43 protein-coding genes, 3 tRNA genes and 2 pseudogenes are annotated in these 49,106 nt (G+C 63.3%); 32 read left to right on the top strand and 16 right to left on the bottom strand.

The window, feature by feature from the left end; all coding sequences use genetic code 11:
- Positions 1-43: 43 nt before the first annotated feature.
- Positions 44-241: pseudogene (locus tag LG661_RS15260) on the bottom strand (glutathione S-transferase N-terminal domain-containing protein); the annotation flags it as partial.
- A gap of 292 nt (positions 242-533) precedes the next feature.
- Between LG661_RS15260 and rplM the strand changes: the two are divergent.
- The 5 genes from rplM to LG661_RS25125 all read left to right on the top strand — a co-directional run bounded on the left by rplM (position 534) and on the right by LG661_RS25125 (position 4,036).
- Positions 534-995 (top strand): 50S ribosomal protein L13, encoded by a 462-nt coding sequence (gene rplM / locus LG661_RS15265; protein ID WP_230532756.1) that lies wholly within the window; start codon positions 534-536, stop codon positions 993-995.
- Positions 996-997: 2 nt separating this feature from the next.
- Positions 998-1,474 (top strand): 30S ribosomal protein S9, encoded by a 477-nt coding sequence (gene rpsI, locus LG661_RS15270; RefSeq protein ID WP_230532757.1) that lies wholly within the window; start codon positions 998-1,000, stop codon positions 1,472-1,474.
- A gap of 131 nt (positions 1,475-1,605) precedes the next feature.
- The gene (locus LG661_RS15275; protein WP_230532758.1) at positions 1,606-2,220 is read left to right on the top strand and encodes a 3'-5' exonuclease; all 615 of its coding nucleotides are present in this window, start codon (positions 1,606-1,608) and stop codon (positions 2,218-2,220) included.
- A gap of 315 nt (positions 2,221-2,535) precedes the next feature.
- Positions 2,536-3,504, top strand: coding sequence for an N-acetyl-gamma-glutamyl-phosphate reductase (argC, locus tag LG661_RS15280; protein WP_407666723.1), 969 nt, complete (start codon positions 2,536-2,538; stop codon positions 3,502-3,504).
- A gap of 397 nt (positions 3,505-3,901) precedes the next feature.
- Positions 3,902-4,036, top strand: a complete 135-nt coding sequence (locus LG661_RS25125) for a hypothetical protein (RefSeq protein ID WP_268995469.1) — start codon at positions 3,902-3,904, stop codon at positions 4,034-4,036.
- A 65-nt stretch (positions 4,037-4,101) separates the two neighbouring features.
- Here LG661_RS25125 and LG661_RS15285 read toward each other — a convergent pair whose 3' ends face one another.
- Entirely contained in the window at positions 4,102-4,986 is an 885-nt protein-coding gene (locus LG661_RS15285; protein ID WP_230532759.1) for a fumarylacetoacetate hydrolase family protein, read from the bottom strand.
- A 389-nt stretch (positions 4,987-5,375) separates the two neighbouring features.
- On the opposite strand from LG661_RS15285, the gene LG661_RS15290 reads away from it, so the two are divergent.
- Positions 5,376-6,686, top strand: a complete 1,311-nt coding sequence (locus LG661_RS15290; protein ID WP_230532760.1) for an OmpP1/FadL family transporter — start codon at positions 5,376-5,378, stop codon at positions 6,684-6,686.
- A 78-nt stretch (positions 6,687-6,764) separates the two neighbouring features.
- On the opposite strand, the gene LG661_RS15295 is transcribed toward LG661_RS15290, so the two are convergent.
- Positions 6,765-8,570, bottom strand: coding sequence for a PHA/PHB synthase family protein (locus LG661_RS15295; RefSeq protein WP_230532761.1), 1,806 nt, complete (start codon positions 8,568-8,570; stop codon positions 6,765-6,767).
- Between the two features lie 111 nt (positions 8,571-8,681).
- On the opposite strand from LG661_RS15295, the gene LG661_RS15300 reads away from it, so the two are divergent.
- From LG661_RS15300 to LG661_RS15330, 7 genes are all read left to right on the top strand, one after another.
- Complete coding sequence (locus tag LG661_RS15300; RefSeq protein WP_230532762.1) at positions 8,682-9,074, top strand: hypothetical protein; 393 nt, start codon at positions 8,682-8,684, stop codon at positions 9,072-9,074.
- Between the two features lie 43 nt (positions 9,075-9,117).
- A complete protein-coding gene (locus tag LG661_RS15305; RefSeq protein WP_230532763.1) occupies positions 9,118-10,338 on the top strand; it encodes an LL-diaminopimelate aminotransferase in 1,221 nt (406 codons plus the stop codon).
- A 110-nt stretch (positions 10,339-10,448) separates the two neighbouring features.
- Entirely contained in the window at positions 10,449-11,771 is a 1,323-nt protein-coding gene (locus LG661_RS15310; RefSeq protein WP_230532764.1) for a homoserine dehydrogenase, read from the top strand.
- A gap of 59 nt (positions 11,772-11,830) precedes the next feature.
- Entirely contained in the window at positions 11,831-12,829 is a 999-nt protein-coding gene (gene glpX / locus LG661_RS15315) for a class II fructose-bisphosphatase (protein WP_230532765.1), read from the top strand.
- A gap of 124 nt (positions 12,830-12,953) precedes the next feature.
- On the top strand, positions 12,954-13,394 hold the full coding sequence (locus LG661_RS15320) for a GNAT family N-acetyltransferase (RefSeq protein WP_230532766.1): 441 nt from the start codon (positions 12,954-12,956) through the stop codon (positions 13,392-13,394).
- 27 nt (positions 13,395-13,421) lie between these two features.
- On the top strand, positions 13,422-15,233 hold the full coding sequence (recJ, locus tag LG661_RS15325) for a single-stranded-DNA-specific exonuclease RecJ (protein ID WP_230532767.1): 1,812 nt from the start codon (positions 13,422-13,424) through the stop codon (positions 15,231-15,233).
- Positions 15,234-15,312: 79 nt separating this feature from the next.
- Positions 15,313-15,387, top strand: a tRNA-Glu gene (locus LG661_RS15330).
- Between the two features lie 157 nt (positions 15,388-15,544).
- Here the strand turns inward: LG661_RS15330 and LG661_RS15335 are convergent.
- The 3 genes from LG661_RS15335 to LG661_RS15345 form a co-directional block, all read right to left on the bottom strand.
- Positions 15,545-16,894, bottom strand: coding sequence for a cytochrome P450 (locus tag LG661_RS15335; protein ID WP_230532768.1), 1,350 nt, complete (start codon positions 16,892-16,894; stop codon positions 15,545-15,547).
- A 92-nt stretch (positions 16,895-16,986) separates the two neighbouring features.
- Positions 16,987-18,483 carry a DUF2231 domain-containing protein gene (locus tag LG661_RS15340; protein WP_230532769.1) on the bottom strand — a complete coding sequence of 499 codons (1,497 nt, stop codon included), beginning with the start codon at positions 18,481-18,483 and terminating at the stop codon, positions 16,987-16,989.
- Between the two features lie 204 nt (positions 18,484-18,687).
- Positions 18,688-19,401, bottom strand: coding sequence for a GntR family transcriptional regulator (locus LG661_RS15345; RefSeq protein ID WP_230532770.1), 714 nt, complete (start codon positions 19,399-19,401; stop codon positions 18,688-18,690).
- 122 nt (positions 19,402-19,523) lie between these two features.
- On the opposite strand from LG661_RS15345, the gene LG661_RS15350 reads away from it, so the two are divergent.
- The 3 genes from LG661_RS15350 to LG661_RS15360 are packed head-to-tail and all read left to right on the top strand — an operon-like array spanning position 19,524 to position 22,801.
- Positions 19,524-20,453 (top strand): dihydrodipicolinate synthase family protein, encoded by a 930-nt coding sequence (locus LG661_RS15350; RefSeq protein ID WP_230532771.1) that lies wholly within the window; start codon positions 19,524-19,526, stop codon positions 20,451-20,453.
- A 49-nt stretch (positions 20,454-20,502) separates the two neighbouring features.
- Positions 20,503-21,519, top strand: coding sequence for a 4-hydroxyproline epimerase (locus LG661_RS15355; RefSeq protein ID WP_230532772.1), 1,017 nt, complete (start codon positions 20,503-20,505; stop codon positions 21,517-21,519).
- Between the two features lie 46 nt (positions 21,520-21,565).
- Positions 21,566-22,801 (top strand): NAD(P)/FAD-dependent oxidoreductase, encoded by a 1,236-nt coding sequence (locus tag LG661_RS15360; RefSeq protein ID WP_230532773.1) that lies wholly within the window; start codon positions 21,566-21,568, stop codon positions 22,799-22,801.
- Between the two features lie 72 nt (positions 22,802-22,873).
- Here LG661_RS15360 and LG661_RS15365 read toward each other — a convergent pair whose 3' ends face one another.
- Positions 22,874-23,095 (bottom strand): hypothetical protein, encoded by a 222-nt coding sequence (locus tag LG661_RS15365; RefSeq protein WP_230532774.1) that lies wholly within the window; start codon positions 23,093-23,095, stop codon positions 22,874-22,876.
- A gap of 199 nt (positions 23,096-23,294) precedes the next feature.
- On the opposite strand from LG661_RS15365, the pseudogene LG661_RS25435 reads away from it, so the two are divergent.
- Together LG661_RS25435 and LG661_RS15370 are read left to right on the top strand one after the other, a co-directional pair.
- Positions 23,295-23,702 (top strand): annotated as a pseudogene (locus LG661_RS25435) (alpha-amylase family glycosyl hydrolase); the annotation flags it as partial.
- A 77-nt stretch (positions 23,703-23,779) separates the two neighbouring features.
- A complete protein-coding gene (locus LG661_RS15370; RefSeq protein WP_407666724.1) occupies positions 23,780-24,976 on the top strand; it encodes an alpha-amylase family glycosyl hydrolase in 1,197 nt (398 codons plus the stop codon).
- A gap of 24 nt (positions 24,977-25,000) precedes the next feature.
- Here the strand turns inward: LG661_RS15370 and LG661_RS15375 are convergent, their stop codons facing one another.
- A complete protein-coding gene (locus tag LG661_RS15375; protein WP_230532775.1) occupies positions 25,001-27,517 on the bottom strand; it encodes a glycogen/starch/alpha-glucan phosphorylase in 2,517 nt (838 codons plus the stop codon).
- A 469-nt stretch (positions 27,518-27,986) separates the two neighbouring features.
- Here LG661_RS15375 and LG661_RS15380 point away from each other — a divergent pair, with 469 nt between their 5' ends.
- Genes LG661_RS15380 through glgB form a run of 3 tightly spaced genes read left to right on the top strand, consistent with a single transcriptional unit; the run spans position 27,987 to position 36,786 of the window.
- Positions 27,987-31,262, top strand: a complete 3,276-nt coding sequence (locus tag LG661_RS15380; protein WP_230532776.1) for an alpha-1,4-glucan--maltose-1-phosphate maltosyltransferase — start codon at positions 27,987-27,989, stop codon at positions 31,260-31,262.
- A 6-nt stretch (positions 31,263-31,268) separates the two neighbouring features.
- A complete protein-coding gene (treS, locus tag LG661_RS15385; protein ID WP_230532777.1) occupies positions 31,269-34,592 on the top strand; it encodes a maltose alpha-D-glucosyltransferase in 3,324 nt (1,107 codons plus the stop codon).
- Entirely contained in the window at positions 34,582-36,786 is a 2,205-nt protein-coding gene (glgB, locus tag LG661_RS15390; RefSeq protein ID WP_230532778.1) for a 1,4-alpha-glucan branching protein GlgB, read from the top strand. Before treS ends, glgB begins: the two co-directional genes overlap by 11 nt.
- A 12-nt stretch (positions 36,787-36,798) precedes the next feature.
- Here the strand turns inward: glgB and LG661_RS15395 are convergent, their stop codons facing one another.
- The gene (locus tag LG661_RS15395) at positions 36,799-37,026 is read right to left on the bottom strand and encodes a hypothetical protein (protein ID WP_230532779.1); all 228 of its coding nucleotides are present in this window, start codon (positions 37,024-37,026) and stop codon (positions 36,799-36,801) included.
- 187 nt (positions 37,027-37,213) lie between these two features.
- Between LG661_RS15395 and LG661_RS15400 the strand changes: the two genes are divergently transcribed.
- The gene (locus LG661_RS15400; RefSeq protein ID WP_230532780.1) at positions 37,214-37,447 is read left to right on the top strand and encodes a DUF6894 family protein; all 234 of its coding nucleotides are present in this window, start codon (positions 37,214-37,216) and stop codon (positions 37,445-37,447) included.
- On the opposite strand, the gene LG661_RS15405 is transcribed toward LG661_RS15400, so the two are convergent.
- The gene (locus LG661_RS15405) at positions 37,444-38,070 is read right to left on the bottom strand and encodes a 2-dehydro-3-deoxy-6-phosphogalactonate aldolase (protein ID WP_230532781.1); all 627 of its coding nucleotides are present in this window, start codon (positions 38,068-38,070) and stop codon (positions 37,444-37,446) included. The genes LG661_RS15400 and LG661_RS15405 overlap by 4 nt on opposite strands.
- A 204-nt stretch (positions 38,071-38,274) precedes the next feature.
- Between LG661_RS15405 and LG661_RS15410 the strand changes: the two genes are divergently transcribed.
- The 3 genes from LG661_RS15410 (at position 38,275) to speB (ending at position 41,145) form a co-directional block, all read left to right on the top strand.
- Positions 38,275-38,790 carry an Lrp/AsnC family transcriptional regulator gene (locus LG661_RS15410; RefSeq protein WP_230532782.1) on the top strand — a complete coding sequence of 172 codons (516 nt, stop codon included), beginning with the start codon at positions 38,275-38,277 and terminating at the stop codon, positions 38,788-38,790.
- A gap of 99 nt (positions 38,791-38,889) precedes the next feature.
- Positions 38,890-40,089, top strand: a complete 1,200-nt coding sequence (gene rocD / locus LG661_RS15415) for an ornithine--oxo-acid transaminase (protein WP_230532783.1) — start codon at positions 38,890-38,892, stop codon at positions 40,087-40,089.
- Positions 40,090-40,107: 18 nt separating this feature from the next.
- On the top strand, positions 40,108-41,145 hold the full coding sequence (gene speB / locus LG661_RS15420; protein ID WP_230532784.1) for an agmatinase: 1,038 nt from the start codon (positions 40,108-40,110) through the stop codon (positions 41,143-41,145).
- Here speB and LG661_RS15425 read toward each other — a convergent pair.
- A complete protein-coding gene (locus LG661_RS15425; protein WP_230532785.1) occupies positions 41,142-42,116 on the bottom strand; it encodes a DUF1624 domain-containing protein in 975 nt (324 codons plus the stop codon). The two genes, speB and LG661_RS15425, sit on opposite strands and share 4 nt — an antisense overlap.
- 67 nt (positions 42,117-42,183) lie before the next feature.
- On the opposite strand from LG661_RS15425, the gene LG661_RS15430 reads away from it, so the two are divergent.
- The 3 genes from LG661_RS15430 to LG661_RS15440 all read left to right on the top strand — a co-directional run bounded on the left by LG661_RS15430 (position 42,184) and on the right by LG661_RS15440 (position 44,156).
- Entirely contained in the window at positions 42,184-42,939 is a 756-nt protein-coding gene (locus LG661_RS15430) for an SIR2 family NAD-dependent protein deacylase (RefSeq protein WP_230532786.1), read from the top strand.
- A gap of 129 nt (positions 42,940-43,068) precedes the next feature.
- Complete coding sequence (locus tag LG661_RS15435; protein WP_230532787.1) at positions 43,069-43,689, top strand: cold-shock protein; 621 nt, start codon at positions 43,069-43,071, stop codon at positions 43,687-43,689.
- On the top strand, positions 43,689-44,156 hold the full coding sequence (locus tag LG661_RS15440) for a DUF192 domain-containing protein (RefSeq protein WP_230532788.1): 468 nt from the start codon (positions 43,689-43,691) through the stop codon (positions 44,154-44,156). The genes LG661_RS15435 and LG661_RS15440 overlap by 1 nt, the downstream gene beginning before the upstream one ends.
- Before the next feature lie 69 nt (positions 44,157-44,225).
- On the opposite strand, the gene LG661_RS15445 is transcribed toward LG661_RS15440, so the two are convergent.
- Positions 44,226-44,984 carry a calcium-binding protein gene (locus LG661_RS15445; RefSeq protein WP_230532789.1) on the bottom strand — a complete coding sequence of 253 codons (759 nt, stop codon included), beginning with the start codon at positions 44,982-44,984 and terminating at the stop codon, positions 44,226-44,228.
- Between the two features lie 214 nt (positions 44,985-45,198).
- Between LG661_RS15445 and LG661_RS15450 the strand changes: the two genes are divergently transcribed.
- From LG661_RS15450 to LG661_RS15460, 3 genes are all read left to right on the top strand, one after another.
- Positions 45,199-45,275 (top strand) — tRNA-Pro (locus LG661_RS15450).
- 37 nt (positions 45,276-45,312) lie between these two features.
- Positions 45,313-45,618, top strand: coding sequence for an ETC complex I subunit (locus LG661_RS15455; RefSeq protein WP_268995470.1), 306 nt, complete (start codon positions 45,313-45,315; stop codon positions 45,616-45,618).
- 20 nt (positions 45,619-45,638) lie between these two features.
- A tRNA-Arg gene (locus LG661_RS15460) sits at positions 45,639-45,715 on the top strand.
- 55 nt (positions 45,716-45,770) lie between these two features.
- Here the strand turns inward: LG661_RS15460 and LG661_RS15465 are convergent.
- Positions 45,771-46,040 (bottom strand): hypothetical protein, encoded by a 270-nt coding sequence (locus LG661_RS15465; protein ID WP_230532791.1) that lies wholly within the window; start codon positions 46,038-46,040, stop codon positions 45,771-45,773.
- 301 nt (positions 46,041-46,341) lie between these two features.
- On the opposite strand from LG661_RS15465, the gene LG661_RS15470 reads away from it, so the two are divergent.
- Complete coding sequence (locus LG661_RS15470) at positions 46,342-47,004, top strand: transglutaminase-like cysteine peptidase (RefSeq protein ID WP_407666725.1); 663 nt, start codon at positions 46,342-46,344, stop codon at positions 47,002-47,004.
- 2 nt (positions 47,005-47,006) lie between these two features.
- Here the strand turns inward: LG661_RS15470 and LG661_RS15475 are convergent, their stop codons facing one another.
- From LG661_RS15475 to LG661_RS15480, 3 genes are all read right to left on the bottom strand, one after another.
- Positions 47,007-47,951: a chloride channel protein gene (locus tag LG661_RS15475; RefSeq protein WP_268995471.1), complete on the bottom strand. Its 945-nt coding sequence runs from the start codon at positions 47,949-47,951 to the stop codon at positions 47,007-47,009.
- Positions 47,924-48,625 (bottom strand): chloride channel protein, encoded by a 702-nt coding sequence (locus tag LG661_RS25130; RefSeq protein WP_268995472.1) that lies wholly within the window; start codon positions 48,623-48,625, stop codon positions 47,924-47,926. Before LG661_RS25130 ends, LG661_RS15475 begins: the two co-directional genes overlap by 28 nt.
- A gap of 119 nt (positions 48,626-48,744) precedes the next feature.
- Positions 48,745-48,921 carry a hypothetical protein gene (locus tag LG661_RS15480; protein ID WP_230532793.1) on the bottom strand — a complete coding sequence of 59 codons (177 nt, stop codon included), beginning with the start codon at positions 48,919-48,921 and terminating at the stop codon, positions 48,745-48,747.
- Positions 48,922-49,106: the final 185 nt, after the last annotated feature.

The raw sequence follows: 49,106 nt of genomic DNA on the forward strand, positions 1-49,106 counted from the left end.
CGGGCAAGGCGGGCTATTCCCGAGATCCTCTCCGGCCAGCAGCCTCCGTGACAATCGTGTCTCCGTGGCGGATCGCCGGCACCTTGCCCACGGGGTTGATGGCCAGATAGCCGGACGCCTTCATGTCGGGACCGAAGCCCAGAACCTCCGTGCGATAGGGCTGGCCGAGTTCTTCCAGCATCCAGCGGACGATCCGCCCACGCGACATGGGATTGGTATAGAAGGTCAGCTCATCGGTCATGGATGCCTCTTATGATGCCACACCAGCGCTCATCGACGAAACGTGAGCATAATCCTGTTCCCGTGAAGGCTCAAATTGTATGTGGTGTTTTGATACCACTATAGCGGTATCAAGATACCATCGAACTTCAAAGCCCTGCGTTGCAAGGGTTTTGGCGGTCTCAGGGCGTGCCAAATCTTTGTTGACTTATGCCCTTTCAGTCACTAAACAGCCCTCACTCGCCGCCGCATCTCGCGGCGGTTTGTCGTTTTCAGAACCAGGGCCCTCAAAGGCCCATACGGGAAACAGCGCAATGACTACTACTTCGCTGAAGCCCGCCGAGGTCGAGAAGAAGTGGGTTGTGATCGACGCGAAGGGCCTCGTTGTAGGCCGCCTCGCTTCGGTCGTTGCCATGCGCCTGCGTGGCAAGCACAAGGCAAACTACACGCCCCACGTCGACTGCGGCGACAACGTCATCGTCATCAACGCCGATAAGGTGGTGTTCACCGGCCGCAAGCGCGAGCAGAAGGTGTACTATCATCACACTGGCTATCCGGGCGGCATCAAGGAGCGCACTGCGCGCTACATCCTCGATGGCCGTTTTCCTGAGCGCGTCGTCGAGAAGGCCGTGGAGCGCATGCTCCCTCGCGGCCCGCTCTTCCGCCAGATCATGGGCAACCTCCGCGTCTACGGTGGCGCCGAGCATCCGCATACGGCTCAGCAGCCTGAGGTGCTGGACGTGGCTGCCCTCAACAGCAAGAACGTGAGAGTCTAATCATGGCGACCCTCCAGTCTCTCGCCGATCTGGGCCAGAACGCCCAGACCGCCGCTCCGGAAGCCCCGAAGCATGTCCAGAAGCTTGATGCGCAGGGCCGCGCCTACGCGACCGGCAAGCGCAAGGACGCCGTTGCCCGTGTGTGGATCAAGCCCGGCTCGGGCAAGATCCTCGTGAACGACCGTCCGGTCGAGGTGTACTTCGCCCGTCCCGTGCTCCGCATGATCCTGGCGCAGCCGCTCCAGATCGCCCAGCGCGACGGCCAGTACGACATCGTCGTGAATGTCCACGGCGGCGGCCTTTCCGGCCAGGCCGGCGCGGTCCGTCACGGTGTCGCCAAGGCGCTGACCTACTATGAGCCGGAGCTTCGCGGTCCGCTCAAGAAGGAAGGCTTCCTGACCCGCGATCCGCGCGTCGTCGAGCGCAAGAAGTACGGCAAGAAGAAGGCCCGCCGCAGCTTCCAGTTCTCGAAGCGCTAAGGCTTATTCAGTCAAAGATTTTGAAAAGGGCGGCTTTCGGGCCGCCCTTTTTCTTTAGGAGCTACGCTTGCAAATCCACAAGGCGGCGAGGGACAATCCCGCGAACGCGGAGAGGGGGGCGAGTATCGATCATGAAGACGGCCATCGTATTCGACTGCGAATTTCTCTGCGTCCAGGGCTCGCAAAGCAGGTTCTGGTGCGCGGCTCACGATCCCGATCCGGTGATCGCCCAGATCGGCGCCGTGAAGCTCGGGCTGGAGGATGATTTCCCTCTCTTGGATACGTACAGGGCCTACGTTCAGCCGATAGACCGATTTGGCAACACGTATGCAATCGACCCGTTCTTCACCAAACTGACCGGCATCACCGAAGAAACCATACAAGCTGAGGGAGTTCCGCTGCAGGAGGCCCTTGCCGGGGTTGACCGCTTCTCAGACGGCACCCGTTTCTGGTCCTGGGGCAAGGACGAACTGAATATGGTCGCCATCAGTTGCTATGTCGCAGGCATTCAGCCGTCCATCCCTGCCTACCGGTTCGACAACGCGGTCAAGCTCGTTATCGCGGCGGGGATGTCGATAGAGGACATAGCGAAGACGCCCAGCAACAAGCTTGCGGACTACTATGGTGTCGAGCACCCTCCACTGCAGGGGCATGACGCGCTCGACGATGCCCTCTCCGTGGCATATGCGCTGCAGCATCTATTGAAGGCCGGGATGTTGCAGCCGGACGCCTTCGACCGCACCTAGCCTGTCATTCCAATGGATCCGGACCGGCTCCCCGGCTCGATTCGAGCTTGGTTGGAGTGCATCCTCGTTCTGGGGGCATCCTGAAGCCCAAGCTTGTTGACAGGGCAGGGCTTCGACCTCATACAAGTTCCCATGACCAACAGGCCGCTCATCCTCCGACGCCGAATGACCGCCGCCACGGCGCGCGTGCGATGACGGCTGTCTGAGCCTGACCGCAAGCCGCGCCGATGCGCGGCTTTTTTATTTTCCAAAAACCATATCGGGGTTATCGGCTTTGCCCAAGCGAAGGCGGCCACAGGCGAAAACGGATCGACCATGACGACCATGACCCAGAATTCAGCGGATCTCAGCCAGCGGACGAAGACTGTCTTCATCGACGGGGAGGCGGGCACGACAGGCCTCGGCATCCGGGAGCGCCTGAAGGATGTTTCCGGCGTTTCGATCCACAGCATCGACCCCGAGCGGCGCAAAGACCCGGACGCCAAGCGGGAGATCCTGGCAGACGTCGATCTCGTGGTGCTCTGCCTCCATGATGACGCTGCTCGGGAGACCGTAAGCCTCGTCGAGTCTTTGAGTGGCAAGAAGCCCAAGATCCTGGACGCCAGCACGGCGCACCGGGTGAGCCCCGGCTGGGTCTACGGCTTTGCCGAGCTGGACTCCGCGCAACGGAGCGCAATCGAGGCAGCGGACCGGGTCGCGAATCCCGGCTGCTACCCGACTGGCGCCATCGCCCTCATCCGCCCGCTGGTCGATGCAGGCATCGTTCCTGCCGACTACCCGATCAGCGTGAACGCCGTCAGCGGCTACAGCGGCGGCGGGCGCTCCATGATCGAGGCTTATGAGGCTGGCACTGCGCCCGCCTTCGAGCTCTACGGGCTCGGCTTCGAGCACAAGCACGTGCCGGAGCTGCAGAAATATACGGGCCTCACCCGTCGTCCGATCTTCATTCCCTCCGTGGGCAATTTCCGGCAAGGCATGCTGGTGAGCATTCCGCTCCACCTCGACATGCTTCCCGGCAAGCCGAAGGCGACAGAGATCGAAGCGGCACTGATGCAGTGGTACGGGGAGGGTGGTCTCGTCAGCGTCGTGCCGACAATCTCCGAGGGCAAGAAGATCGAACGTATCGAGCCCGAGGCGTTGAACGATACGGACCGGATGGAGCTTCGCGTCTTCAAGCACGACAGCTATTCCCACACCGTGCTGGTGGCGCGCCTGGACAATCTCGGCAAGGGCGCATCCGGCGCCGCCGTGCAGAACCTTCAGCTCATGCTAGGGCTGATCTAGCATCGGCGTCTCCTGAGGCGAGATCCCTCAAAACTTCTGTCCCAAAAACAAAAACCCGCTCGGCCTGTCCTAAGCCTGGCGGGATTTTGCGTCGTTCGCATGAACCCGAATCCGCCTTCGGGCTTTAGCTCTCTGAGCTGGGGCTTCGTCGACCGCCGACATGCCGGTCGCTGACTGATCCGTTCTGCGGCATGATTGGGATGCGGAGAAGCCAATGAGATGGACCCGTGCGTGCGCTGTTGCGTGGGCTGTTTTCCTCGGGCCGGTGCAGGCCTTTGCCCATTCTTGGTATGATCCCTATTGTTGCAATGGCAGGGACTGCCAGCCAATCCCGACGCAATCCGTCAAAGTGACTCCCAAAGGCTATCTCGTCATCCTCCGGCCGGGAGAGCACACGATGGTGAAAAGGACGGTGCGCCACCTGGTGCCCTTCGCAAAGGTCAAGCCCTCCGCCGACCGCCGCTATCATGCCTGCCTGTTTCCCAACCAGGATCACATACGCTGTTTCTATGCGCCGCCGGTGGGTTTCTGAGCGCCAGTCATAGATGCCGAGGAGCGCCGGCCGCGATATCCCGCGACCGGCGTGAGGGGTGACGCCTACTGTCCCTTGCGGCTGTGGCTGGTGTCCGGCGGGTTGTCCTCGAAGGCAACGAAGCGCTGGCGCTGCTCGCCAAGTCCTTCGATGCCGAGGCTTACCACGTCGCCGGATTTGAGGAAGCGCGGCGGCTTCATGCCCATGCCGACACCGGGCGGGGTGCCGGTCGTGATCACGTCGCCGGGCTCCAGGATCATGAAGTGGGAGACGTACGAGACGATCTTCGCGACGTTGAAGATCATCGTCTTGGTCGATCCGGTCTGCATCCGTTCGCCGTTCACGTCGAGCCACATAGAGAGATTCTGCGGATCCGGAATTTCGTCTCTGGTCACGAGCCAGGGGCCGAGAGGGCCGAAGGTCGGGCAGCCTTTGCCCTTGGTCCAGGTGCCGCCGCGCTCGAGCTGGTATTCGCGCTCGGAGACATCGTTGCAGACGCAGTAGCCCGCCACGAAATCCAGCGCCTCGTTCGCCCCGACATAGGATGCGCGGTCGCCGATGACGATGGCGAGCTCCACTTCCCAGTCGGTCTTCTGGGAGCCGCGGGGGATGATCACGTCGTCATTGGGGCCCACGATGCAGGAGGGGGCCTTGTTGAAGATGATCGGCTCGGCGGGAATGGGCGCGCCGGTCTCGGCGGCGTGATCCGCATAGTTCAGGCCGATGGCGATGAAGTTGCGGACCTGCCCGACACAGGCGCCGAGGCGCTCGCCCGCGGGAGCCGCGGGAAGGGTGCTCGGATCGACGGCCCTGAGCTGGGCCATGGTGTCGGGCGACAGGGTCGCCCCGGTAATATCGGGAACGATCCCCGACAGGTCACGGATCTGCCCGCCGGCATCGATCATTCCAGGTTTCTCCTGGTCGGCAGCCCCAAATCTCACCAGCTTCATCAAGCGCTCCTCTCGTTACGTCAGTCACTAATCTGACGCGGTTTGGCGGTTCTACAATGCACTTTTTGGACGCAAATATGTTGCGGTTTTGCCACGAGGCCGCAGAAAGCGCACCGCTCTCGAATCCGAAACAGGATCGCATCGGCAGCGTATCAATGTGCGAATACGTTCGTTTACATATGAACGATTCAGAATAGGTGCGAGTCGCGAAATGTTTGCCGAATAAAGGCAAGACTTCCAGCAATAAAATAAGTCTTCATTAGCATTCGCTCGGCCATCCCAGGAAAACTCATTAACCGATTGCCGCTAGATTCAAGCATTGGCACAGTGTGGTCCAAGCCGGGATTCGCCCGTGCAGAATGAATGATTTCAAAGGGCAGGAAGCTTCCATGAGCCGTTTCAACAAGTCTTTGACATTGGCTGCCGTTTCGTTTGCAGCTCTCATCGCCGCTCAGGGCGGCGCCCAGGCTGGCGGATTCGCCATCCGTGAGCAGAGCGCCACGGCGCAGGGCTACTCCTTCGCCGGTGCAGCCTCCGGCTCGGGTCTCCTGTCCTCCATGTTCTGGAACCCGGCGACGATCACGATGAATCCGGGCTGGCAGAGCGAAGGGCATCTCTCCCTCATCGTTCCGCGGGTCGAGATCGACCCGATTGCTCCGACCCCGACCCGCGCTCTCGGCGGCTCCGGTGACATCGGACAGGACGCCATTGTCCCGACCAGCTACAACTCTTATCAGATCAACGATATGTTCTGGGTCGGTCTCGCCACCACCGCGCCTTTCGGCCTGGTGACGGATCCGCGTCAGAACTGGGCCGGCCAGGTCTATTCGCGCTCGTCCAGCATCTTCTCGATCAACGTGAACCCGATTCTGGGCGTGAAGGTGAACGAGTGGCTCTCGGTCGGTGTCGGTCCGTCGCTCCAGTATTTCGACATCAGCCTGAAGAGCGCCACCGGCCCGCTGCCGGGCGCTCCCAGCGCGATCATCGAGGGTGATTCTTACGGCTTCGGCTTCACGGCCGGCGTGACCCTCACGCCCTTCGCCGGCACGACCCTCGGTATCGGCTACCGTTCGGCCATCGACCAGGAACTGGAAGGCAACTTCCTGATCCCGGCAGGCGTCGGCGGCGTTCCGGTTTCTCGGACTGTCCCGATCACCGCCGACCTCACCACGCCGGATCAGGTCACGATCGGCCTGTCCCAGGTGATCTCGCCCGCCATGACCATGCATCTGGGCTTCGAATGGACCAATTGGAGCGTTCTCAAGACTCCGATCGTCCGTGGCCCCGGTGGCGTGCCGGTTCGCGATCTGCCGCTCAACTATGATGATGGCTACTTCTACTCGGCCGGTCTCGATTACCGCCTGAACAACCAGTGGGTCCTGCGCGCAGGTCTCGCCTACGAGCAGTCCCCCATCGACACGCAGGTCCGTTCGACCCGTCTGCCCGACAACGACCGCATCTGGGCTTCGATCGGCGCGGGCTACCAGTGGAACGAGAGGCTGTCGTTCGATATCGCCTACACGCACATCTTCACGAAGGAGACGGATATCCGCATCGTCGAAGGCCACGAGGACTACGAGGAGGGTCTGCCCTTCCTGGCCGATGTCGACGCCAGCACGGACATCATCTCGGTCGCCCTGCGCTATCGCTGGGACACCCCGAAGCCCATCGCTCCGGCGCCGATCGTCACGAAGTACTAAGCCTCTTCAAAAGGCTACGAACAGAAAGGCCGGCGCAATGCCGGCCTTTTTCTTTGAGACTTGGTTGTGGGCGAAGACTTAGGACTTCGCCAGCACGTAAGTGCCCGGCGCGTCGCAGAGCGGCTCGAGCTTGCCGCCTCCGGGCTCGCGAGCCGGCACCATCTTCGGCGCCTGCTCCTTGGTCCACGAGAACCAGTAGGGCCACCAGGAGCCTGGCGTCTCCGTCGCCTTGCTCATCCACTCCTCCAACCCGCCCTCAACCGGTCCGCCGGTCCAGTGCTGGTACTTGGGCTTCGCCGGCGCATTGACGACCCCGGCGATGTGGCCGGACCCGGCGAGCACGTACTCCACCGGCCCGCCGAAGAGCTTGGATCCGACGAAGACGGAGCGGGCAGGGGCGATGTGGTCTTCCTTGGTCGCGAGATTGAAGATTGGAACCTTGATCTTCGACAGGTCGAGCCTTACGCCGCCGACCTCCATCTCCCCCTTGGCCAGTTTGTTCTGGAGATAGCAGTTGCGCAGGTAGAAGGCGTGGTTCGCCGCGGGCATGCGCGTGGAATCGGAATTCCAGTAGAGCAGGTCGAACGGCAGGGGCTTGCGGCCCTTCATGTAGACATTGACCACGTTGGACCAGATGAGGTCGTTCGGGCGTAGCATGTTGAACGCGTTCGCCATATTGCGGCCTTCGAGATAGCCGCGCTTCTTCATGCTGGCTTCTACGGTGCGGATCTGCTCCTCGTCCGCGAAGACCTTCAGGTCGCCCGCATGGGTGAAGTCGACCTGGGCCGTGAAGAAGGTGGCGCTTTCGATCCGCTTGTCGCGCTTGGCCGCCATGTAGGCGAGCGTCACGGCGAGCAGGGTGCCGCCGACGCAATAGCCGATGGCGGTGACCTTCTTCTCGCCCGTCGCTTCCTCGATGGCGTCGAGGGCGGCGAAGATGCCCTCGCGCATGTAATGCTCGAATCCCTTCTCCGCATGCTGCGCGTCCGGATTGACCCAGGAGATGCAGAACACGGTCAGCCCCTGCGAGACCGCCCAGCGGATGAAGCTCTTCTCGGGGTTGAGATCGAGGATATAGAACTTGTTGATCCAGGGCGGCACGATGAGGAGCGGGCGCTTGAGAACCTGTTCCGTGGTCGGCGCGTACTGGATCAGCTCCATCAGTTCGTTACGGAAGATAACCTTGCCCGGCGTCGTGGCGATGTTCACCCCGATCTGGAAGTTGCCCGGGTCCGTCTGTCGGATCTTCAATTCACCGCCGCCAGCCTGGATGTCCTCGGCCAGCATCGCCATGCCGCGTACAAGATTAGCGCCGTTCTCCTTCATGGTCTCCCGGATGAGTTCGGGATTGGTCATCAGGAAATTCGAGGGCGAGAGGGCGCTGGAAAGCTGCTTGAGGTAGAATTCCGCCTTGTGCCGGGTCCGCTCGTCGAGCCCCTCCGCGTTCTCCACCAGCCATCCCGCCCAGCGTGTTGTGATCAGATAGGCCTGCTTGATGAAGTCGAAGACCAGGTTCTCCGACCATTCCGGGTCCTGAAAGCGGTTGTCCTTGGGCTCCGGCTTCGCCACGGGTTCGGTCGCCTGCCCCTGCGCCCGCATCAGGGTGGACGACCAGAGATGGATGAAATCCGTTCCGAGGCGGCTTTGGGCCTCGAAGCTCTTCTGGGGGTCTTTCATCCAGGTTTCGGCCACGCGGCCAAGGGATTTGACGATCTCCGCCGCATCATTGGACAGGCCCGGCGGAATCTGCTGCTCCTGCAAGGGCTTGAGATAGGCCGCCGTCGCCTGGCTTGCGCCCTCGATCAGCCGTGCCACGTTCCGCGACAGTTCCTCGAAGTCGGGCGCCGAGGATCGGTCCTTTTCTTCTCCGTAAGGCTTGTCCATAAGGCGCTCTCCCTACGTACCGGCGGCATTGCTCAGAAGCCGTATTTTCGACATCCTAGCGTTCGAGCCGTCGTCCGTGCCAGAGTCATGTTACCATTACTGGATACCAAAATGCGTATTACGCCTTCGTTGATATCCCGCACCGCCGCCATGGCGCTTGCGATCCTGGCCGGGGCCGGCCTTGCCGCGTGCTCGGGCAACGCCAATCCCACCCGGGATCTGTTCACCGCCGTGGGCGCAGGCCCGAAGATGGCGGAAACCCCTGAGTTCGTCGCCGGTTCCCGGCCCCAATCCCTCGAGTATCTGCCTGTCGGCACGACCCAGCCGGACCGTCCGACCCCGGCCCGCACGGCGGACGAGATCAAGGCGGCCGAGGCCGAACTCGATGCCCTTCGCGAACGGAACGAAGCGCGGGGAGCGGCAGCGGCGGAACTCGGCGGTACGCCGCCGCCGGAGCCGGTAAAGCTCCCGGTCAAGAAGTCGAATTCCAAGAAAACCCAATAGAATCTGTAGCGAGGGTGTTGAGCCTTCCCTCGAGGACCATTTCATGACCGATTTCTACCGGATAAAGCGTCTTCCTCCTTACGTCTTCGAGCAGGTCAACCGCATCAAGGCCGCTGCCCGCGCGAATGGGGCCGACATCATCGATCTGGGCATGGGCAACCCGGATCTCCAGGCTCCGCAGCATGTCATCGACAAGCTGGTCGAGACCGTCGGGAAACCCCGCACCGACCGCTATTCGGCCTCCAAGGGCATTTCCGGTCTCCGGCGTGCGCAGGCGGGCTATTACGAGCGCCGGTTCGGCGTGAAGCTCAATCCGGACACGCAGGTGGTGGCGACCTTGGGCTCCAAGGAAGGCTTCGCCAACATGGCGCAGGCCATTACCGAGCCGGGCGACGTGGTTCTCGTGCCCAATCCCAGCTATCCGATTCACGCCTTCGGCTTCCTGATGGCGGGCGGCGTGATCCGCTCGGTCCCTGCGGAGCCGACGCCCGACTTCTTCGTCGCCGCCGAACGGGCCGTAGCGCACTCGATCCCCAAGCCGGTGGCCCTCGTCGTCTGCTACCCCTCGAACCCGACGGCCTATGTGGCCTCCCTCGACTTCTACCGGGACCTCGTGGTCTTTGCGAAGAAGCACGAGCTGATCCTCCTGTCCGACCTTGCCTATTCGGAAGTCTATTTCGACGAGAAGAACCCGCCGCCTTCGATTCTCCAGGTCCCGGGTGCGATCGACGTGGCGGTGGAGTTCACCTCCATGTCCAAGACCTTCTCGATGGCGGGCTGGCGCATCGGATTCGCCGTCGGCAATGAGCGCCTGCTTGCGGCGCTCGCCCGGGTGAAGTCCTACCTCGATTACGGCGCCTTCACGCCGGTCCAGGTGGCGGCCACCGCCGCCCTGAACGGCCCGGACGATTGCATCCGCGAGATGCGGGCCACCTACAAGCGCCGCCGGGACGTGATGATCGACGCCTTCGAGAAGGCCGGATGGCCGATTCCGGCGCCTACCGCCTCCATGTTCGCCTGGGTCCAGATCCCCGAAAAATTCCGGGCCATGGGCAGCCTCGAATTCTCGAAGCTCCTGGTCGAGAAGGCCGATGTGGCTGTCGCCCCGGGTATCGGCTTCGGGGAGCACGGCGACGACTATGTGCGCATCGCCCTTGTGGAAAACGAGCAGCGCATCCGGCAGGCCGCGCGCAACATCCGCAAGTTCTTCGACAACGCGGATCAGACGCTCCACAACGTGGTGCCGATGGCGCGTAGGGGCTGATATCGCGTCCGACTGCGAGGCAGGCCTTCAGGGCCGGATCGGCGTGGCCGCATGGACATCGGACACGCGCAGTCGTAAAGAGCAACGCGTTTTTCAGGGAGCTGTTGTCCGTGACACGTCCTCTTCGGGTCGGTATCGCCGGCCTCGGTACGGTCGGCGCATCGGTCGTCCGAATTCTCGAGCGTCAGAGCGAGGCCGTCGCCCAGCGGGGCGGGCGGCCCATCCAAGTTGTCGCCGTATCGGCCCGCAGCCGGTCAAAGGACCGCGGAATCGACGTTTCCCGGGTGACGTGGTTCGAGAATCCCGTGGAACTGGCCAGCTCGGCTGATGTCGATTGCGTCGTCGAGCTGGTGGGCGGGGCCGATGGCGCGGCCCGCGACACGGTCGAAACCGCTCTGTCGCTCGGCAAGCATGTGGTCACGGCCAACAAGGCCCTGCTGGCGCGGCATGGCCTTTCACTCGCGCGGCTTGCCGAGGAGAAGGGCGTTTCGCTGGCCTTCGAGGCCTCCGTCGCAGGCGGGATCCCGGTCATCAAGACCCTGCGCGAGGCCCTGCCGGGAAATACCGTCTCGCGCCTCTACGGCATTCTCAACGGCACCTGCAATTACATCCTCTCCCGCATGGAGCTGGAAGGGCTGACCTTCCAGGAATGCCTGAAGGACGCGCAGCGCCTCGGCTATGCGGAGGCCGATCCGACCTTCGACGTCGAAGGCTATGACACGGCCCACAAGCTCGCGATCCTGACCAGCATCGCCTTCGGGACCGAAATCGACGCTGAGGCGATCTATGTCGAGGGCATCTCCTCGATCACGCCCCTCGACCTCGCCATGGCCCGGGAGCTCGGCTTCCGGATCAAGCTGCTGGGCGTTGCCGAGCGCACCCAGACTGGCATCGAACAGCGCGTCCACCCGACCATGGTGCCTGTCTCCTCCGCCATCGCCCAGGTGTTGGGCGTCACGAATGCGGTGACCATCGATGCGGACGCCGTGAAGGAGCTGACCCTGATCGGTCCGGGGGCAGGGGGCGACGCCACTGCCTCGGCCGTGGTGGCGGACATTGCGGATGTCGCCTCGGGCAAGGCGCAGCCCCTGTTCGGCCGTCCGGTCGACCAGCTAGAAACGGCTCCCCGCGCGCCCATGCAGCGCCATGAGGGCGGCTACTACATCCGCCTCACCGTCCACGACCGGCCGGGCGTTGCGGCAGGCGTGGCGACGCGCATGGCCGAGGGCGACATCTCCCTGGAGAGCATCCTCCAGAAGCGCTCTGAGCTGGCCGCCACCAAGGACCCGCACGGCCGCTCCGGCGCGCCCGTTCCGCTCGTCCTCATCACCTACGCCGCGACGGAGGCATCGATCCGCTCGGCTCTGGACAAGATCTCAGGGGATGGCCTTATTGCCGAGCCGCCCCAAGTCATTCGTATCGAACGCGAATAGTCGCTGACCAGATCGAGCCGAAGGCTCGCCGAATACCTCAAAAGGGAGACGACACGTCCATGTCGCTAGGCATTACCGTCCAACCGGGCCAAATCATCGAGCGAATTCTGACCCTGGAACTCGTCCGCGTCACCGAGCGCGCTGCGGTCGCTTCCGCCCGGCTGCGCGGCCGCGGCAACGAGAAGGCTGCGGATCAGGCGGCGGTGGATGCCATGCGCCGCGAGCTCAACAAGCTGCCCATCGACGGCACCGTCGTGATCGGCGAGGGCGAGCGCGACGAGGCTCCGATGCTCTTCATCGGCGAGAGGGTCGGCAACAAGCAGGGGCCGAAGGTGGATATCGCCGTCGACCCGCTCGAGGGCACGACCCTCTGCGCCAAGGACATGCCGGGCTCCATCGCCGTCATGGCCATGGCCGAGGCGGGGACCCTGCTCGCCGCCCCGGACGTCTACATGCACAAGATCGCGGTCGGCCCCGGCTATCCCGCGGGCGTCGTCGATCTCGATGCGTCTCCTGAGGAGAATATCCACAATCTTGCCAAGGCGAAGGGCGTAAAGCCCAACGAGATCACGGCTCTCGTGCTCGACCGTCCGCGCCATGCGGACCTGATCGCCGCCATCCGCAAGACCGGCGCGGGCATCCGTCTCATCAGTGATGGCGACGTGGCAGGCGTGATCTTCACGACGAAGCCCGAGGAAACCGGCATCGACATCTATCTCGGCATTGGCGCCGCGCCTGAGGGCGTTCTGGCGGCAGGTGCGCTACGCTGCATCGGCGGCCAGATGCAGGCCCGCTTGATCCTCGACACTGAGGAGAAGCGCTCCCGCGCCTTCCAGATGGGCGTGACCGATCCCAACAAGAAGTACGACATGACCGATCTCGCCCGCGGCGACGTGATCGTGGCGGCGACCGGCGTGACCGACGGCGCGCTCCTCAAGGGCGTCAATTTCGGCAAGGACGTGATCACGACCGAGACGGTGGTCTATCGCTCCGCCACCGGCACGGTGCGCCGAATCTACGGAGAACACCGGGAACTGTCCAAGTTCCACCTGGACTAGCTTTTGTTCAAAACACTATTACCGTCATGGCCGGGCTCGTCCCGGCCATCCACGTTTAAGAGGTGGATAAATACGGGCGGCCGGCCGCGGCTAGGGACGAGAGAAAAGCAGGACAAGAACCTACATGATCAAAATCCGTCCATTCCAGCCCGAGGACCGGGATGCCTGGGAGCCGCTCTGGCAGGGCTACCTGACCTTCTACAAGTCGTCATTGCCCGCCGAGGTCACACAGGCCACCTGGGGACGCCTCCTTGATCCTGCCGAGCCCATGCATGGCCTTGCAGCCGTTCTGGACGGGCGGGTCGTCGGCATCGTCCATTACATCTATCACCGCTCCACCTGGACCACCGGCGACTATTGCTATCTCCAGGACCTGTTCACCTCAGCCCAGGCGCGCCATCGCGGCGTTGGGCGGGCTCTCATCGAGGCGGTCTATGAGCGGGCGCAGGCCCATGGGGCAAGCCGCGTCTATTGGCTGACGCATGAGACCAATACCGCTGCCCAGGCTCTTTACGACAAGGTCGCCTCCCGGTCCGGCTTCATCCAATATCGCCGGGTGTTTTGACCACAATTCGCGGGTAATACTCCCGCCGTGACCGAATCATCTCCTCTTCTCCTGCCCAAGCCGTTCCTGGGCGTCAGTCATTCCGCCCTCGGGCGCACCTGGGTCGAACGTTGCGACGCCAGCCAGAGCACGATTGCGCTCGCCATTGCGCAGACGCATGGCCTTCCCGATGTCCTTTCCCGGGTGCTGGCGGGGAGGGGCGTGGGCATCCATGAGACGGAAGGCTTCCTCAACCCGCGCCTGCGGGACCTGATGCCCGATCCCCACGTGCTCACCGATATGGAGGCTGCCGCCTCCCGTCTCGCCGATGCGGTGATCTGCAAGGAGAAAGTCGCGATCTTCGGCGATTACGACGTGGACGGCGCCTGCAGCGCTTCGCTCCTGGCTGAGTACCTGGGCTCCTGCGGCGTCGAATACGCCATCCACATCCCGGATCGGATCACGGAGGGCTATGGACCCAATGTGGACGCCATCCGCGCCCTGAAGGAGCAGGGCGCGAACCTTCTTGTGACGGTCGATTGCGGCACGGCGAGCATCGAACCTCTGGCGGAGGCCAAACGCCTCGGTCTTGATCCTGTCGTCCTCGATCACCACCAAGCACCGGAGCAACTGCCGGAGGCGCTCGCCATCGTGAACCCGAACCGGCAGGACGATCTGTCGGGCCTCGGTCATCTCTGCGCCGCCGGCGTGGTGTTCCTGACCCTCGTGGCGCTGAACCGCGTCCTGCGGTCATGTGGCTTCTTCCAGGGCAGGCCCGAGCCCGATCTCATCGGGAGCCTCGATCTCGTGGCACTGGCGACGGTTGCTGACGTGGTGCCGCTCATCGGCCTCAACCGCGCCTTCGTGCGCCAGGGCCTGATCATCATGCGCAGCCGCCGCCGGGTGGGGCTCGCCTCTCTGCTCGACACCGCGGGCCTCGCCGGGGCGCCTGAATGCTGGCATCTCGGCTATCTCGTGGGGCCCCGCATCAATGCGGGCGGACGTATCGGCGACGCGGCCCTCGGTTCGAAACTGCTGCTGACCGAGGACCCGTACCAAGCCGGGCAGCTCGCGGCCGAACTCGACCGCCTCAACCGTGAGCGCCAGGCCATCGAAGTCGCTGCCGTTGCCGAGGCGGAGGCCCAGGCCATGCTGGCGCTGGAGCGGACGCCGGACCTTCCTGTGCTCGTGACGGCTTCGGCGGAGTGGCACCCGGGCGTCGTCGGCCTGATTTCCGCCCGCACAAAGGAGCGCTTCCGCCGCCCGGCCTTCGCCTTCACCCTCAACCCCGACGGCACGGCAACGGGCTCCGGCCGGACTGTGCCGGGTGTCGATCTCGGGCACGCCGTACGCGCTGCGGTCGAGGCGGGTCTCGCGATCAAGGGCGGCGGCCATACCATGGCCGCCGGCGTCACTATCCAAGCCGCGGATCTGGAGCGCTTTCTCGGCTTTATCACCGAGAGACTGGACGACCCCGTGGCGCGGGTGCGCCTCAACGATCATTTCGCCATCGATTCGACGCTGACGGCCGGAGGGGCGCAGCCGAGCTTGGTGGCTGCGCTGGAGCGGGCGGGCCCCTTCGGCTCCGGCCAGCCCGAGCCTGTCTTCGTCTTTCCCCAGCACCGGGTTCTCGAGGCGCGGGAGGTGGGAAGCGGTGGCCATATGCGTGTGAAGCTTCGCGGTGGCGATGGCAGCTTCATCGGGGGAATCGCCTTCCGCGCCGCTGGCCAACCGCTGGGCCAGGCGCTGTCCCAGGCCATCGGCAACCCGGTTCACATTGCCGGAACCCTCTCGATCGACCGCTGGGGCGGGAATGAGAAGGTCGAAGTCCGGATCATGGATGTCGCAAGGCCGGAATAATCCCATCCAGGTGCTTGCGGTGGGGAGCGAACCCATCTATATGTCCGCCCACTTCGGCGGCACCTCCCCGAAGCATCGCGCGCCCTTCGTCTATCGGTTAGGACATCTGCCTTTCACGCAGAAAAGAGGGGTTCGACTCCCCTAGGGCGCGCCACTCCTTTTCAGCTTGCCGCATTCGCCGTCCCAAACAATTCGACTGCCCTCGCAGGTTCGACCCGGACGCAGGTTAGAACCAATGCCGCAGGCCTCGTTCTCCAAACATCGCTTCATCGGCCGTGTCCATTTTGTTGGTTCAATCTGCCACGCGATGCTTACGGGACTTCCCGAGGTTTGACTTCGAATGTGAGGGAATAATTGTCGAGCGTGCCTGGCAGGGGCTTGCCTGGATCGAGGGGCGGGTTCTTCAGCACGATCTCGCGTGCGCTCATAAGCGCTGCGATCATGGCGCTGCCCATCATTGGGACGAAGTCCCGTGCCGGACAGATGCCGGGCCCGCCGCTGAACGGGACAAGCGGCCAACCGTTACCGGGCTCATTCTGCAGCCATAGGTCCGGGTTGAACCTGTGGGCGTAGTAAAGGCGCTCGTCGTCCCGGTGGAAGAAGGGCGTGAAGATCAGGATATGGGTGTTCTTCGGCACAGTGCCGCCATCCCATTCGACATCCTCCGTCGTCTCGCGAAAGATGGCGGGCGTTGTCGGCCACAGGCGCAGGCTGTCCAGAAAGCACGCCCGGACGAGAGGCAGGTTCTTGCGCCCTTCCTGGCCTGCGGCATCGATCTCTGCCTGCGCGCGCATGCGGGCGTCGGGATGAGTGGCGAGCAGCGCCATCGTCCGGAATGACGCCATCCCGCCGGGATCGAAGGCGAACAGATAATGCGCAACTTGATCGGACGGCGAGGTCTCCTCGTCCTTCGGTATCTGTGCAATGCGAGCGGCAAGGCTGCCGGGCTCCGCTCGGGCGAGGTGCTGGTTCAAGCGCTTGTGGAACTGGACTGCGAGATCCTCGCGTCCGGGATGGAGGAACGCCCAGTTGCTCACCGCGCGGAGCTTGGCGAGCATGTCGGTCAGTTCGTGGTCGTCCCGCGCCGCGTCGCCAAGCACGACGCGCCGGACAATCTTGTGCCATGCAGTGGCGAAGTGCTCCCAGGCGATCTCTCCACGACTGCGCGCAAGCAGCGTCTCGGCTTCCTCCTGCACAACGGGCATGAAGGCATCGGCCTTCGAGTGCACGGGACACCCTTCCTCCAGCACCTCGCCATTGAACCGGCGTCTGTTTCTCCTCTCGGGAAGTGGGGATATCAGCGAAACGTCCGGCTCGAAGTGTCCGAGGACGGAATTTTTCTCCTTCGTGGCAGGCGTGAACGGTTCCGGCGTTCCGGTGAGCACCCGATGCACATGATCCGGGTTCAGAATGACCGCCTGCCTGCGTCCAGGGACGGGAAACACCAACGGGCCGGCTCCGTACTTTGCCCGGAGCCGCTGCATCCGCTTGACGGCGCGGGAGTCGAGGCCAAGGGCCTCGGCCAGGGCCACGATCATGGGCCGGCGGATGATGATGCCCTTACCCAGCGTGGGAAGCGCAACCTCGGCGAACATGGCGAGCGTGTCGGCAATGCTGGCCGTAACAAGCCGGGTATCAGTCGCAGCTGCTGGTTTTCCCATAGGCTCCTCGATTGTGACTGATGAGCTATGGGGTAACGGAAGTTCTTACGGAGGAGTTCCGGCGTTGCGCTCACGAGAACCGGCTGGGGTCATCAGGTTTCCCTTCCTACCTCGGCAAGCAGACTGATCTTCAGCTCACGGAAGGCGCGCTGGAAGCGGGAGGTCCGTTGCTCCTCGAGCATCAGCTCGAGCGCATGGCCGAGTTCGCGCAGGCGGCGCTCGCCCAGGCGCTGGGCCTCGATGAACATCGAGCTCTCCTCGGAAGAGGCATGGTGATCCACCGCCTCGTGCAGGGCCCGGAGGTATTCGTCGAATTCAGGGCTGGAGGTCGGAAGCTTCAGGGTCGCGGCCAGCAAATCCGCCAGTTGCTGATGCTCCGCATAGGCGATTGAAACGTCCTCGCTGACCGGGCGGACCGCTGGATAGAAGATCTCATCCTCGATGTGCTCATGGATCTCGAGTTCGGATGCGAGCGTCCGCATCAGATCCCTGCGCTGCGGATCGTCCGGCTGCATGTCTTCGATCCGGCGAAACAGGCGGCGCAGCAACTCGTGATGCTCGAAGAGCACTTCGTCGGCCTTGCGGCCGAGGGCGGCCGAATTCTCCTCTGCTGCGTCTTTCGTCCGCGCCGCCTGCTCGATGTCGTCAGGCGTCACCGCTTCGGCGCCAGGCTCCTGCTGTCGTTTGATCTCGATCATCCCCGCACGCAGGCGCACATCGTAGCGGGGCTGCGAACATGTCGATGGACCATCCAACGGCTGACCCGTCTCGAGGTCGTAGCGGGAGCCGTGCCAAGGGCAGACGAGGCCGCCTTTCAGAAGCCAGCCCTCATCCAGGGGACCGCCCATATGCGAGCAGCGCGCTCCCATGGCGAAAATGCGCCCACGGTACCGCACGAGGACGACGGGAATCTTCGCCTGTTCCACCGCATCCCAGACCTCGACCCGCCGGGGCCGCCCCTCGATGAGTTCGGCATTGGACAGGACGGGTTCGAAATCGCGCGGCTCGACGCTGCGGTCGGCCTGATCGACACCCTGGCGGCGGCGGTAGACGAGGTGGCCGCCCAGATATGCTCCCGCGAACATCACGCCCCAGGCCGCGGCGGTCGCAAGACGTCCTTCTCTGCGGCGTCCCCGTCGGCGGAGGGCGATGGAGGCGAGCTGAAGGCCCAGCGCTGTGCTGTTGACCAGCGCATGGGCGAGGCCGACCCGCCGGGAACGACCATGGGTCTGCTGCCAGTCCGCCAGGCCGGCCGCTGCTGCCGCAACTGCGCCCGCAGCTCCCGTCTGGATGGCGATATCGGCCGCCCGGCCGTAATCGCGGCCGTTTTTTGCTCCTAACGCCTCGAGCGTGTCGAGACCAAGGGCTAGGGTCCATGTCCCGATGGGAACCGTGACGAGCATCGGGTGCACGGGGTGGCCGAACCATGTGCCGTGCAGTGCGTTGCGAACTCTTTTTCCCGGTGTCCCGGCGAGGCGCTGGGGCAGGGCGACCGCGTTTGCCAGCGTGAAGGCAGGGCCGTCGAGCCACTCCGCCGCCTCGATCCGGCCGATTGCGGCATCCGTTATGCTGGAGTGGTGCAATGTCATTGGGCCCTCTTGTTCCATGATGCGCTGGACGGCGAGGCTACGCCTCCAAAGCCCAGCTAGTCAGACAATCGGTGCCGGTTGGTTTGGTTCACTTCCCGTTCTGGCGCTTTAGAAGGATGTCCGGATGGACATCCATACTCGCCGCCGGCCGTTTCACTCTCGACGGGCTTCGGGCGGCAACCCCGGCGGGGGCTGGGAGCAGCGTTACTGCGGCTGTCTGTTCGTCGCGAGGTCCTGGTGCTCCTCGAGGTACTTGCGGAGCGACTTGCCGACATCCTCGATATGCGTCTTGAGTAGCGCGCAGGCGGCAGGAACTTTTCCGGCTGCGCACAGGTGCAGGATTTCCGCATGTTCGGTCTCGGCTCGTTCCATGCCGTCCGTCAGTGAAAGCTGGAGGCGGGTGTGCCTGTCGCACTCCTGAAGAAGGTTCGCCACGATGGCGAGGGAGCGCGGCTGAGCGGCATGGCGGTAGAGCAGCATGTGGAACTCGGTATTCAGCTCGCCCCAGCGCCGGATGTGATTTGCCCGGAGCTCCGCACTGTATTCCTGTAGGATCCGGTTGAGTTGGTCGTAGTCGGCCGGCGTGAGGTTGGGAGCTGACGCTTCGAGGAGGCGCGGTTCCAGCAGGGCCCTCAGATCGAACAGTTCCTGGACCTCCTCGGTCGACAGCTCGGACACGATGGCTCCGCGGTGGGGGAGGATCTTGACGAGGCCTTCCGCCTCCAGCTGCATCAGCGCCTCCCGAACCGGAATTCGGCTGACTCCGAACTGGGCCGCGAGAGCGTCCTGCCGGAGCTGGAACCCAGCCTTGAACTCCCCGTCCACGATCCGGCGGCGAAGGTCGTCCGCCACGGCGGCGGAGATCGTCCGGTGCTGCAGCGATTTCTGAGCGGGTCTTTGGGCTGGCTTGGCCGTCATCATGATCATTGGAAAAGGTGAGGGGACAGGGCTGGTTGGCGCTGGGTAAGGCGGCTTGACAGGGTCGATTTTATACAATCTACAATACGAAAGCTCAATGCCTGCCGCAGGAGAATACGACGATGGCGAAGAAGATTGGCTGGGAAGGCGTCTTTCCCGCGGTTACCACGCAGTTCAAGCCGAACTACGACTTGGATATCGAGGCCACAGCCCGCGTCTTGGACAACCTCATCCGGGACGGCGTCTCTGGCCTGATCGTCTGCGGCACGGTGGGCGAGAACACGTCGCTCAGCCGCTCGGAAAAGGTGGCGGTCATGGAAGCCGCCAAGGATGTCGCGCGGGGCAGGGTGCCTGTGATTGCGGGTGTCGCCGAGTTCACCACCGTCTTCGCATCCGAGGTCGCCAAGGAGGCCGAGCGCGTCGGCCTCGACGGCGTCATGGTCATGCCTGCGCTGGTCTATTCCTCGAAGCCGCACGAGACGGCAGAGCACTTCCGCGGGGTCGCCAAGGCGACGGACCTGCCCATCATGGTCTACAACAACCCGCCCATCTACAAGAACGATGTGACCCCGGCCATTCTCGCGTCCCTGGCCGATTGCGAGAACATCGTCTGCTTCAAGGATTCATCCGGGGATACCCGCCGCTTCATCGACACGAAGAACATGGTCGGCGACCGCTTCGTCCTCTTCGCCGGTCTCGATGATGTGGTCGTCGAGAGCGTGATGCTCGGGGCCGTCGGATGGATTTCCGGCATGTCGAATGCCTTTCCGCAGGAAGGCGAAACCCTGTTCCGCCTCGCCAGGGCAGGGCGTTATGAGGAGGCGCGTGCCCTCTATGAATGGTTCATGCCGCTCCTGCACCTCGACGCCCGCCCCGATCTCGTACAGTGCATCAAGCTCTGCGAGCACATCATGGGCCGTGGCTCGGCGCTGACCCGTCCTCCGCGCCTGCCTCTGGGCGCAGAGGAGCGCGCAGAGGTCGAGACGATCATGGACAAGGCGCTCAAGAATCGCCCGAAGCTTCCCGAGGTCGGTTTGAAACCTGCCGCGTGAGCGGGCGAGAGCAAGCGAAACACGACATTCCAGAGCGGTGAGTAAAGCCATGGCGCGCCATACATTTTTTTGCATCGACGGCCATACTTGCGGGAACCCGGTCCGCGTGGTCTCCGGCGGCAGCATCCCTCAGTTGAAGGGGGAGACCATGTTCGACCGCCGCCAGCACTTCCTGGCGGAATACGACTGGATCCGCACCGGCCTGATGTTCGAGCCCCGCGGGCACGACATGATGTCCGGATCCATCCTCTACCCGCCGACGCGGCCCGATTGCGACGTGGGCATTCTCTTCATCGAAACCTCGGGCTGCCTTCCCATGTGCGGCCACGGGACCATCGGCACGGTGACCATCGCCCTTGAGAACGGACTGATCCACCCGAGAACGCCCGGGCTCCTGCGTCTCGACACCCCGGCTGGTGTCGTCGAGGCGCGTTATGAGCAGAACGGTCCCTTCATCGAGAGCGTCCGCATCACCAATATCCCGTCCTTCCTCTATGGGACCGGTTACGAGGTCGAAGTCGAGGGGCTTGGACACCTGGTGGTGGATGTCGCCTATGGCGGCAATTTCTATGCCATCGTTGGACCGCAGGAACTGTATTCCGACCTCTCGGCCGTCAATCCGTCGGATATCCTGCGCTGGAGCCCGAAGCTGAGGGACGCCTTCAATGCGCGCTATCAGATCGCGCATCCTGAAAACCCCGCCATCGACCGCCTGACCCATGTCCTGTGGACCGGAAAACCACAGACAGAGGGCGGCAGCGCACGCAACGCCGTGTTCTATGGCGACAAGGCCATCGACCGTTCGCCGTGCGGGACCGGGACTTCGGCGCGCATGGCGCATCTTGCGGCCCGCAACGAGCTCAAGGAAGGCGACGCCTTCGTCCATGAGAGCATCATCGGCTCCAAGTTCGTCGGTCGCATCGAGGGGCGGGCGAAGGTCGGAGACCGTGACGCCATCATTCCCTCCATTGAGGGGTGGGCTCGGGTGACGGGCTTCAACACGATCGCCATCGACGACAGGGATCCCTTTGCGAAAGGCTTCCAGGTCGTCGACGGCAAATCCTAGCTCGGCCAGACGGCGGCAGCGCCGCCGATCCTCAACGGAAGATATCATGCGGATCACGATTGTCGGTGCGGGAATCGTCGGCCTCGCCACCGCCCACGCGCTCCTCGACAGGGGACATAAGGTCACGCTCGTCGATCCGGGCGATGATCAGGCCCGCCCGACCAACGGCAATGCAGGCTGGATTGCCCACACCGACATCATGCCGCTTGCCTCTCCGAAGGTCTGGCGGAACCTTCCGCAATGGCTGATGGATCCTCTGGGACCTCTCACCATCAGGCCCACCTATCTGCCGGCTCTCGCGCCGTGGCTGATCCGTTTCGTGCTGGCATCCTCCCCGGCGCGCATCAAAACGAGCATCGCCGCGATCCGCTCGATCAACGCCGAGGCTCTCCCGGCCTGGCAGAAACGTCTCTCGTCCCTGGGATTGCGCGACCGGCTGCGGGAGAACGGGATCCTCTCGGTATGGAGAAGCCACAGCGCCTTTCTCCATGCAGGCGACATCATCGACCAGCAGCGCAGCTTCGGCATCGTTGCGGAGGTCCTGGAACCTGAGGATGTGGCTAGACTGGAACCGGCGCTGCGGAACGTCGAGATGGGTTTGCTCTACCCGGACGCCTGTCACGTTTCGGATCCGGCTGATCTTGCCGCCGATCTGATGAGGCTCGCGCGGGAGCGGGGCGCGGAGGTGATCCAGGGGCGTGTGGTTGCCCTGAAAGCGAAAGAGGAGACCATTCACGTCCGGGCGGACGGTGCCTCAGGAGAGGTGGTGTCCGACAGGGTTGTTGTAGCGGCCGGGATATGGTCGCGGGCGCTTGCCAGGACGCTCGGCGACCGGATCCCGCTCGATACGGAGCGTGGCTACAATGCCACCTATCCGAAGGACTCGCTCGGTCTCAACCGTCCGATCATGTTCGAGGGGGAGGGTTTCGTCACCACGCCGCTCGACACGGGCGACCGGATCGGCGGCGCCGTAGAGTTCGGGGGGATCAAGGCCGCGCCGAACCACGAGCGGACCTCCGCCATGATTGCGCGCCTGAAGCGCTTCCTTCCGCATTTCGATGCCGACCAGCCGGCAAAACGCTGGATGGGCTTTCGCCCCTCCATTCCGGACTCCCTGCCCGTGATCGGGCCGGCGGGGAAAGACCGCCGCATAGTCTATGCCTTCGGCCATGGTCATCACGGTCTGACGCAGGCTGCGATCACCTCGCAATTGGTGGCCGATCTGATCGATGAAAGGCCCAGTCAGATCGATCTGAGCCTGTTCTCCGCCCAGCGTTTTTGACGGGCGACGCATTGCCGGTTTCGGATCGGTGGCTACGCCGCCATGGACGGGAGAAAATTCCGTCTCTTGGAGCTACTGTCGGCTGGCTCTGGGATTGCTCATCCTGACGTTGTCGGCCTCCCGGATCTCCGATTCCCGAACGATGCAGTCGATCCCGCTGGTCTCGCCTTGGATCAGATACTGCGGCTCGTAGGATGTGTCGGGAAGCTGCCGGACGACGAGATACTTGTTGGGGTTGGCGCGCTGGCAAGCCGCCGGCATGACGGTTTGTCCGATCTTGAACCTGTGGACCATGGCACTCTCCCAAGTAGAGGTAATGGCCTTCGTGTTACGCCCCCGGACGTCGATTTGTTGGGCACTATAAAACCAGCATTTCGGTCTCTCGCCAAGAAGCTTTGTTGACGTTCCTCGCTCCGCGATGCGGAACCCATGACCATGGCCAAGGTTGTCGACGAGGAGTGCTTGCGAGGAGGCCCCCTTGGGCGAGAAGGGAATATCCGGCTATGCCTGGTGGCAGCGAGGGATCGTGTATCAGGTCTATCCGCGCTCCTTCCAGGATACGAATGGCGACGGAATCGGGGACCTGCCGGGAATTCTGTCCCGCCTCGACCATCTCGTGAAACTTGGCGTCAACGCTGTCTGGCTCTCCCCGGTCTACCCGTCTCCGATGGCCGATTTCGGCTACGACGTCACGGATCATTGCGCCATCGATCCTCTCTTCGGCACGATGGAGGACTTCGACCGCCTGCTGGCGGAAGTCCATGCCAGAGGCCTCAAGCTGATCCTGGATTTCGTGCCGAACCACACCTCGGATCAACACCCCTGGTTTCTGGAGAGTCGCTCCTCGCACAACAATCCGAAACGGGACTGGTATATCTGGCGCGATGCGAAACCCGACGGGTCGCCGCCGAACAACNTCAACACCCCTGGTTTCTGGAGAGTCGCTCCTCGCACAACAATCCGAAACGGGACTGGTATATCTGGCGCGATGCGAAACCCGACGGGTCGCCGCCGAACAACTGGCTCAGCGAATTCGGCGGTTCGGCCTGGGAATGGGACGAGGCCACGGGCCAATATTACTATCATGATTATCTCAAGGAGCAGCCGGATCTGAACTGGCGCAATCCGGAGGTGCGCGAGGCGATGCTCGATGTGCTCCGGTTCTGGCTTGAACGCGGGGTCGACGGCTTTCGGGTCGATGCGATCCATCAACTGTTCGAGGATGAGCAGCTGCGTGACAACCCACCCAATCCGCTCTGGTATGAGGGCATGCCGCCATCACGAAAGCTGATACGGGAACACACGATGGACCAGCCGGAGGTCCACGATGCGGTTGCCGCAATGCGGCGGCTGGCCGATTCCTATGGGAGCCGGCTGCTGATCGGGGAAGCCTATCTGCCGATGGATCGCCTGATGGCCTATTATGGCGAGAACCTCGACGGCTTCCATCTCCCGTTCAATTTCCACCTGATCTTTACGCCCTGGCACCCGGTGGCGGTCTCCACCCTGGTTCAGGCCTACGAAGACGCCCTGCCGGAAGGCGGGTGGCCCAACTGGGTTCTCGGCAACCATGACAGGTCTCGGGTGGCGAGCCGCGTCGGGCCGGAGCAGGCGAGAATCGGCGCCATGCTGCTCCTCACCTTACGCGGAACGCCGACAATCTATCAGGGCGAGGAGATCGGCATGCCGGACGTGCCGATCTCGCCCGAGAGGGCGCAGGATCCTTGGGGGAAGAACGTTCCCGGAATGGGACGCGATCCGGAGCGCACCCCGATGCAGTGGGACTCCACTGCCCGTGCGGGCTTCTCGGGAGTCGAGCCATGGCTGCCCCTCTCGCCTGACCACGCCGAGCTCAATGCGGCTGCCCAGGAGTCCGATCCCACCTCGATGCTGTCGCTCTACCGCGCCCTCATCGACCTGCGCCGTTCGGAGCCGGCTCTTTCCGTCGGGCGCTATGTTCCCGGTGTTTCTGACGAGGCTCTCCTGTCCTACGAGCGGCGGCATGAGGACCGCCGCCTGCTCGTTGCACTCAACATGAGCGATACGGCGGGAAGCCTGCCGAACGTTCCGCCGGGCCGCATCCTGGTTTCGACGTTCCTCGACCGCCGGGACGAGCGGCCGGCCGAGGCGCTGGATCTCAGGCCGAACGAAGGCGTTGTCATCGCTCTCGATTGAAAGCGCCTGCCCGAGCGCTCGGCCTTACCGGGAGCCGACGCCCCAGATTTCCTCTGCATATTCGCGGATGGTGCGGTCCGAGGAGAACCAGGCCGTCCGCGCCGTGTTGAGGATGCTGGCGCGCCACCAGGCGGCCGGGTCCCGCCACAGATCGTCCACCTGGCGCTGCGTCTCCCAGTAGGATTCGAAATCGGCGGCCACCATGAAGGGGTCATCGGTTTCGATGCCGTGGAGCAGGCCGTCGAAGCGGTGGGGGTCTTCCGGCGAGAAGACGCCTGAGCGGATGGCGTCGAACACACCCTTGAGGCGCTCCGACCAATGCTGCGGATCGGGGCGAATGCCCTTCCTGCGGCGGGTCTCCACTTCCTCGGCCGTAAGACCGAAGATGAAGATGTTCTCCGAGCCTACATGCTCGCGGATCTCGACATTCGCACCGTCGAGGGTGCCGATGGTGAGGGCTCCGTTCAGCGCCAGCTTCATGTTGCCGGTACCTGAGGCCTCCATGCCCGCCGTCGAGATCTGCTCGGAGAGGTCGGCAGCCGGGATGATAGCCTCCGCCAGGCTCACGTTGTAGTTCGGCAGGAAAACCACCTTCAGCCGCCCTGCCACGACCGGATCGGAATTGACCATCTTCGCCACGTCGTTGGCGAGCTTGATGATCAGCTTCGCCTGGTGGTAGCTCGGCGCGGCCTTGCCGGCGAAGATCTTCACCCGCGGGGTCCAGTCCCTGTCGGGCTCGGTCTTGATGGCGTTGTAGAGCGCCACGGCCTCGAGGATGTTCAGAAGCTGGCGCTTGTACTCGTGAATGCGCTTGATCTGCACATCGAAGAGGGCGTTCGGGTCGATGCCGATGCCGGTGCGCTCCGCCACGATGGCAGCAAGGTTGGCCTTGGCTGCGGCCCGCTGGTCACGGAAGAGAGCCTGGAAGGCAGGATCGTCCGCAAGCCTCTCGAGGCCGATCAGCGCCTCGGCATCGTCGAGGACACGGGTGCCGAGCTCCATTGTCAGAAGGCGCATCAGCTTCGGATTGGCCTGGTGCAGCCAGCGCCGGAAGGTGATGCCGTTCGTCTTGTTGACGATGCGGGTCGGATAGAGGGCGTTCAGGTCCCGGAACACCGTGTGACGCATGAGGTCGGTATGGAGCGCCGACACGCCATTAACCTTGTGCGCCCCGATGAAAGCGAGGTGCCCCATGCGCACGTAACGGCCGCCGTTCTCATCAATGATGGAGACATCCCGGACGAAATCGCCGTCCGCCCCGCGATGGATCAGCGGCTCCAGATGCAGCCAGTTGATGTGGTAGATGATCTCCAGCTGACGCGGGAGAAGCCGCTCCATCAGGGAGACGGGCCAGCGCTCAAGCGCCTCCGGCATTAGGGTGTGGTTGGTATAGTTCAGAGTGCGGGTCGTGATCGACCACGCCTCGTCCCAGCCCATCCTGTGCTCGTCGACAAGGAGCCGCATCAGTTCGGCGACCGCGATGGCGGGATGCGTATCGTTGAGCTGGAGTGCCGCGTGCTCCGGGAGTGTGGCGAGGCTCCCGTGCGAACGGACGTGGCGCGCGAGAAGGTCCTGCAAAGACGCGGAGGTGAAGAAAAACTCCTGGCGCAGGCGCAGTTCCCGGCCGGCCTCCGACATGTCGCCCGGATACAGGACGCGGGAGATCGCTTCGACCCGCGTGCGGTCGGCGAGTGCGCCGACGTGATCGCCCGCATTGAAGGTGTCGAGCTTCAGGGGCTCGGCGGCCCGGGCCGACCAGAGCCGGAGCGTGTTCACATGCTGCCCGCGCCAGCCCACGATCGGGGTGTCGAAGGCCACGGCCTGAACGGTCTCCGCAGGACGCCAGGCGCGCTGGATCGAACCGTCCGGCGCAGTCACCTCCTCGATGCGGCCGCCGAAGCCAACGGAGAAAGCTACGTCGGAGCGCTCGAACTCCCATGGATTCCCGCGGACTAGCCAGTCCTCGGGCTGCTCCTGCTGGTATCCGTCCTGGATGACCTGTCGGAACAGGCCGTGCTCGTAGCGGATGCCATAGCCGCAGGCCGGGATCGAGAGGCTCGCCAGGCTTTCCATGAAGCAGGCCGCGAGGCGACCCAGGCCGCCGTTCCCGAGAGCTGCGTCCGGCTCGATGGTGCGGAGATCGTCGAGATTGACGCCAAGCCCCTCCAGAGCCGCGCGGGCATTCTCGGTGAGGCCGAGATTGTTCAGAGTGTCCGAAAGAAGCCGGCCGATCAGGAACTCGAGGGAGAGATAGCAGACCTGCTTGCCTTCGGCATGATCGAGAACTGGATTCGAAGACACCCATTTTTCGACGGTACGGTCGCGTACCGCCAGTGCGGTCGCTACGAACCAGTCGCGAGGCTTCGCCTGAGACGGCGTCGTGCCTACCACATAGGTGAGCTTTGCCAGGATTGCGCTGCGGAGGGCGAGGGTGGCTCCATCGGCCAGGGAGCCCGTTTCAACCCGCTCGTCGGCTTGGTCCGAGGAAGACGAGCGGTCAAGAACGAATGAACGCGATGAATCGTGATCGAAATGGTGCATGAGAGAAGCCCCCAAAATTTTCTATGCCAAATACGATAAGCAAATGAATTATTTATCGCTGGCGCTCCTTTTGCTGGAGTTGACTGAGATTTAACATTATCCGGCTTCATAAAAAACTGCACAAAGCCGCGGCGGCCAGCCGCATCCCGGCATGTCCTGCGAGCGGCCTCAGAAGCCCGTGCCGAGGCTCCAGGCGAAGGCCTTTCGCCTTTGTCTCGCCGTAGGAAAGCCGGAGGAACGGCCGGATTTGAGGCAGGCCGCATCCGCTTCCCGGATATCTGCACAACTCAGATGGGCTAGGAACAATCCTAGGAAGGCTCTGTTTCCCGCTAGGGGCTCCGCCGTGCAGGAGAACGAAGATCGCCTGTTGACCGGCTGTGAGGTCGCCACAGATTGAGATGACTGAACAGCAACGGGTCGTATCGTGTCGCCACCAGAAGGTTTCTCCGCCGCTGCCGATCCCTCCGCGATGAATCGTGGCGCTAGTGCGGCGCCGCGGATCTATTACGTGCATCCGCTGCTGGCGGGGCGGCCCGATTCCTGGGACCCGCTCCTCGATCACGCGGCAGGCCTCGGTTTCGATACCATTCTGACAGCCCCGCTTTTCGCCCCGGGCCGTGGCGGCAGTATTTTTCTGCCTCAGGACATGGACAGACTCCACCCGGCGCTCGGCGGCGGCTGGGCGGCCGATGAAGTCGGCCGCCTCGCGGAGAAGGCGCGGAGCCGTGGTCTCGCTCTGATGCTCGATCTTTTGGCGGACCGCGTGGCCGCGGACAGCCGTTTCGCTCAGGAGCTCGGCCTGGGGCCGTCCCAGACCGACATCTTCGACCCGCGCCGCGATCCCTCGGACCGCGAGGCGCTGACGGTCTCCTACGATGGCGGCAACCCCGCCGATCACCCGCTCATCGGCGCTCTCGCCGACAGGCTCCGGCCCCTGGTGTCGGCAGGGCTCTCAGGCTTTCGCTGTCTTCACCTTGACCGTGTTCCTCCTGCCGCCTGGGAGAGGCTGATCGCCACCCTGCGAGGGAATTCACCGGACACCCGTTTCCTCGCTTGGTTCCCAGGGACCGCCTTCGAGACACGCCAGGCGCTCGCTTCGGCGGGATTCGACGGCGGCTTCTCCTCGCTCCGCTGGTGGAACGTCCAGGACGGCTGGATCGTCGACGAGCACGAGGTGAACCGGAGTATCGGCTACGAGATCGCTTTTCCGGAAGCTCCGTTCGAGCGGCGCCTTGTGCATGATGTGGATGCCGAGGAGGTGCTGGAGCACCGCTCGTCCCGCGCCCTATGGCTCTCCGCCGCCTGCACGGATGGCATCCTCGTGCCGATGGGCTTCGAGTTCGGCTGCCGGGAGAGGTTCAATCCCACCGAAGGCGACGGCCGGGGCCTTGCCGGCCTGCGGGAGCAGGGCAGCATCGATCTCACGGCGGAGATCGTGGAAGCGAACCGGCTGCTCTCGCAGAGCGACCGGCGGTTCTCCCGGACGCCCATGCATCTCGTCGTCAGTCATGCCTCCCCGATCGCGGCGATCCTGAAACCCGATGCGGAGGATGTACGGCAAGCCGGATCGGCCCGTCTTGTCCTCGTCAACGGCGACCTGCGCCGGAGTGCGCAGGCGACAGGCTCTTTCCTGGTCTCTGAGGCTGGGTCCCGTTTCGTGCCGTTCCACGAAATCGGGGAGGGCGGGGCCGAGCTCAATCCGGCCGAAACGATCCGGTTGCGTCCCGGTGAGGTACGGATCCTCGAGGGGCGGCCACTCGATGTCATCAAGTCTGGAGTGACAGTGCCAAGCGTTGAAGAGGCCATTGCCGCGCCGCGGCTGATCATCGAGAGCATCACGCCGACGGTGGATGGCGGCGAGTTTCCGGTCAAGCGCATCGTGGGCGAGGTGGTCCACGTGGAAGCTGACATTTTCGGCGACGGTCACGATCCAATCTCCGCGGCTCTGCTCTGGAGAGCGACCGACGAGAGCGAGTGGCGCGAAACACGTATGAAGCTGATCGTCAATGATCGCTGGAGCGCCGAATTCCCGCTGGAACGCATGGGGCGTTACGAATTCGCCGTCGAGACCTGGCGCGATCCCTTCGCAATCTTCCGGTGGGAGCTGGAAAAGAAATATGCTGCCGGCCTCGATGTGACCCTCGAACTGGAGGAGGGACGCAGAATCGTCGACAAGGCGCTCGCGGAAACGCAAGGTGAGATCGCAGACCGCGTCCGGCCGATCGCCGAGCGGCTCGCGGGGGCGGATTACGACGCGCGGCTCGATATCCTGCTGTCCCAGGAAACCTCCAATGTGATGACGGCGGCGGACCGGCGGCCATTCCGCACACGCTCGAGGCCGATCCCGCTCGATGCGGAGCGACCGGCTGCGGGATTTGCGAGCTGGTACGAGCTGTTTCCGCGTTCGCAGAGCGGCCATCCCCATCGGCACGGTACCTTCGACGACGTGATCCGGCGCCTTCCGGCGATCCGCGACATGGGTTTCGACGTGCTCTACCTCACGCCGATCCATCCCATCGGCCGCACTCACCGCAAGGGCAGGAACAACAGTCTGACGGCTGGTCCCGAGGATCCGGGCAGCCCCTATGCGATTGGAGCGGAGGAGGGCGGCCACAACGCCATCCATCCGGAACTCGGCACCTTCGAGGATTTCCGCCGTCTTGTGGCCGCCGCAGCGGATCACGGGATGGAGCTGGCGCTCGACATCGCTGTCCAGGCATCGCCCGATCACCCCTGGCTCAAGGAGCACCCGGACTGGTTTGACTGGCGGCCGGACGGCACGATCAAATATGCCGAGAACCCGCCGAAGAAGTACGAGGACATCGTCAACGTGGATTTCTACGCCGAGGGCGCGATGCCGTCCCTCTGGCTGGAGCTGCGCGACATGATCCTGCTCTGGGTCGATCAGGGTGTGAAGCTCTTCCGCATCGACAATCCGCATACAAAGCCGTTCCCGTTCTGGCAATGGCTGATCGCGGATGTGCGGCGCGACCACCCTGACGTGATCTTCCTGTCGGAAGCCTTCACGCGGCCGAGGATCATGTACCATCTGGCGAAGATCGGCTTCTCCCAGTCCTACACCTACTTCACATGGCGCAATGCCAAGTGGGAGCTGATGGAGTACATGGAGGAGCTGACGAAGACGGCTCCGAAGGATTTCTTCCGCCCGCATTTCTTCGTGAACACGCCCGACATCAACCCGGACTTCCTGCAGGATGCGCCGCGCCCGGCCTATCTCATCCGCGCAGCGCTCGCGACGACGCTTTCCGGCCTTTGGGGCATGTATAACGGCTTCGAGCTCTGCGAAGGCCGACCGGACGCCAAGCGCAAGGAATATGCCGACAGCGAGAAATACGAGATCCGGGCTTGGGACTGGGACCGCCCCGGCAACATCATCGCCGAGATCGGAATTCTCAACCGCATCAGGCGGGACAACCCGGCGCTGCATTCTCATCTCGGCATCAGTTTCCTGAACGCCTGGAACGACAACATCCTCTTTTTCGAAAAGTCGACGCCCGGCCGCGAGAACGTGCTGCTCGTGGCCATCAGCGTCGATCCCCATCACGCCCAGGAGGCGGATGTGGAGATTCCTTTATGGAAGTTCGGGCTGCCTGACGACGGCTCCCTCGCAGTCGAGGATCTCGTCCGCCAGCACCGTTTCACCTGGACCGGAAAGTATCAGCGCGTCCGCTGCGATCCGGGCGAACTTCCCTTCTCGATCTGGCGTATCGCTCCCAAAGGATAGACCGGAATGCTCAAGAAAAACGATGCGGTCCCCACCAAAAGCGGAGAAGCTGCCGGGCGCGACCCCCTCTGGTACAAGGACGCGATCATCTACCAGCTCCATGTGAAATCTTTCTTCGATGCCAATAACGACGGCATCGGCGATTTCGCAGGCCTGCTCGCCAAGCTCGACTACATCGCATCCCTCGGGGTCAACACGATCTGGCTGCTGCCGTTCTATCCCTCGCCGCGCCTGGACGACGGGTACGACATCGCAGAGTACCGCAGTGTCAGTCCCGATTACGGAACCCTGAAGGAGTTCAAGGCCTTTGTCCGCGAGGCCCATGCGCGCGGCTTGCGGGTCATCACCGAGCTTGTCATCAACCACACCTCGGACCAGCACCCCTGGTTCCAGCGGGCCCGCCAGGCCAAGCCCGGCTCGAAGGAGCGCGATTTCTACGTCTGGTCCGATACGGACCAGAAATACAGTGGCACCCGCATCATCTTCCTCGATACGGAGAAGTCAAACTGGACCTGGGATCCGGCGGCGGGAGCCTATTTCTGGCACCGTTTCTACTCGCACCAGCCGGACCTCAACTTCGACAATCCGCGCGTACTCAAGGAAGTGCTGAGCGTCATGCGCTTCTGGCTCGACATGGGCGTGGACGGCCTGCGCCTCGACGCCATTCCCTACCTTGTGGAACGGGAGGGGACGAACAACGAGAACCTGCCGGAGACACATGAGGTCCTGAAGAAGATCCGCACGGCCCTCGACTCGACCTATCCCGACCGGATGCTCCTCGCCGAGGCCAACCAGTGGCCGGAAGACACGCAGGAATATTTCGGCAATGGCGACGAATGCCACATGGCGTTCCATTTCCCGCTCATGCCGCGCATGTACATGGCCATCGCCAAGGAGGACCGGTTCCCGATCACCGACATCCTGCGCCAGACGCCGGAGATCCCGGAGAACTGCCAGTGGGCGATCTTCCTGAGAAACCATGACGAGTTGACACTCGAAATGGTGACGGACGAGGAGCGCGACTATCTCTGGAACACCTATGCGGCCGACCGGCGCGCGCGCATCAATCTCGGTATCCGCCGCAGGCTTGCGCCCCTCATGCAGCGTGACCGCCGGCGCATCGAGCTGATGAACGCGCTTCTGCTCTCGATGCCTGGAACGCCGGTGATCTATTACGGCGACGAGATCGGCATGGGCGACAACATCTATCTCGGCGACCGGGACGGGGTGAGGACGCCGATGCAGTGGTCGCCCGACCGCAACGGCGGCTTTTCGCGGGCGGACCCGGCGGGGCAGGTGCTGCCGCCGATCATGGATCCCCTCTACGGTTTCGAGACCGTGAACGTGGAGGCCCAGAGCCGCGACCCGCATTCGCTCCTCAACTGGATGCGCCGCATGCTGACGCTGCGCGGCCATCACCACGCCTTCGGCCGCGGCACGTTCCGGCTTCTCTATCCCGGCAACCGCAAGGTCCTGGCTTACCTGCGCGAGTTCGATGGCGAGACGATCCTGTGCGTTGCGAACCTGTCGCGGACGCCCCAGCCGGTGGAACTCGATCTTTCCGAGTTCGGCGGTCGGGTCCCCATCGAGATGACGGGGCCGTCGCCGTTCCCGCCCATCGGTCAGCTACCCTATCTGCTGACATTGCCGCCTTATGGCTTCTATTGGTTCCAGCTCATGACCGAGGCCGAAAGCCCCTGGTGGAGGACCGCTCCGCCCGAACAGCTGCGCGAGCTCACCACCCTTGTCCTGCGCAGCAAACTGCAGGAAATCCTCGATACGCGGCACTCGGAGGTGATCGCGCGGGACATCCTGCCGACCTACTTGCCGATCCGGCGCTGGTTCGCCTCCAAGAACGAGCGGCTTGAGGGTGCGCGCATCGCCTGGGCGGTGCCGATGCCCTTCGCCGACGATGTCTTGATGGGCGAGATCGAGGCGGCTGTCGGCGGACGGACCGAGCGGTACTGCATGCCGCTGGCGATCGCCTGGGAAAACGCCAACATGCCGCCGCTGCCGCAGCAGCTCGCGTTGGCGCGCATCCGCAGGGGAGCCCGGGTCGGGGTCCTGACTGACGGATTCGCGGTCGACCGTTGGGCCCAGGGTGTCCTCCAGGCCCTGTGCGAGCGCGCGAGCATCTCGACGCCGGACGGGGATATCCGGTTCATGGGCACCGAACAGCTGGATTGCATGCAGGTGCCGAACGACGAGCCCATCCGTTGGCTTTCGGCTGAGCAGTCGAACAGCTCCCTGATCGTCGGCTCGCTCGCCATGATCAAGCTCGTCCGCCGGGTGCTCGGGGGCATCCACCCTGAAGCGGAGATGACGCAGTACCTGACAAAGGTAGGCTACCAGAACACGGCGCCTCTCCTTGGGCATGTGATGCGCGTATCCGAGGATGGAACGCCGCACACGCTGATCATCGTGCAGGGGGCGATCCAGAACCAGGGCGACGCCTGGAACTGGATGCTCGATAACCTGAATCGGACGCTCGACGAGCACGTGCTGCTCGAAAGCCAGGACCTGCCGGAGGAGGGCATCTTCACGACGCTCGAGAACTTCGCCGGCATTGTCGGCCGCCGGCTCGGCGAACTCCATGTGGCGCTGGCGTCGCCGACCGGTGATGAGGCCTTCGCACCAATCGAGGCCGGGGCGGCGGAAATGGAGGCATGGAGAGCAAGGGCGCAGGGTCAGATCGGATCCGCCTTCGACATCCTTGAGAAGCTCAGGGGCAACCTCGATCCTGAACTGAGCGAAGAGGCCGGAAGTCTCCTGGAGCGGCGCGAAGCGCTTCTCTCGGTGGTCGATACCCTGGTGGAGTCCGGCCGAGGCACGCTCATGACCCGCATTCATGGCGACTTCCATTTCGGACAGGTTCTCGTGGCCCACGGTGATGCCTTCATCATCGACTTCGAGGGCGAGCCGGCCCGCGATCTGGATGAACGGCGCGCCAAGACGAGCCCGCTCCGGGACGTGGCCGGCCTCATGCGGTCCCTCGACTATCTCTCTGTCTCGGCCTCCGGCTTCGACGAGGATACGACCCAGCCTCAATATGGTGAGACCCGCAGGTCGCTGCTCGACCGGTTCCATGCGGGAGCGCAGAAGGCCTTCCTCGACTGCTACTGGGAAGCGGTCGATCAGAGCGAGCATTTGAGGTTCCCAAGCGACACGCGCGATCCGCTGCTCGATCTGTTCCTGCTGGAGAAAGCGGCCTACGAAATCCAATACGAAGCGGCGAACCGCCCGAAGTGGCTCGCCATTCCGCTCCGGGGCCTCTCCAGGATCGTGGAGCGCCTCACGAGAGCCGGAAAGGAAGAAATGCATGGCGCCTAGAAACGACGTTCTCCTCGCCGGTATGGACGAAACCGCCGTCCAGGCCCTGGTTGAAGGACGGCATGGAGACCCGTTTTCGATCCTCGGGCCGCACCCTGCAGGAGGGGGAAGCATCGTCCGTGTCTTCATGCCGGGCGCGACATCCGTCGAGCTCCTTGGCAGGGAGACGGGGCAGCACCTGACAACGCTCGAACGCGTGCATCAGGGCGGTCTCTTCGCAGGCTATGTCGATGACCGGCCCGCCTACAAACTGCGGATCGTCTGGCCCGATGCGGTTCAGGAAATGGAGGATCCCTACAGCTTTGGCCTGCTGCTCGGCGATCTCGATCTGCACCTGATCGGGCAGGGAACCCATTACGAGCTGAGTCACGTGCTCGGGGCCCAGGCCATGAGCGTCGACGGAGTGCCGGGCGTCCGTTTCGCCGTCTGGGCGCCGAATGCACGCCGGGTCTCCGTTGTAGGCGACTTCAACACGTGGGACGGCCGCCGCCACCCCATGCGCATTCGCAGCGGCGGGGTCTGGGAGCTGTTCGTTCCGCGCCTCGGGCCAGGCGACCGCTATAAGTTCGAGCTGATTGGCCCGAATGGGGAGCTGCTGCCTCAGAAGGCCGATCCGGTGGCGCGCTCGAGCGAGCCTGCGCCCGGCAGCGCCTCCGTCGTCGCGCGCCCCGAGCCTTTCCCCTGGACAGACCAGGAGTGGATGCGAACAAGAGGAGAGCGGCAGACGGTCCGGGCGCCGATCTCGGTCTACGAAGTTCATGCAGGCTCCTGGCTGCGCCTTGAGGAGGACGGCAATCGTCACCTCGACTGGACGGAGCTGGCCGACCGGCTCATTCCCTATGTCAGCGGCATGGGCTTCACCCATATCGAGCTCCTGCCGATCATGGAGCATCCCTTTGGCGGTTCATGGGGCTACCAGCCGCTGGGTCTTTTCGCTCCGACTGGGCGCTATGGGACGCCGGAGGACTTCGCCAATTTCGTCAATCGCTGCCACGAGGCGGGGATCGGCGTGATCCTGGACTGGGTACCCGCGCATTTCCCGACCGATGTCTTCGGCCTTGCGCAGTTTGACGGCACTGCGCTCTATGAGCATGCGGATCCGCGGGAGGGCTTCCACCAGGACTGGAATACGCTGATCTACAATCTCGGCCGCCACGAGGTGAAGGGCTTCCTGATCGCCAGCGCCCTCGAATGGCTGGAGCGTTATCACCTCGATGCGCTGCGGGTCGACGCTGTCGCCTCCATGCTCTACCGTGACTACAGCCGCAAGGACGGCGAGTGGATCCCGAACCAATATGGCGGCCGGGAGAACCTGGAGGCCATCGAGTTCTTTAAGCACCTCAACAGCATCGTTGCCCATCGCTGCCCCGGCGTCATCACGATCGCGGAGGAGTCGACCGCGTGGCCCGGCGTGACGAAGTCCACAGAGGAGGGCGGTCTCGGCTTTGATTTCAAATGGAACATGGGCTGGATGCACGACACGCTTCACTACATGGAGCAGGACCCGATCTACCGCAGCTACAATCACGGCTCCTTCACATTCGGCATGGTCTACGCCTACACGGAGAACTTCATTCTCCCGCTCTCGCATGACGAGGTCGTGCACGGGAAGGGATCGCTGATCCGCAAGATGCCCGGCGACGAGTGGCAGCGCTTCGCGAACCTGCGCGCCTATTTCGGCTACATGTGGGCCCATCCCGGCAAGAAGCTGCTCTTCATGGGCGGGGAAATCGCGCAGGTGCAGGAGTGGAACCACGATGCCTCGCTCTCCTGGGGGCTTCTCGACCTTCCACGCCACGCAGGCATGCAGAGGCTGGTGCGCGACCTCAACCGCATCTACATCTCTGAGCCGGCGCTGCACGCAACCGATGCCGACCCGGACGGGTTTGCCTGGGCCGTGGTGGACGATTCGGCCAATTCGGTCTTCGCCATGCTGCGGTCTTCCCCCGACAGGAAGGCGATGATCCTGGCCGTGAGCAACATGACCCCGGTTCCGCGCGTCGGCTATCGGATCGGCGTGCCTGAGGCGGGAATGTGGCGCGAGATCCTGAACACGGATGCGGAAATGTATGGCGGCGGCAATATCGGCAATGGGGGCGCCGTCTCCACCGAGGGGATCGCCTCCCACGGCCACGAGACCTCGCTGTCGCTCACCCTGCCACCGCTCAGCACCATCATGCTGCGGTGGAGCTGAGGGAGCTCCCGGCTAGAACACGTCGTCCTTCTGGAAGCAGGGAATGCCTCCTTCGGCCTGGTGGTAGGAGAAGGTGCAGCGGTGGTCGAGGGCGAAGGCGGAGATGGCCTTGAGGATATCCTGGTCGGCGTAGGAAAGCGTCTCCGTCCCGAACATCCGGGCGAGATCGTCCTCGTCGACGCTCAGGCTCGCTCCAGGGTCGAGATGGTCGAGGTTCTCCGCCAACTGGTCTCTGGTCATGGGCGCCTCCGTCCAGGGCAGTGAGTCTAGATCAAATAGGGCGATTCCGCCACGAGCCAGGGACCGCGGCCTGAGGCCTTCATCCTCCTGAAAAATTTCATGTGTACGCGGCTCTGACAGGCGTTACATTGAACCGGCTGCCTCAAGGCGGTTTTCTTGTTGCCTTCCATCTCTAAGGCTGAGTGCCATGCCCCGCTTTTTCTTCAATATCCGAGATGGCTACGATGTGGACGAGGACGAGGAGGGGATCGAGCTTCCCGATTTCGAGTCAGCCCGCGCCGAGGCATTGGCGACCGTCGAGGAACTCCGCGAGGAACTGACAGACGCAGGCAACATCGAACTCGAAATCGTGGACGAGACGGGGCGGCGGCTGCTGACCGTGCCCTTCTTCCGTGGCGGGAAGAGCGGCAGGCGGCGCTAAGCGCCCCGCAGCGCCTCCCAGGCATCCGCAAAGGTGCGGGCATTGCGGCCGATTTCATCGGCGGACATGGCAGGTGTGAAGAGCGCGGAGCCGAGGCCGAAACCGTTGGCGCCGGCCTCCACATAGGCCCGCATCGTATCGGGCTTTATTCCGCCGACAGGGAGCAGGATGGCGTCCTTCGGCAATACGGCCCGCCACGCCTTCACCACATGAGGCGGCATGGCCTCCGCGGGAAAGATCTTGATGGCGTCCGCACCCGCCTTCAGCGCCGCGAAGGCCTCTGTGGGGGTCGCGACCCCGGGGGTACAGATCAGATTGAGGTCTTTGGCCCGTCGGATGACCTCCGTATCCGCATGCGGCATGACGATCAGCCTGCCGCCGACATCGTGAATGCCGTTCACATTGTCCGGATCGAGAACCGTGCCGGCCCCGACGAGCACGTTCTTCGGCAGCGACTTGGCGAGAATCTCGATGCTTCGGAACGGTTCGGGCGAGTTGAGGGGGACCTCAATGATGCGGAACCCAGCCTCGACGAGGGCAAAGCCCACATCCCTGGCATTCTCAGGCTTCAGGCCCCTTAGGATCGCGACCAGGGGAAGGTCGACCATATAGTCGCGCAGCAAGACGGCACCTCATCGATGGCATGGCGTGCGGTATCAACGCATGAGAGACGAGAGCTTTCCCGGGCCTTCCGGAGACCCGAAGGGGCGACAGCCCTCATCCGGTGAGGGCAGGCCTCTGGAATTGCTTCGCTCCCTATGAGTACGATAGAGACGGCCCAAACTGAGCCGTAAGCGCCGTCAGGGCGCTTCCATTCGAGATCTATGATGAAGTCGCCCCCAAATCCAGCCGGCCGCAGCCCCAAGGCGCATCTCGACCGGATCGACCTCGCGATCCTCGAGGCGCTGCGCCAGAACGGACGCATCACCTACCAGGCCCTGTCGGATCGTGTCGGCCTTTCACCGCGTCCGTGTCTGGAGCGCGTAAAGAGACTGGAGCAGAGGGGCGTCATCCGTGGCTACACGGCCTTGGTGGAGCCGGCGGCGCTCGGGCACGATATCATCGCCCTTGCTGGCATCAGCATGCGCGACCCGTCCGCGGCATCCCGGCAGCGACTGGAGCGCGCGCTCATCGCTCATCCCTCGGTGGTCGAGTTGCAGGTCGTGAACGGGGAGTACGATTACGTCGCCCGCATCGTCGCGCCGACCCTGGCGGCCTATGAGGTGCTGACCGACGCCTTCCTCGCCGATCCGGGGTTCGGCATCGGCCGCATTCACACCACCTTTGTCCTGAAAACCCTCAAGGCCTTCGAGAGCTACCCGGTGGCCGACAGCAAGGATTGATCCCAAAACTGCTGCTCACAACAGATTTGGCTGCGGGGGCTGAGAATTTCGGCCCCATCGAGAGGAGAGGTAGCCTTAAGCTTGTCCAGGGAGGAACCTATGGACAGCATCGCCCTCGAAAAGACAGTCACGGCCGCGAATTACGATTCCCTGCCTATCGTCCTTAAAGAGGCGAAGGGCGTCTGGGCGACCGACATACAGGGGCGGCGCTATCTGGACATGATGAGCGCCTACTCGGCCGTCAGCCTTGGCCATGGGCACCCGCGCATCCTCAAGGCCATGGCCGAGCAGGCTTCCCGCCTCGCGGTCACGAGCCGAGCCTATCATACCGAACTCCTCGGCCCGTTCCTGGAGCGTCTTGTGGAGATCACCGGGCTCGACATGGCGCTTCCCATGAATACGGGCGCGGAAGCCGTGGAAACGGCCATCAAGGCGGCCCGCCGCTGGGGCTACCAGACCAAGCGCATCGCGAAGGATTGCGCGGAGATCATCGTCGCGGAGAACAATTTTCATGGGCGGACAACCACAATCGTAGGCTTCTCCTCCGATGAATCCTATCGCGAAGGCTTCGGCCCCTTCGCCGGCGGCTTTAAGCTCGTACCGTTCGGAGATGCCGCAGCCGTCGAGACGGCGATCACCGGCAACACCTGCGCCGTGATGATCGAGCCGATCCAGGGGGAGGCCGGCATTGTGGTGCCGCCCGAGGGCTACCTCAGAGAGTTGCGCGCCATCTGCGATCGGCACAATGTCCTCCTGATCCTGGATGAGGTCCAATCGGGCCTTGGCCGCACCGGTCGCTGGTTCGCGCACCAGCACGAAGACATCCGCCCGGATGGGCTCATTCTCGGCAAGGCGCTGGGGGGCGGCGTCTACCCGGTATCGGCCTTCGTGGGCACCCGTGAACTGATGAACGTCTTCGATCCCGGCTCCCACGGCTCAACCTTCGGCGGCAACGCTTTGGCAGCGCGGATCGGATTGGAGGCGCTGGCCGTTATCGAGGAGGAGCACCTCGTCGAGCGGAGCGCCGAAATGGGCTGGTACCTCCTGGACAGGCTTCGCGCCATGCGCAGCAACATCGTCAAGGACGTACGCGGCCGTGGCCTCTGGGTCGGCGTCGAGGTCGACGCGAACGTCGTCTCCGCAAGGTCCGTCTGCGATGCGCTCCTGGAGGGTGGGGTCCTCTCGAAGGACACGCATGGCACGGTCCTGCGCTTTGCGCCGCCCCTCACCATCACCCGCGAGGAGATCGACTGGGGGATGGAACGGATCGAGCGGGTCTTCGCCCGCGCCATTCATTGAATTCAAGGACGACGAGACATGGCTCAAAACCTGCAGAAGAAAACGGATCCCGCCGCCCGCGAGCAGCGCCTGGATGTCTACCAGCCCCTCTCAGGCATGGTAGTGCCGCGCTTTGCCGGGATCTCGACCTTCATGCGTCTGCCCTATCTCGCGCCCACCCAGGCGCCGGGCGAAATAGACATTGCCCTGGTCGGTATCCCCTTCGACGGCGCGACGACGAACCGTCCCGGCACGCGCTTGGGCCCGCGGCAGGTACGCGAGGCCTCCTCGCTCATGCGCCTCGTCAACTACGGAACGCTGGTTGCTCCCTACGATCTCTGCGCCTGCGCGGATGTGGGCGACGTTCCGGTGAACCCCATCGACGTTCAGGATACGCTACGCCGGATTGAGGCAGAGATCGCCTATCTTCACCAGGGCGGCGTGATGCCTCTCTCCATCGGTGGGGATCATATCATCTCCTATCCGATCCTGCGGGCGCTCGGCGGCGAGAAGCCCCTCGGGCTGATCCATGTGGATGCGCATAGCGACACCGGCGACACCTATTTCGGCGGCCAGAAGCTCACCCATGGCACGCCCTTCCGCCGCGCCATCGAGGATGGCGTGCTCGATCCCAAACGCATGGTGCAGATCGGAATCCGCGGCACGATGTATTCCGCCGACGAGCGCGAATGGGCGCTCAGCCAAGGCATCCGCATCATCGACATGGAAGAGGTGGTGGAGAAGGGCATTCCCTACGCCATTTCCGAGGCCCGCCGCGTCGTCGGCAATGGACCGACCTATTTCACCTTCGACATCGACTCCATCGACCCGGCCTTCGCCCCTGGTACCGGAACGCCCGAGATCGGAGGTTTCACCAGCCGCGAGGCCCTGCAACTCGTGCGTGGCTTCCGTCACCTGAACCTGATCGGGGCCGATATGGTCGAGGTCTCCCCGCCGCTCGACCAATCCGGCGGGACCGCATTGGTCGGCGCTTCCATCGCCTTCGAACTGCTCTGCCTTCTCGCCGAGGCGCGGGCGGAGCGCACCTCGGGCGAGAGCCGTCTGAACGTCGTCTAAGGAGGAGCGTTGCGCAGGCATTGCTGCGCGACCCGGGAGATCCTCGTCCTGTCCTCGGCGGCAATGCTGTTGTCGAGGATTTTCCGCCAGAGGTCGCTCTGGCGAAGGTTGTCGACGGCGCAGGAGCAGACGGAACGGCAGGTCGCCGGCTGGGCATTCTGCAGGCAGGTCGCCTCGCATTGCAGCATGAAGGGCCGCGCCTCCGCCACGGGGTTGGGGCCGGCGATCTGCAGCACGCCGTAAAGCACAGCTAGCAGGACGGGCTGGTGGATCAGGTAGATCGGAAGGCTTTCCCGACCCGCCCAGATCAGGCCTCTGCCGAGAGAGTCCTTTGCGCGCCAGCGGGCCAGACGCATTGTCTGGCGGTGAGGCAGATGCCACAGTCCGGCAGCGAGGCCGGCGAGCACGAGGCCGAACCAGGGAAAGATCGGCACGTAATCGTTCGTCACCGGATCGGCGGCACCGAGCCCCAGCCAGTCCAGCCAAGGCGCATCGAGGGCAGGGCTCGTGAAGACCAAAGGCGCTGCGACACAGATAACCGCTGCGCCCAGGACGACGGAAGGGTGCAGCCGGAGAAAAGGCAGGGCCAACACGCTCGATACGGCAATGGCGTGCAGGATGCCGAAGAAGATATAGCTCTGCGGAAAGGCAAAGAGCGTCACGAGTGTGATGATCGCCGCCGCGCCGCCGACCTTCAGGAGGCGCTTGAGAAACGACAGCCGTCGAAACCCTTCCGCATGAGCGAGCGCGAGCCCGAAGCCGGCGAGGAACAGAAAGGAACCTGCGATCGCGCGGGCGAACCAGCGCCAGGCCGGGACCTGGATGATGTTGGTCTCGATCAGGTTTAGGAAGCTGAGGTCCCAGGCGAAGTGGTAGACGATCATGGCGAGGATCGCGACGCCGCGGGCGACGTCGATGGCGTCCCATCGCTGGGAGGCAGCGGCTTTGGCCTGGGCAGGGAGATCGTTCAAGCGGCTTGTTCCATCAGTCAAGGGCAGGGGGCATGACGCTTCGGGCGGCGCCCCCTATATGAGGGACATGATCGATTACCTCGCCACGTCAATCGCCACACTCCAGGAAATGATTCAAGAGGCCCGCGTGATAGCGGGCTTCACGGGAGCGGGCATTTCGACGGAGAGCGGGGTTCCCGACTTCAGGTCGCCCGACAGTCCCTGGATGCGCAACAAACCGATTCCGTTCGAGCATTTTCTCGCCAGCGCCGAGGCGCGGCGGGAGGCGTGGCGTCGCAAGTTCACGATGGACGATCTCTATCGCGATGCAAAGCCGAGCCAGGGGCACCTCGGCATCGCCTCGCTAATTACATCCGGCCGCATGCCGGCCGTAATCACCCAGAACATCGACGGATTGCATCAGGCCTCCGGCCTGGCAGAGGACCAGGTGATCGAGCTGCATGGCAACGGCACTTACGCCAAGTGCCTGAACTGCGGACGCCGTCATGGACTCGACTGGGTGAGATCCCGTTTCGAGGCGAGCGGAGAGCCGCCGGACTGCGTCGCCTGCGGGGGAATTCTCAAGTCGGCCACCATTTCCTTCGGCCAGGCGATGCCGGAGACCCCCATGCGCCAGGCTCAGAAGCTCACGGCGCAATGCGACCTCTTTCTCGTGCTGGGATCCTCCCTCGTGGTCTATCCGGCGGCCGCCTTTCCTGCCTTTGCAAAGGAGAACGGAGCGCGCCTCGTGATCGTCAACCGCGAGCCGACCCCGCTGGATGAGGCCGCCGATCTGGTCGTCCATGCGGAAATCGGCTCGGTCCTTTCAAAATTTATCTCGTAATTTCAAGGATCTTCAGACGTGCCTAAAATTTCTTCGCACGCCTAGGTATGTTTCCGACTTCCCCTGACTCAGGACGATGTTATCCTCTCGTTAAGAATCGGGTTCCTTGATTCGAGTCTGGGTTATTTCATGACTAGCGATTACGGCTCCAACTCATTTAGTCTCCGGGGGATCGATCCCTCTCCCGATCAGGGTCGCCGCGAGGTCACCCAGCCTGTTGCTGACGAGAACCCCCTCGAGCTCGTTCAGGTCAGCGGCCGCATCAAGTGGTTCGATGTCGCCAAGGGTTTCGGCTTCATCGTGCCGGACAATGGCCTCCCGGATGTCCTCCTGCATGTGACCTGCCTTCGTCGGGACGGCTATCAGGCTGCGAATGAAGGAGCCCGGATCGTGGTCGAGGCCGTGCAGCGTCCGCGTGGCCTGCAGGCCTTCCGCATCATCTCCCTCGACGAATCGACGGCTCTCCACCCGTCTGAGCTGCCGCTGCCGCGGACCCATGTCCAGGTGGTGCCGACCAGCGGACTGGAGCCGGCGGTCGTGAAGTGGTTCAACCGCTTGCGTGGCTTCGGCTTTCTCACGCAAGGGGAGGGCAAGCCGGATATCTTCGTCCACATGGAAACGCTGCGGCGATACGGCATTGCCGAACTGAAGCCGGGTGAGCGTGTCTTCGTCCGCTTCGGCGATGGGTCCAAGGGGCTCATGGCCGCAGAGGTACGACTGGCCGACATGGCCCTGCCGCACTCCCATTGATGAGTGTTCCTGTGCTGCAGAAGTTGAGGCCGGTTTTGTCCGCCCTCTGTTTCGTTCTGCTGATCGCCGGAGCGGCTCACGCCCAGGCTCTGGAGAGTCTTGCCGTCGTCGGCAGGGATGGTCAGCGGCACGTCTTCCAAGTGGAGGTGGCGCGAAACGACGCCGACCGGGCGCAAGGGCTCATGTTCCGTCGCTCCATGCCTGCCAACCAAGGAATGCTGTTCGATTTCGGCCGGGTCGAACCGGTCTCCATGTGGATGCAGAACACCTATCTGCCGCTCGACATGCTCTTCATCCGCCCCGACGGCACGATCGCCCGAATCGCCGCCAACACGGAGCCCCTGTCCACGCGCACGATCTCCTCAGGGGAGCCAGTGCTCGGGGTCCTTGAACTGAATGCCGGTACGGCGGCGAAACTCGGCATCAGGGCGGGCGACCGGGTGGAGCACCCGGTTTTCATGCGGTAAAAGTTCAGGGCTTATTTAGAAATGTAGAAAGGGCCGCTAGGCCCTTTCAAGATTTGCTATCAAAGCCGGTTAGGCGAGATAGAAGTCGCTGACTGTGATAGAAGCTTTATTCTTCAAATTCGCAAATTCAACCTGTGCCTTCGAGCCGTTGCCATCGGGATCGTAATAGAGAACACCGGTTTTCTTGTTATAGATGATGCGGTCGTCCTTGTCGTGAGCCTTGCTGCCTACGTAGAAGGCTCCCTTCTTCAGAACTCCCGGAGTTCCGGCCTTCATAAAGATATCAACTTTCTTGCCATCTTCGTCGAGGCCGGACCTGGACAGAACGAACTTGTCGCTCTTCTTCTTGAAATCCGTGATGGTATCGACATTCGTCCGCTTATTCAGATTCCCGTCGAAAACGAAATAGTCCTTACCAGCGCCTCCGGTAACGGTATCCTTCCCCGTCCCCGCGAAGATGACGTCATCACCGCCTCCAGCGTCGATCCTATCATTGCCCTGTCCGGTAATGATGACGTTCTTGGAACTGTTGCCTTTGATGGAGTCTCTGCCGGTACCTATCGTTGACGTTATGACGTTCTCAACGGATGTGATGGTGTGGGTCCCAAAACCGGTGTTCTGGGCCCCGCTCTTCCTCATGTCAAATTTGATGCTGCCATCCGTGAACACGACCCAATCGAGGCCGGCACCGCCATCAACCTTCAGGGCAAAATCACGGGACGAAATCATAAGGATGTCGGCTGAGGATCCGCCCTGGAGAATATGATCTCCTTTGTCGAAGATAGGTTCGCCAGTGCGGGGAGGGGTAGGGATTCTGAGCTTGGCCAAGGAAGGTCTCCCAAATGGAAGGTTTTGCGTCACGTCGTTACGCTACGTGATAACAGTCAGCTCATATATCCGTATGGGAAGGAGTTCAATCCCGTCCTGCTGCGCGATGTGTCACAACGCACAAACTAACCCCGAAGTCCGTTGGGACGGCAGGAACTGGAGGGCTTGCGCCATGGTTTTCAAAACGATAGACAATCCAAACGGTTGACATCGTCGGGGTGTAGCGCAGCCTGGTAGCGCATCTGCTTTGGGAGCAGAGGGTCGCGGGTTCAAATCCTGCCGCCCCGACCAAGTCACCGCTAAGTGTTTGAGAAGAGTGCCGAAAACGATGCCTGCTCGGATTTACAAGCCTTCCAAACCCGCCATGCAGTCAGGTATGGCCCGGACCAAGCAGTGGATCCTCGTCTTCGATCCGGAAACCCCTCGCGAGATCGAGCCCCTGATGGGCTGGACGACCTCGACCGATACCCGTCAGCAGATTCGCCTCGGCTTCGATACCAAGGAAGAGGCCATCGCCTACGCCGAGCGGGAGGGCATCGCCTACCGGGTCGAGGAGCCGCATGAGGTCAAACGGCGAACCATATCCTATTCCGACAACTTCAAGTTCAATCGCGTCGGCCCCTGGACCCATTGAGGCCCCGGGCCCTGCCGAACGGCTCCGTAGCTCAGCTGGATAGAGCAGCCGCCTTCTAAGCGGCAGGTCGTAGGTTCGAGCCCTACCGGAGTCGCCACTTTCCCCATAGTCAGGATCGCCCAACGGCCAGTGCCTGTTTCAGGGCAGACGCCTCAGCGCCTTTCGACGACCGTATATTCCGCCTCGATCACGAGGTCGGCGGACGATGGGCGTCGCGCCGGATGCCGCGCCTGAGCCTGACGCAGCTTCCGCCGCAGATAGAGATGCAGTCCAAGCCCGCCGATCAGCACGATGGGCAGCAGGATGAAAAAGGCCGTAAAGGCCACAAGGAGAACGGCGAGCCCGAGAGAGACCAGTAAGGCCAGCCGAAAGGCGAGGCTCCAGAACCGCTGGGACCTGAGATCGCTGAGCATCGTCCACATCGTCATCTCCCTTCTGTTCATTCCCAGTACCGCTCTTTACGACGGCAACGAAGCTTCCGCTCATCTTTAGCCGAACTCGGGTGAATGAGCGATGATCAGAACATTGCAGTCCGTCCACACTGCAGTGCCGTCGGCTTGGTTTTGCAAAGCCAGAAGATGATAAGCTGCAGGAAGGGATTCTGTTCCCTTCCAACCCTCTCTGCAGACTGCGACAAAATCGCCAGACCTTAGCCGTACTCTTGAGTACCGCCACCGGGTCGGCTGAAATGCCCGGACCGTTCGCAAAGCAGCGGTGGGGGCCATGCATAAAATTCGATTCGGGCGTTCAGGCGCCAAAACTCATTCTCTGACGACATTCATTTCCCTTGCCATCCTGGGGTTTGGTCTCAGCACAGCCGTCAACGGCGTACAGGCCCAGCCCGCGGGAGTGCGCTCACTCGTCCAGCCGATCGCCGAAGCCGGCGCGGCTTGGCCGACCGATGGGTGGGTTCAGTTCTGTGCTCACCAACCGGCTGAATGCGCCGTCGATACCTCGGAGCCGGCCACGATCAAGCTGACGCGCAAGAATTGGCAGATGATCGAGCAGGTCAATCGACGGGTGAACGCTTCGATCAAACCCATAACCGACCGGGAACATTGGGGCATCGAGGACCGCTGGGACTTTGCTGAGGACGGCTACGGCGACTGCGAGGACATCCAACTCGTGAAGCGCAGGGAGTTGGCCAGGGCCGGCTTGCCGCGCCGGGCCATGCGCATGACTGTCGTTATCGACGAGCAGGGCGAGGGGCATGCCGTCATGATGATTCGCACCGACCGGGGCGACTTCATACTCGACAACAAACGCAATGCCGTTTTGCCCTGGGATGAGACCGGCTATCTCTATGTGAAGCGGGAAGGCTCGTCCGGCGCTGAATGGGCTTCCCTGGGCGGGCGCGGGTCTGCCTCAATGACGGCAAATCGCTGACCTCATCTGTGTTCATCCGTAGTCGCTTTGATCAAAGCGGCGTTGAATGCCTTGAGTGCGTCCGTCTGTTCGAGGATCCCGGCCACGCGGCCGGGGTCCCGCCCGTCGGAAACGGGCAGCCGCTCAAGGCCGCAGGCATCGAAGGCCCTGAGCGCAGCCTCAAGCGAATCCTGGGTGGCAAGCATGCAGTCGCTGCCTGATGTTTCCAGTTCGGTCGCATGGGGCGGGCGAAGCAGGGAGCCGATGGAAAGCTCGCGCCCGACGCGCCGGTGAGGCCCTTCGTCCAAGAAGAGGCCTCGTGAGGCGAGCTGCAGATAAAAGTAGCTGCGGCCGAGAAAGGCCCGTGTCGTCGCACTTGCGATCGAGACCGTGAGCAGCAGGGCGATGCTCATAGCGTAGCCTCCTGTCAGCTCGAACACCATGACCGTTGTGGAGATTGGTGCACCGAGAACCGCCGCCGTCACCGCCCCCATGCCGAGAATGGTATAAACGGCCCGGGTAGAGGCCAGCTCAGGAACGAAACCGGCGGTCACGATGCCAAAGGCTGCACCGGCCATGGCACCCAGGTAGAGACTCGGGGAGAAGATGCCGCCGGCCAGACGGCTTCCGAGCGTCATGGCAGTCGCCACCATTTTAAGGACGAGGAGCACGACCAGGAGCGTGAGGGGCATGCTCTGGAGGAGAGCCGCCTCCATCGTGTCGTAGCCGACCCCGAGCACCTGGGGAAAAAAGATCCCGATTGCGCCGACGCACAGGCCGCCAAGAGCGGGCTTCAGCCAGAGGGGGACAGTCAGGGAGCGCATGGCCCAGTCTGCGCCCATCAAGGCAAGCTGGAAGAGGATCGCAACCGCCGCCGCGACGGCGCCGAGAAGAGCGAAGGCGGGAAACTCCCAGTAGGAGGTGATGTGGTGCTCGGGGATCAGGAAGGCCGGGAACTCGCCGAACACGATCCGGCCGATAATGGCGCCGATGGCTGACGCGATGACGATGGGGGCAGGGCAGCCCCCGAGATGCGCCGGAGAATGACCTCCAGGGAGAAGAGCGCTCCAGCAATAGGCGCATTGAACGAGGCCGCGATGGCAGCGGCGACACCAGCCCCGAGGAGAATGCGGCCTGCACCCTCCGGCAGCCGGAAATGTCGGGCGGCGACGGCGGCGAGAGTTCCGCCGAGATGGATGGCCGGACCTTCGCGCCCGGCGCTCCCGCCGGTTCCGAGCGTCACGGCGGCCGCCAAGGCGCTGGTGAGCCCATGGAAAAGGTCGAGGCGCGGCCGTCCGAATGCCTGCGCCTCGATGACATCCGCGGGCCCACCGGCCCGGCGGCTCGGGATGAAGGTGAGGAGACCTCCAACGACGAGCCCTCCAATAGCCGGCGTCAGCAGGATCACCGGCCAGGACACGGACTGGGCTGCGATCGCGACCCGCTCCGACATCGTGCCGAGCCAGGGGAGCTGAACCACGCTGATGGCAAGACGGAACAGGACGGAGGCGGACGCTGCAAGGGCGCCGACGACGAGCGAGGCGGCCCAGACCAGAATCTGCCGCTCGCCAAGGAAGGCGAGGAGATTCGGCCGGATGAGGTCGGAAACGAAGCCGAAAAGGCGACCCGCGAACTGCTTCATGCCCCATTGGTCGGGGGCGCGCGCTCTCCCGTCAAGCGGGCCGAAACATGCGGGCTCGCAATCCACATTCTCTCACAGGTGAATGCGGGGACCGGGCTGAAGCCAGGAACTGGGCGTGATCAGGGGCGCCGCTGGGTCCGACGAAAAATCAGAAGCCCAGCTATGCCGAGGGCGGCGATGAGAACCAGAATGAACAGGGTCAGCATGACGGCAGCACCCAGCATCGCGCCGAGCGCATCCCAGAAGCCGACCTGAGCGATCAGGATAGCCAGCAGAAGAAAGAGAATGATCGGCATGCGGAAACCTCCTGACGAGGCTACCTAGCGCACGGGATGGACGTTTCACGTCTCCCGCATGTGATCGAGGTTGCGCGGGCTCAAAAAGGAAGGGCGTGTATGGATCCATACACGCCCCTATTCAGTACTCAGGACTGCCACTGCGGTTCCATTCCGCCGTCGGTTTCGCGGGGTCTGCCGCGTCC

Origin of the sequence: Microvirga roseola (genome assembly GCF_020866965.1) — a bacterium.
In the GTDB taxonomy this organism is placed as follows: Bacteria; Pseudomonadota; Alphaproteobacteria; order Rhizobiales; family Beijerinckiaceae; genus Microvirga; species Microvirga roseola.

Excerpts from the sequence above, each read along its gene's own strand:
- LG661_RS15375 (WP_230532775.1), bottom strand. The coding sequence starts at position 27,517 with ATGCACCATTTCGATCACGATTCATCGCGTTCATTCGTTCTTGACCGC.
- LG661_RS15300 (WP_230532762.1), top strand. The coding sequence starts at position 8,682 with ATGCGTATTACGCCTTCGTTGATATCCCGCACCGCCGCCATGGCGCTT.
- LG661_RS15320 (WP_230532766.1), top strand. The coding sequence starts at position 12,954 with ATGATCAAAATCCGTCCATTCCAGCCCGAGGACCGGGATGCCTGGGAG.
- glpX (WP_230532765.1), top strand. The coding sequence starts at position 11,831 with ATGTCGCTAGGCATTACCGTCCAACCGGGCCAAATCATCGAGCGAATT.
- LG661_RS15395 (WP_230532779.1), bottom strand. The coding sequence starts at position 37,026 with ATGACCAGAGACCAGTTGGCGGAGAACCTCGACCATCTCGACCCTGGA.
- LG661_RS15295 (WP_230532761.1), bottom strand. The coding sequence starts at position 8,570 with ATGGACAAGCCTTACGGAGAAGAAAAGGACCGATCCTCGGCGCCCGAC.
- LG661_RS15480 (WP_230532793.1), bottom strand. The coding sequence starts at position 48,921 with ATGCCGATCATTCTCTTTCTTCTGCTGGCTATCCTGATCGCTCAGGTC.
- rplM (WP_230532756.1), top strand. The coding sequence starts at position 534 with ATGACTACTACTTCGCTGAAGCCCGCCGAGGTCGAGAAGAAGTGGGTT.
- LG661_RS15455 (WP_268995470.1), top strand. The coding sequence starts at position 45,313 with ATGCCTGCTCGGATTTACAAGCCTTCCAAACCCGCCATGCAGTCAGGT.
- LG661_RS15365 (WP_230532774.1), bottom strand. The coding sequence starts at position 23,095 with ATGGTCCACAGGTTCAAGATCGGACAAACCGTCATGCCGGCGGCTTGC.
- glgB (WP_230532778.1), top strand. The coding sequence starts at position 34,582 with ATGGCGCCTAGAAACGACGTTCTCCTCGCCGGTATGGACGAAACCGCC.
- LG661_RS25125 (WP_268995469.1), top strand. The coding sequence starts at position 3,902 with ATGGTGAAAAGGACGGTGCGCCACCTGGTGCCCTTCGCAAAGGTCAAG.
- LG661_RS15335 (WP_230532768.1), bottom strand. The coding sequence starts at position 16,894 with ATGGGAAAACCAGCAGCTGCGACTGATACCCGGCTTGTTACGGCCAGC.
- LG661_RS15345 (WP_230532770.1), bottom strand. The coding sequence starts at position 19,401 with ATGACGGCCAAGCCAGCCCAAAGACCCGCTCAGAAATCGCTGCAGCAC.
- LG661_RS15355 (WP_230532772.1), top strand. The coding sequence starts at position 20,503 with ATGGCGCGCCATACATTTTTTTGCATCGACGGCCATACTTGCGGGAAC.
- speB (WP_230532784.1), top strand. The coding sequence starts at position 40,108 with ATGGCTCAAAACCTGCAGAAGAAAACGGATCCCGCCGCCCGCGAGCAG.
- LG661_RS15410 (WP_230532782.1), top strand. The coding sequence starts at position 38,275 with ATGAAGTCGCCCCCAAATCCAGCCGGCCGCAGCCCCAAGGCGCATCTC.
- LG661_RS15400 (WP_230532780.1), top strand. The coding sequence starts at position 37,214 with ATGCCCCGCTTTTTCTTCAATATCCGAGATGGCTACGATGTGGACGAG.
- LG661_RS15305 (WP_230532763.1), top strand. The coding sequence starts at position 9,118 with ATGACCGATTTCTACCGGATAAAGCGTCTTCCTCCTTACGTCTTCGAG.
- LG661_RS15340 (WP_230532769.1), bottom strand. The coding sequence starts at position 18,483 with ATGACATTGCACCACTCCAGCATAACGGATGCCGCAATCGGCCGGATC.
- LG661_RS15470 (WP_407666725.1), top strand. The coding sequence starts at position 46,342 with ATGCATAAAATTCGATTCGGGCGTTCAGGCGCCAAAACTCATTCTCTG.
- LG661_RS15430 (WP_230532786.1), top strand. The coding sequence starts at position 42,184 with ATGATCGATTACCTCGCCACGTCAATCGCCACACTCCAGGAAATGATT.
- rocD (WP_230532783.1), top strand. The coding sequence starts at position 38,890 with ATGGACAGCATCGCCCTCGAAAAGACAGTCACGGCCGCGAATTACGAT.
- LG661_RS15440 (WP_230532788.1), top strand. The coding sequence starts at position 43,689 with ATGAGTGTTCCTGTGCTGCAGAAGTTGAGGCCGGTTTTGTCCGCCCTC.
- LG661_RS15285 (WP_230532759.1), bottom strand. The coding sequence starts at position 4,986 with ATGAAGCTGGTGAGATTTGGGGCTGCCGACCAGGAGAAACCTGGAATG.
- treS (WP_230532777.1), top strand. The coding sequence starts at position 31,269 with ATGCTCAAGAAAAACGATGCGGTCCCCACCAAAAGCGGAGAAGCTGCC.
- LG661_RS15290 (WP_230532760.1), top strand. The coding sequence starts at position 5,376 with ATGAGCCGTTTCAACAAGTCTTTGACATTGGCTGCCGTTTCGTTTGCA.
- rpsI (WP_230532757.1), top strand. The coding sequence starts at position 998 with ATGGCGACCCTCCAGTCTCTCGCCGATCTGGGCCAGAACGCCCAGACC.
- LG661_RS15465 (WP_230532791.1), bottom strand. The coding sequence starts at position 46,040 with ATGTGGACGATGCTCAGCGATCTCAGGTCCCAGCGGTTCTGGAGCCTC.
- LG661_RS15435 (WP_230532787.1), top strand. The coding sequence starts at position 43,069 with ATGACTAGCGATTACGGCTCCAACTCATTTAGTCTCCGGGGGATCGAT.
- LG661_RS15380 (WP_230532776.1), top strand. The coding sequence starts at position 27,987 with ATGAATCGTGGCGCTAGTGCGGCGCCGCGGATCTATTACGTGCATCCG.
- LG661_RS15275 (WP_230532758.1), top strand. The coding sequence starts at position 1,606 with ATGAAGACGGCCATCGTATTCGACTGCGAATTTCTCTGCGTCCAGGGC.
- argC (WP_407666723.1), top strand. The coding sequence starts at position 2,536 with ATGACGACCATGACCCAGAATTCAGCGGATCTCAGCCAGCGGACGAAG.
- LG661_RS15360 (WP_230532773.1), top strand. The coding sequence starts at position 21,566 with ATGCGGATCACGATTGTCGGTGCGGGAATCGTCGGCCTCGCCACCGCC.
- LG661_RS25130 (WP_268995472.1), bottom strand. The coding sequence starts at position 48,625 with ATGAAGCAGTTCGCGGGTCGCCTTTTCGGCTTCGTTTCCGACCTCATC.
- LG661_RS15350 (WP_230532771.1), top strand. The coding sequence starts at position 19,524 with ATGGCGAAGAAGATTGGCTGGGAAGGCGTCTTTCCCGCGGTTACCACG.